The organism is Arthrobacter sp. MYb227 (assembly GCF_002975435.1).
GTDB lineage: Bacteria > Actinomycetota > Actinomycetes > Actinomycetales > Micrococcaceae > Paeniglutamicibacter.
This window is the reverse complement of record NZ_PCPT01000006.1, coordinates 57,441-115,111: the sequence shown is the minus strand read 5'-3', so window position 1 is coordinate 115,111 and position 57,671 is coordinate 57,441. Positions and strand designations below refer to the sequence as shown.

48 protein-coding genes and 1 pseudogene (2 of these 49 cut by a window edge) are annotated in these 57,671 nt (G+C 53.7%); 23 read left to right on the top strand and 26 right to left on the bottom strand.

Going from position 1 to position 57,671, the window contains the following annotated elements; genetic code table 11:
- Both CQ018_RS13335 and CQ018_RS13325 read left to right on the top strand, forming a co-directional pair.
- Positions 1-2,540, top strand: partial view of a glycoside hydrolase family 38 C-terminal domain-containing protein gene (locus CQ018_RS13335; RefSeq protein WP_105550496.1) — the 3' portion only. It extends 493 nt beyond the left edge of the window; the window shows 2,540 of its 3,033 coding nt (coding positions 494-3,033); the start codon falls outside the window, past its left edge; it ends in the stop codon at positions 2,538-2,540.
- 331 nt (positions 2,541-2,871) lie between these two features.
- Positions 2,872-4,221: an MFS transporter gene (locus CQ018_RS13325; RefSeq protein WP_105550494.1), complete on the top strand. Its 1,350-nt coding sequence runs from the start codon at positions 2,872-2,874 to the stop codon at positions 4,219-4,221.
- A 314-nt stretch (positions 4,222-4,535) separates the two neighbouring features.
- Here CQ018_RS13325 and CQ018_RS13320 read toward each other — a convergent pair whose 3' ends face one another.
- Positions 4,536-5,993 carry an FAD-dependent monooxygenase gene (locus tag CQ018_RS13320; protein WP_105550493.1) on the bottom strand — a complete coding sequence of 486 codons (1,458 nt, stop codon included), beginning with the start codon at positions 5,991-5,993 and terminating at the stop codon, positions 4,536-4,538.
- Positions 5,994-6,327: 334 nt separating this feature from the next.
- On the opposite strand from CQ018_RS13320, the gene CQ018_RS13315 reads away from it, so the two are divergent.
- On the top strand, positions 6,328-7,488 hold the full coding sequence (locus CQ018_RS13315) for a calcium:proton antiporter (RefSeq protein ID WP_105550492.1): 1,161 nt from the start codon (positions 6,328-6,330) through the stop codon (positions 7,486-7,488).
- Between the two features lie 148 nt (positions 7,489-7,636).
- Here the strand turns inward: CQ018_RS13315 and purN are convergent, their stop codons facing one another.
- From purN to CQ018_RS13285, 5 genes are all read right to left on the bottom strand, one after another.
- Complete coding sequence (purN, locus tag CQ018_RS13310; protein WP_105550491.1) at positions 7,637-8,203, bottom strand: phosphoribosylglycinamide formyltransferase; 567 nt, start codon at positions 8,201-8,203, stop codon at positions 7,637-7,639.
- A 491-nt stretch (positions 8,204-8,694) separates the two neighbouring features.
- The gene (locus CQ018_RS13300; RefSeq protein WP_105550489.1) at positions 8,695-10,440 is read right to left on the bottom strand and encodes an ABC transporter ATP-binding protein; all 1,746 of its coding nucleotides are present in this window, start codon (positions 10,438-10,440) and stop codon (positions 8,695-8,697) included.
- Entirely contained in the window at positions 10,437-11,312 is an 876-nt protein-coding gene (locus CQ018_RS13295; RefSeq protein WP_181149887.1) for an ABC transporter permease, read from the bottom strand. The genes CQ018_RS13300 and CQ018_RS13295 overlap by 4 nt, the downstream gene beginning before the upstream one ends.
- A gap of 17 nt (positions 11,313-11,329) precedes the next feature.
- Complete coding sequence (locus CQ018_RS13290; RefSeq protein ID WP_105550487.1) at positions 11,330-12,277, bottom strand: ABC transporter permease; 948 nt, start codon at positions 12,275-12,277, stop codon at positions 11,330-11,332.
- A 38-nt stretch (positions 12,278-12,315) separates the two neighbouring features.
- Entirely contained in the window at positions 12,316-13,842 is a 1,527-nt protein-coding gene (locus CQ018_RS13285) for an ABC transporter substrate-binding protein (RefSeq protein WP_105550486.1), read from the bottom strand.
- 594 nt (positions 13,843-14,436) lie between these two features.
- Between CQ018_RS13285 and CQ018_RS13280 the strand changes: the two genes are divergently transcribed.
- Positions 14,437-14,961: a DinB family protein gene (locus CQ018_RS13280; protein WP_105550485.1), complete on the top strand. Its 525-nt coding sequence runs from the start codon at positions 14,437-14,439 to the stop codon at positions 14,959-14,961.
- Between the two features lie 18 nt (positions 14,962-14,979).
- On the opposite strand, the gene CQ018_RS13275 is transcribed toward CQ018_RS13280, so the two are convergent.
- The 4 genes from CQ018_RS13275 to hpaH form a co-directional block, all read right to left on the bottom strand.
- On the bottom strand, positions 14,980-16,308 hold the full coding sequence (locus CQ018_RS13275) for a DUF6350 family protein (RefSeq protein WP_105550484.1): 1,329 nt from the start codon (positions 16,306-16,308) through the stop codon (positions 14,980-14,982).
- Positions 16,309-16,392: 84 nt separating this feature from the next.
- Positions 16,393-17,139, bottom strand: a complete 747-nt coding sequence (locus CQ018_RS13270; RefSeq protein WP_105550483.1) for a sulfite exporter TauE/SafE family protein — start codon at positions 17,137-17,139, stop codon at positions 16,393-16,395.
- 131 nt (positions 17,140-17,270) lie between these two features.
- On the bottom strand, positions 17,271-18,086 hold the full coding sequence (locus tag CQ018_RS13265) for an aldolase/citrate lyase family protein (RefSeq protein ID WP_181149886.1): 816 nt from the start codon (positions 18,084-18,086) through the stop codon (positions 17,271-17,273).
- Positions 18,071-18,856 (bottom strand): 2-oxo-hept-4-ene-1,7-dioate hydratase, encoded by a 786-nt coding sequence (gene hpaH, locus CQ018_RS13260; protein WP_105550482.1) that lies wholly within the window; start codon positions 18,854-18,856, stop codon positions 18,071-18,073. Before hpaH ends, CQ018_RS13265 begins: the two co-directional genes overlap by 16 nt.
- 173 nt (positions 18,857-19,029) lie before the next feature.
- On the opposite strand from hpaH, the gene CQ018_RS13255 reads away from it, so the two are divergent.
- Entirely contained in the window at positions 19,030-19,476 is a 447-nt protein-coding gene (locus tag CQ018_RS13255) for a hypothetical protein (protein WP_146111908.1), read from the top strand.
- A gap of 40 nt (positions 19,477-19,516) precedes the next feature.
- On the opposite strand, the gene CQ018_RS13250 is transcribed toward CQ018_RS13255, so the two are convergent.
- Complete coding sequence (locus tag CQ018_RS13250; RefSeq protein WP_258142609.1) at positions 19,517-20,038, bottom strand: phage holin family protein; 522 nt, start codon at positions 20,036-20,038, stop codon at positions 19,517-19,519.
- A 153-nt stretch (positions 20,039-20,191) separates the two neighbouring features.
- Here CQ018_RS13250 and CQ018_RS13245 point away from each other — a divergent pair, with 153 nt between their 5' ends.
- A complete protein-coding gene (locus CQ018_RS13245) occupies positions 20,192-21,412 on the top strand; it encodes a MalY/PatB family protein (protein ID WP_105550480.1) in 1,221 nt (406 codons plus the stop codon).
- Here CQ018_RS13245 and CQ018_RS13240 read toward each other — a convergent pair.
- The 6 genes from CQ018_RS13240 to CQ018_RS13220 all read right to left on the bottom strand — a co-directional run bounded on the left by CQ018_RS13240 (position 21,409) and on the right by CQ018_RS13220 (position 25,403).
- Positions 21,409-22,095, bottom strand: a complete 687-nt coding sequence (locus CQ018_RS13240; protein ID WP_105550479.1) for a CE1759 family FMN reductase — start codon at positions 22,093-22,095, stop codon at positions 21,409-21,411. The genes CQ018_RS13245 and CQ018_RS13240 overlap by 4 nt on opposite strands.
- A 102-nt stretch (positions 22,096-22,197) precedes the next feature.
- Positions 22,198-22,407, bottom strand: a complete 210-nt coding sequence (locus CQ018_RS19875; protein WP_146111907.1) for a hypothetical protein — start codon at positions 22,405-22,407, stop codon at positions 22,198-22,200.
- 74 nt (positions 22,408-22,481) lie between these two features.
- Entirely contained in the window at positions 22,482-23,147 is a 666-nt protein-coding gene (locus CQ018_RS13235) for a Pr6Pr family membrane protein (protein WP_105550478.1), read from the bottom strand.
- A gap of 206 nt (positions 23,148-23,353) precedes the next feature.
- Positions 23,354-23,644, bottom strand: a complete 291-nt coding sequence (locus CQ018_RS13230) for a hypothetical protein (protein ID WP_146111906.1) — start codon at positions 23,642-23,644, stop codon at positions 23,354-23,356.
- Between the two features lie 227 nt (positions 23,645-23,871).
- The gene (locus CQ018_RS13225) at positions 23,872-24,609 is read right to left on the bottom strand and encodes a cache domain-containing protein (RefSeq protein ID WP_105550476.1); all 738 of its coding nucleotides are present in this window, start codon (positions 24,607-24,609) and stop codon (positions 23,872-23,874) included.
- Positions 24,606-25,403, bottom strand: coding sequence for a FadR/GntR family transcriptional regulator (locus CQ018_RS13220; RefSeq protein WP_105550475.1), 798 nt, complete (start codon positions 25,401-25,403; stop codon positions 24,606-24,608). Before CQ018_RS13220 ends, CQ018_RS13225 begins: the two co-directional genes overlap by 4 nt.
- Before the next feature lie 169 nt (positions 25,404-25,572).
- On the opposite strand from CQ018_RS13220, the gene CQ018_RS13215 reads away from it, so the two are divergent.
- The 5 genes from CQ018_RS13215 (at position 25,573) to CQ018_RS13195 (ending at position 30,408) form a co-directional block, all read left to right on the top strand.
- Entirely contained in the window at positions 25,573-26,637 is a 1,065-nt protein-coding gene (locus tag CQ018_RS13215) for an ABC transporter ATP-binding protein (protein WP_105550474.1), read from the top strand.
- Between the two features lie 104 nt (positions 26,638-26,741).
- Positions 26,742-27,938 (top strand): extracellular solute-binding protein, encoded by a 1,197-nt coding sequence (locus tag CQ018_RS13210; RefSeq protein ID WP_308729176.1) that lies wholly within the window; start codon positions 26,742-26,744, stop codon positions 27,936-27,938.
- Positions 27,939-28,087: 149 nt separating this feature from the next.
- Entirely contained in the window at positions 28,088-29,023 is a 936-nt protein-coding gene (locus CQ018_RS13205; RefSeq protein WP_105550579.1) for an ABC transporter permease, read from the top strand.
- Between the two features lie 13 nt (positions 29,024-29,036).
- Entirely contained in the window at positions 29,037-29,840 is an 804-nt protein-coding gene (locus CQ018_RS13200) for an ABC transporter permease (protein WP_105550472.1), read from the top strand.
- 121 nt (positions 29,841-29,961) lie between these two features.
- On the top strand, positions 29,962-30,408 hold the full coding sequence (locus CQ018_RS13195; RefSeq protein ID WP_258142608.1) for an SRPBCC family protein: 447 nt from the start codon (positions 29,962-29,964) through the stop codon (positions 30,406-30,408).
- A 13-nt stretch (positions 30,409-30,421) separates the two neighbouring features.
- On the opposite strand, the gene CQ018_RS13190 is transcribed toward CQ018_RS13195, so the two are convergent.
- Together CQ018_RS13190 and CQ018_RS13185 are read right to left on the bottom strand one after the other, a co-directional pair.
- Positions 30,422-31,984 (bottom strand): molybdopterin-dependent oxidoreductase, encoded by a 1,563-nt coding sequence (locus CQ018_RS13190; protein WP_105550470.1) that lies wholly within the window; start codon positions 31,982-31,984, stop codon positions 30,422-30,424.
- Positions 31,985-32,367: 383 nt separating this feature from the next.
- Positions 32,368-33,327: an HNH endonuclease family protein gene (locus CQ018_RS13185; protein WP_105550469.1), complete on the bottom strand. Its 960-nt coding sequence runs from the start codon at positions 33,325-33,327 to the stop codon at positions 32,368-32,370.
- 357 nt (positions 33,328-33,684) lie between these two features.
- On the opposite strand from CQ018_RS13185, the gene CQ018_RS13180 reads away from it, so the two are divergent.
- The 3 genes from CQ018_RS13180 to CQ018_RS13170 all read left to right on the top strand — a co-directional run bounded on the left by CQ018_RS13180 (position 33,685) and on the right by CQ018_RS13170 (position 36,712).
- Complete coding sequence (locus tag CQ018_RS13180) at positions 33,685-34,554, top strand: hypothetical protein (RefSeq protein ID WP_146111905.1); 870 nt, start codon at positions 33,685-33,687, stop codon at positions 34,552-34,554.
- Positions 34,555-35,004: 450 nt separating this feature from the next.
- Entirely contained in the window at positions 35,005-35,874 is an 870-nt protein-coding gene (gene kynA / locus CQ018_RS13175) for a tryptophan 2,3-dioxygenase (protein ID WP_105550467.1), read from the top strand.
- A gap of 13 nt (positions 35,875-35,887) precedes the next feature.
- Complete coding sequence (locus tag CQ018_RS13170) at positions 35,888-36,712, top strand: PaaX family transcriptional regulator C-terminal domain-containing protein (protein ID WP_181149884.1); 825 nt, start codon at positions 35,888-35,890, stop codon at positions 36,710-36,712.
- Between the two features lie 510 nt (positions 36,713-37,222).
- Here the strand turns inward: CQ018_RS13170 and CQ018_RS13165 are convergent.
- Positions 37,223-38,505 (bottom strand): annotated as a pseudogene (locus CQ018_RS13165) (ISL3 family transposase).
- Positions 38,506-39,159: 654 nt separating this feature from the next.
- Between CQ018_RS13165 and CQ018_RS13160 the strand changes: the two are divergent.
- On the top strand, positions 39,160-40,569 hold the full coding sequence (locus CQ018_RS13160; protein ID WP_105550466.1) for an NAD(P)-binding domain-containing protein: 1,410 nt from the start codon (positions 39,160-39,162) through the stop codon (positions 40,567-40,569).
- Positions 40,570-41,227: 658 nt separating this feature from the next.
- Here the strand turns inward: CQ018_RS13160 and CQ018_RS20720 are convergent.
- From CQ018_RS20720 to CQ018_RS13145, 3 genes are all read right to left on the bottom strand, one after another.
- On the bottom strand, positions 41,228-42,016 hold the full coding sequence (locus CQ018_RS20720) for a transglycosylase family protein (protein ID WP_105550465.1): 789 nt from the start codon (positions 42,014-42,016) through the stop codon (positions 41,228-41,230).
- Positions 42,017-42,356: 340 nt separating this feature from the next.
- Positions 42,357-43,058 carry a phosphonatase-like hydrolase gene (locus CQ018_RS13150; RefSeq protein WP_258142607.1) on the bottom strand — a complete coding sequence of 234 codons (702 nt, stop codon included), beginning with the start codon at positions 43,056-43,058 and terminating at the stop codon, positions 42,357-42,359.
- Positions 43,059-43,068: 10 nt separating this feature from the next.
- Positions 43,069-43,803, bottom strand: a complete 735-nt coding sequence (locus CQ018_RS13145) for a GntR family transcriptional regulator (RefSeq protein ID WP_258142606.1) — start codon at positions 43,801-43,803, stop codon at positions 43,069-43,071.
- A 190-nt stretch (positions 43,804-43,993) separates the two neighbouring features.
- On the opposite strand from CQ018_RS13145, the gene CQ018_RS13140 reads away from it, so the two are divergent.
- Together CQ018_RS13140 and rarD are read left to right on the top strand one after the other, a co-directional pair.
- Entirely contained in the window at positions 43,994-45,205 is a 1,212-nt protein-coding gene (locus tag CQ018_RS13140; RefSeq protein WP_105550463.1) for a TIGR03364 family FAD-dependent oxidoreductase, read from the top strand.
- A gap of 172 nt (positions 45,206-45,377) precedes the next feature.
- The gene (gene rarD, locus CQ018_RS13135) at positions 45,378-46,238 is read left to right on the top strand and encodes an EamA family transporter RarD (protein WP_181149882.1); all 861 of its coding nucleotides are present in this window, start codon (positions 45,378-45,380) and stop codon (positions 46,236-46,238) included.
- A 14-nt stretch (positions 46,239-46,252) separates the two neighbouring features.
- Here rarD and CQ018_RS13130 read toward each other — a convergent pair whose 3' ends face one another.
- Positions 46,253-47,743, bottom strand: coding sequence for a TIGR01777 family oxidoreductase (locus CQ018_RS13130; protein WP_181149881.1), 1,491 nt, complete (start codon positions 47,741-47,743; stop codon positions 46,253-46,255).
- 131 nt (positions 47,744-47,874) lie between these two features.
- On the opposite strand from CQ018_RS13130, the gene CQ018_RS13125 reads away from it, so the two are divergent.
- Positions 47,875-48,072, top strand: a complete 198-nt coding sequence (locus tag CQ018_RS13125) for a hypothetical protein (RefSeq protein WP_105550460.1) — start codon at positions 47,875-47,877, stop codon at positions 48,070-48,072.
- Here CQ018_RS13125 and CQ018_RS13120 read toward each other — a convergent pair.
- Both CQ018_RS13120 and CQ018_RS13115 read right to left on the bottom strand, forming a co-directional pair.
- Entirely contained in the window at positions 48,069-49,820 is a 1,752-nt protein-coding gene (locus CQ018_RS13120; protein WP_105550459.1) for a hypothetical protein, read from the bottom strand. The two genes, CQ018_RS13125 and CQ018_RS13120, sit on opposite strands and share 4 nt — an antisense overlap.
- A 190-nt stretch (positions 49,821-50,010) precedes the next feature.
- On the bottom strand, positions 50,011-50,745 hold the full coding sequence (locus CQ018_RS13115) for a M50 family metallopeptidase (RefSeq protein ID WP_105550458.1): 735 nt from the start codon (positions 50,743-50,745) through the stop codon (positions 50,011-50,013).
- Between the two features lie 503 nt (positions 50,746-51,248).
- Between CQ018_RS13115 and CQ018_RS13110 the strand changes: the two genes are divergently transcribed.
- The 5 genes from CQ018_RS13110 to CQ018_RS13090 form a co-directional block, all read left to right on the top strand.
- Positions 51,249-51,545: a hypothetical protein gene (locus CQ018_RS13110; protein WP_105550457.1), complete on the top strand. Its 297-nt coding sequence runs from the start codon at positions 51,249-51,251 to the stop codon at positions 51,543-51,545.
- A 93-nt stretch (positions 51,546-51,638) separates the two neighbouring features.
- Entirely contained in the window at positions 51,639-53,210 is a 1,572-nt protein-coding gene (locus CQ018_RS13105; RefSeq protein WP_105550576.1) for an AMP-binding protein, read from the top strand.
- Between the two features lie 72 nt (positions 53,211-53,282).
- Positions 53,283-53,981: an SGNH/GDSL hydrolase family protein gene (locus CQ018_RS13100; protein WP_219844059.1), complete on the top strand. Its 699-nt coding sequence runs from the start codon at positions 53,283-53,285 to the stop codon at positions 53,979-53,981.
- 10 nt (positions 53,982-53,991) lie between these two features.
- Positions 53,992-55,779, top strand: coding sequence for a glutaminase A (gene glsA, locus CQ018_RS13095; RefSeq protein WP_105550455.1), 1,788 nt, complete (start codon positions 53,992-53,994; stop codon positions 55,777-55,779).
- A gap of 88 nt (positions 55,780-55,867) precedes the next feature.
- Positions 55,868-57,671, top strand: the 5' portion of a protein-coding gene (locus CQ018_RS13090; RefSeq protein WP_105550454.1) for a bifunctional RecB family nuclease/DEAD/DEAH box helicase. The gene runs 1,661 nt beyond the window's last position; only the first 1,804 of its 3,465 coding nucleotides appear in the window; it begins with the start codon at positions 55,868-55,870; its stop codon lies beyond the right edge, outside the window.

Here is a 57,671-nt window from a genome sequence, read left to right as displayed (position 1 = left end):
CGTCCTCCTCGCGCAAGCTCTACACGACCGCCCGCATGGACCTTGCCATCTTCGAACCCGAGGTTCACGAGCTAGCCCTTGACCTTGAAGTCCTGCTTGAACTCCAGGCCGAGTTGCCCGCCGGGCCGCGCCGCATGCGCATCCTGCAGGCCCTTGATAATTCCTTGGATGTGCTGGATCTACAGCGGATTACCCAGACCGCATCGGATGCTCGCGCCGCACTAGTTGAGGTACTCTCCAAGCGCGCCGAGGAATCCGCGCACCGGATCTCCGCGGTGGGTCATGCCCACATCGACTCGGCCTGGCTCTGGCCGGTCCGGGAAACCATCCGCAAGGTCTCTCGCACCGCATCCTCAATGGTTGAGCTGCTCGGCTACGACGAAGATTTCCTCTACGGTATGTCCAGCGCCCAGCAATACGCCTGGATGAAAGAAAACCGCCCAGAGGTCTACGCCCGCGTCAAGGAGGCAGTCGCTGCCGGGCGCTTCCTGCCGCTGGGTGGCATGTGGGTCGAATCCGATACGGTCATGCCCTCGGGCGAATCAATGATCCGCCAGTTCTACTACGGCCAGAAGTTCTTCCGCGAAGAATTTGGGATTACCTGTGCCGGTGTCTGGCTGCCAGATTCGTTTGGTTACTCCCCCGCACTACCGCAACTGATGCGCCGGGCCGGCTTCGAATGGTTCTTCACGCAAAAGATTTCCTGGAACCAGCAAAACAAATTCCCACACCACACCTTTAATTGGGAAGGCATCGACGGTTCACGCGTCTTTAGCCACTTCCCCTCCATGGACACCTACAACTCGCAGCTTTCCGGTCAAGAGGTAGCTCTTGCTTCGCGTCAGTTCCGCGAATCCCGCCATGCCTCAGGCTCCATCGCCCCGGTGGGCTGGGGAGATGGTGGCGGCGGCACCACCCGTGAAATGACCGGCAAGGCACGTCGTCTGGCAGACCTCGAAGGCAGCGCCACCGTCAAGTGGGAGCACCCGGATAAGTTCTTTGCCCGTGCCAAGACCGAGCTGCCTACCCCTCCTGTCTGGGTTGGCGAACTCTACCTAGAGCTGCACCGCGCCACGCTGACTTCCCAGCACCAGACCAAGCAGGGCAACCGCCGTACCGAACAGCTCTTGGTGGAGGCCGAACTCTGGGCTGCCACGGCTGCCATCTACGCCGACTTTGAGTACCCATACGAGGAAATCGATGAGCTATGGCAGCAGGTTTTGTTACACCAGTTCCACGACATCCTGCCGGGTACTTCTATCGCTTGGGTGCACCGTGAGGCAGTTCTCCAGTACGCGCGGGTCACCACCGCGGCGCAGGCAATTATCGCCGCAGCCCAGACATTGCTAGTTGGTGCGGGAGAGATCCCGATAGAACTAAATGCGGCTTCGTTCGCCCGCTCGGGTCTGCGCACCGGTTCGGCGGCAGCGGTCACCGAGCTGGCCCCAGTCACCGATACGGTCACCGCCACCGAATCGGCAGACGGCGTCGTGCTGTCCAATGCGTTAGTCACCATCACCATCTCTTCCGAAGGTCTGGTCACCTCGGCGGTGGATCAGAGAACCGGGCGCGAGAGTATTGCCGCAGGCGCCGAGGCCAACCTGTTGCAGCTGCACCAGGACTTCCCAAACATGTGGGATGCCTGGGATGTGGATAAGTACTACCGCAATCAGGTCACCGACCTGCGTGATCTAGACTCCCTGACGCTGTCCACCGATGCCGACGGTGCCGCACGCGTGGTCATCGAGCGCAGCTTCTCTGCCTCCACCGTGCGCCAAGAACTGACCTTGGCCCCGGGTTCCAAGGTTCTGCATATTGAGCAGGTCACCGACTGGCACGAGACCGAGAAGTTCCTCAAGGTTGCGTTCCCGCTCGATATCCGCGCCGAACATGCGATCGCCGAGACCCAGTTCGGTTACCACAAGCGCGTCACCCACGTGAACACCAGCTGGGAGGCGGCAAAGTTCGAGACCTCGATGCACCGCTTCGTGCTGGCCGAGGAACCGGGCTTCGGCGCCGCGTTGATCAACGATTCCATCTACGGTTTCGATGTCACCCGCGACTCCACCGAGGCCGGAGTCACCACCACCATGCGTCTATCGTTACTGCGTGCCCCGCGCTTCCCGGATCCGGAAACTGATCAAGGCATCCAAACGCACCGCTACGGCTTGGTCATTGGAGCGGACATCGCCGCTGCCACCGAGGCTGGTGCGTTGCTAAATTCCGACGCACGCATCATCAAGGGTGCCCACGGGTTTGACCCGCTGGTCACCGTTGAGGGTGAAGGAATTGTGCTCTCCAACGTGAAGTTGGCCGGGGATCAGAGCGGCGACCTTGTGGTGCGCGTCTATGAGTCTCTGGGACGCCGAGCCAGGGGCACCGTGCGTGTGCATCGTGGAGTGGAACACGCTTCAGCGATCTCTTTGCTGGAAGACCCCCTCGAGGGCTCCTCCGGAGTTGCCGAGCTCACCGGCGATACGGTGTCAGTCTCCTTGACCGCCTTTGAGGTTCGGACCCTGCGCTTCAAGCTCAAGGATTAAAGGAAGCCATAGGCTTTCCAAGCACAGCAAACAGGTAGTGCTAGCTGCAATATCGAAGAATCCCCAAAACATGCTTTCGGGGATTCTTCGATATTGCGGCGGACCCGAATATCCACGCTACCCAGCACGGAGCCGCGACATTGAAACAGTCCTTGGCTGCACCGAGTGCCGGAGCAAACTGCCGCGGCCACAAAATTGTCGGTACATATTCAGTAGATTCTCCTCTAACCCGATAACGTAGAGCACGGTTCGGCTGGGGGTTTTCCCCTTGCGATACCACCCCCCGTAACCCGGCATGATCCACATGCAACTGTCTAAAGGCCACCACCTCATGAGCAATTCCTTGAAGTTACCTACCGGTGAGTCAATCGTTCAGAACCTCCCCTGGAAATGGGGTGTTCAGGGCAAAATTTTTATCATCGGCGGACTCGGTTTCATGTTTGATGCGTGGGATGTCACGCTCAATGGAGCGCTCATTCCTTTGGTAGCGGCCGAGTGGGGCCTTGACCGGACCACTGCAGCATTGTTGAGTACCGGAAACCTTATTGGTATGGCATTGGGTGCATTCATGTGGGGAACCATAGCCGACAAGATAGGCCGCAAAAAGGCTTTCACCTGGACACTGCTGATTTTCTCAATCTTTACCGTTGCCGGCGCCTTGGCCCCCAACTTTGCGTGGTTTGTTGCATGCCGTTTCTTGGCAGGCGTTGGACTTGGTGGTTGTATTCCCGTGGACTACGCATTGGTTGGGGAATTCACTCCTGCTAAACAACGTGGGCGCGTGCTTACTGCCATGGACGGATGGTGGCCGGTAGGGGCTGCACTATCGTTCTTTGTTTCTGGTTGGGTCCAAGCCACCACCGGCAACTGGCGGCTAATTCTTGCCGTCATGGTGCTCCCCGCATTGCTGGTGTTCTGGGTGCGCCGCAGTGTTCCCGAGTCCCCTCTGTATCTGCTCCGATCGGGTCAACGCGAAGCTGCAGCTAAAGTCATTGATGATCTTGTTGCAAGTACCGGCGCAAAGCCGCAGCCGTACACCCTGCCCGAACCCGAAGCCGCACCACGCCTATCCCCCGGTTCCTGGTGGGAACAGCTGCTCAAGGTATGGAAATTCAGTCCCAGGATCACCATGGTCTCCTGGTCATTGTTCCTGACGATTCTTTTGGTCTACTACCTGGCGTTGACTTGGATGCCATCGATTCTTGCCGAGGCAGGAATGGCCCAATCCTCGGCATTCTTCATGACCTCGGTGATGGCCCTGATGGGCCTTCTGGGCGTCATCATTGCAGCGCTCCTCGTTGAACGGGTAGGCCGCAAATGGTTGCTCGCCGTGACGGGACCGCTCTCAGCTGCTGTATTGCTCTTGGTTGCCGTGACGTTGAAGGTCCCAACAACTGCCGTTGCTTGGTTACTGGTCTTCGGTGTTGTCGTTCAAATAGCAATCCCGGTGCTCTACACCTACGTTTCGGAGCTATACCCGACAGAACTTCGCGGCTCTGGCTTTGGCTGGGCTTCCTCATTTAGCCGTTTGGGAGCGGGCTTCGGGCCACTAATTTTCGCTGCTTTGTGGCCAGTTGTCGGTGTGGCAAATCTATTCATGGCAGCAGGGGTGCTGGTGCTGGTTTCGGTCATCTTGATGGCACTATTTGCACCCGAAACCAAGGGGCGAGCCTTGCACTAAACCCTATTTGGCTTGGTCAAACTTTGGAAAACGATATTGAGATTGAGCTAGCTTTAGCGCAACGCCCATCATCGGAGAACCGATGGTTACCGACCCACCTTTCGTCATGATCGGCATCAGTATCACTGTGGGTGCCTTCGCAATATTCATTGGTGTCTTGGTGAGTATTTAGAACAGCAATCTGACACCTAATCACAAGCTTCTATGGAAGGCGGAAGTTTTCCGGCTTCCCGTAGTTGCACAGCTATTTTGGCTATTGATCGAACGAAAACGCCATACGTTTTCCAGCTAGGCATTGGCTGACCGAGAGCAAGCTACTTAGTGACCTGACCACACCAGTACGCCAACGCATCCTCTAGACCTTGTTCGTTGCCTTCGCCAGCCCATGCAACATAGCCATCAGGGCGGATCAATACCGCGCCGGGTGAAGTTACACGTCCAAGAAGTGGCAGCTCGATATCTCCCAGGAGCCGCACACTCATATTTTGTATGTGCGTTCTACCCTTGCCAATATCTATGTGATTCAATTCCTGAAAGTTCAGCAGAACCGGCTTGGCAGCGTGCAATAACGTGTAGACCCGTGTCCGACCATCTGCGGTTTCAAGATCTAGATCCGGCATGCGTCGTCCCACCATAGGGTGCCCCGCACCCAGATCGTAGGTAATATCCAGCCCGTGAATCAGCGCAGCAATATGCTTTCGTGGTTCGTCCATCACCATGAGCTCACCAAGGCTCTCGGCGAGCGCTGAGGTTCGCGGGTCATTGCGTTGCAGGACCGTTTGCGCCATGGAGTGCTTCAAAGCGCGCAATTCCACCGGGTGGCGTTCTGCGGTGTAGGTATCCAATAATGATTCGGGCGATCGTCCCTCGATGACTTGGGCTAGTTTCCAACCCAGGTTTACCGCATCTTGTATTCCAAGCCCTATGCCCTGTCCACCTGCCGGGTAATGGATATGTGCTGCATCTCCAACCAGTAAGATCCGGTCCTTTCTATAGGTTGTTGCCTGCCTGGTGGCATCGGTGAATCGTGAAAGCGATGTTGGGTTGTGTACACCAAAGTCGCTTCCGTAGGCGGCCAGCAACGAGCTACGCAAGTCCTCGAGTGTTGGCTCTGTTCGGGAGCCGAGTGCGGGTTCGGTGGTAACGACGCGGTAGCTGTGACCATTTTCCATCAAGGTGAAACCATGGACACCTGATTGATCCTGCAACATGCCCACTGGTGCGTCCCTGGAAATCTCCACCTCGGCAATCAGGTTGCTGCGCATTGCAGCCCATCCCGGAAAATCGATTCCTGCCATGGTGCGAATCAGGCTTCGGCCGCCATCTGCACCAATCAGATAACTACTGTGGAGCTTTTCACCCTCTGCGGTTTCAATGGTGACGCCGGATTCATCCTGAGTGAAGCCAGTAACTTCAACGCCATATCGAATCCAGACCCCTAATTCGGTGATCCATTCTTCAAGGATTGGTTGCAGATGACTTTGCCACAGCCCAAGCCCGTATGGGTGCCGAGTAGGGAAGTCACTAATATCGAGGACCGAGCCGCCAAAGCGCGCGGTTTGTGCCTTGGTCCCGGCGTTCAGGAATCGCTCTGCTATTCCCCGCTGATCGAAAGTCTCGATGGTGCGGCAGTGAATCCCTCCCGCACGAGATTCAATAAGTTCCCCTACTGAGCGTTTCTCTACAATTTGGACATCAATTCCTGCGAGTTTCAGTTCTGCGGCAAGCATCATGCCTGCCGGTCCGGCGCCAACAATAACTGCCTTGCTCATTTTTGCCTTTCACACAGCACACTAAGCGCCCATACCGAGCAACTCTCATCAGCAGTTTAGGACTGCCCTGGGTACTTGCGGCAAGCCCCCAGGGACGCGCTATCGTAGAAAATGCAAGAGGAATCAAAACAATGCTTTGAGGTAGTGGCTCTTTGGCACCGATTACCCAGCTGGAGCAGCAATACAGTAACCTCAGGGGTAGAAATCATCTGCCGAACGTGTGCCGATCTGCATTATCTGAGATCGTGAGTCACACGCGCAGTGCAACGAGCGGGACGGCCCGTTCGTTTCATCAGACTCGGGGACGACCCCGCAGAAAAGTGTTTTTCTCCTCATGGTTTCCAGCACTAAAAATCTCATCTTCTCTCGGGCTGCCATCGCACGCCTACTAATCGGTTGGGGCGCGGTTCTAGGTTTGGCCATTGCGGCCCCACTCCTTGAACCTCCGATTCCGGGTTTCTTGTTGATCACATTCCTCGGGCTGATCATTGCAGTGATCTTGGTATGTTCTTTTGGCGTGGTGCATGAGGCCGAGCATCTTGCACGGCGTCTGGGTGACCCCTATGGATCATTGGTCCTGACGCTCTCGATCGTTTTGATTGAAGTGGTGTTGATTTCGGCGATCTTGTTGGGGCCCGGAGAACATGCAACGATCGCCCGCGACTCCGTCATGGCCGTCTCGATGATCATTCTCAACGCTGTCGTTGGGCTAGCCCTGCTTGTGGGCGGTCTCAAACACGGCTACCTAGCGCATAATCGCACCGGCACTTCTTCCTACATGGCCATGATTATCGTCTTAGCTTCCTTGGCGTTCGCGTTACCGGCTCTCATCGGTGTCAATGGGTCTTACACGGTGGGTCAGGCGGTTCCGATTATCGTGCTGACCTTGAGTGTGTATGCTTTCTTCCTGGCCCAGCAAATGGGTAAGCAGGCCGTGGTTTTCCGTGAGGTAGATCCGCGTTTCTTACTGAATTCAGAAACCGGTCCCAACAGCGAAATAACTACCGAGCGTCAGCCCATTGACGAAATTCTGCGTGAGCATCGGACCGAGGTCTTGCTTCGTCTGGGATTGCTCGTTGTCACGGTGCTGCCCATTGTCTTGCTCTCGCACAATATGGCGGCCCTACTCGATGACGGTCTGAGCCGTTTGGGTGCCCCCGTAGCACTTTCCGGAGTGCTGATCGCCATGATTGTTTTCCTACCGGAATCGATCACAACGGTACGTGCAGCATTGGGCGGGGAAGGGCAGCGGGTCACAAATCTCTGCCATGGTGCAGCAGTTTCCACCGTGGGACTTACCATTCCGGCGGTTCTACTCATTGGGATGCTCACCAACCAACCCATTATTTTGGCCGAATCACGGGCCAATTTGCTCCTACTTGGCGTAACGCTATTACTCTCGGTCGCCACATTCTCGGCAAAAAAGGTAACCGCCATGCACGGCGCAACGCATCTAGTGCTCTTTGCCGTGTACGGCCTCGTCATCTTTTCCTAGCCACTTATTCCTAGGGCCGCTAACAAGTATGGGGACCACCCCACGGGATCCTCTACTGGCTCATTTTCAAGCATAAAAATAAGCAGTGATGGCAGATGAGATACTCGACTGCCATCACTGCTTGGTAGGTTTTTGAGCTATCAGCGCGCTATTTTGCTGCCAAATCTGCAAGCGTGGCAATGAGCAGGCGACGCTCGACTAGCTTAATGCGCTCGTGAAGCGTTTCTTCGGTGTCGTGATCCTCGATCACCACAGCTTCCTGGCGCAGGATTGGACCGGTGTCCACTCCGGCATCGGCGATGTGCACCGTGCAGCCGGTGACCTTGACGCCATAGGCCATGGCGTCGCGGACGCCGTGGGCACCGGGGAAGGAAGGCAACAATGCCGGGTGGGTATTGATGTAAGTTCCATCAAAAGCGTTGATGAATTCTTCTCCAACGATGCGCATGAAGCCCGAGGACACCACATAGTCGGGCTCGTAGGACAGGCATTTTTCGGTCAGTTCGTGGTTCCATTCGGAACGCTCGGCGTAGTCCTTGAAGTTCACCACAAAGGTTTCAATGCCGGCGGCGGCCGAACGCTCAACCCCGTAGGTATCGTGTTTATCTGCACCAACAGCAGCGATTTCCACGTTTGGAAGTGAGCCGTCGGCGACGGCGTCGATGACTGACTGAAGGTTTGACCCGGTACCGGAAACAAGAACTACGATGCGCATGGCTACAAGTTTAGTTGTTCGTTCGGGGGGAACTTACTTCAACTCCTACGCCCCAGACAACGCTTTGGCCTATCACCACGAATCATCCTAAAATTTGCGGCTTTTGCGTAGCTCATAAACACCGGCGCTGGTAAAGAAAATAGTTCCAATGGGTCCTACCAGCATCCCCACCCAGCGAGGATAACGTGATGAAAGTTCACTGGGGTCTGCCATGAAAGCAAAAACGCTCAACAGCAAACAAGTTATACCAAAGAGCAAACTCACTATGGATAACCGGAACCACGGGAAGACCTTGCCCCGCATCCCGTTTCCCAGAGCGCAATTGTAAATATCCGACGGTTACTAGAACCAGACCGAAAAGTGCGTTGCCAAGGGCTAAGAAGAGATCTTTGCCTTCCGAAAGCACAAGCATGACGCCACCGCCGCAGAGGAATAGCGCGCTAACGATCATCAGGCCCCATGGAGGCTGTTTTGTATGTTGCATCCGTTCTTTACACCCGGGCTAGTTCTTCGCGTAGGTTCAGTGAGCTTGCCACCAATTCAGCGGTGTACGGATGAGCGGGGTTCGTGTAGATCTGTTTGGTGTTGCCTGCCTCAACAATTTTCCCATCTTTCATGACAATCACCTTGTCGCACAGGTGACGGACCACTGCTAGATCGTGAGAGACAAAAAGCAAGGTCAATTCATTCTCTTCAACTAAATCTGCCAAGAGATTCAAGACCTGGGCACGTACCGAAACGTCAAGGGCAGAAACCGGCTCATCGGCGACCAAGATCCGTGGTCGATTCACCAAGGCTCGCGCAATAGAAATGCGTTGCCGTTGACCACCGGAGAACTGATGTGGGTAACGAGCTGCCGAGTCTGACTCCAATCCCACAGATTCGAGCATGCGAGAAACCGTTGCAGAGCGCTCGGTCGCATTCAGGTTTACACCCGGGATTAATAACGGCTCGGCAACAATATCGCGTACCCGCATCCGTGGATCCAACGAACCCATCGGATCTTGGAACACGATCTGAAGTTCTTTGCGTAGATCCACAAGGTCACGTTCCTTGGCACCTGCAACCTCAGTTCCAGCAACCAGTACCGACCCCTTGCTAGGTTGATCAAGCCCCGCCAAGATGCGGAGAAGCGTTGACTTACCTGAACCGGATTCGCCAACAATTCCTAGTCGTTCACCGGATCGAACCGTGAAAGAGATACCGTCAAGAGCGGGCACCTCCGGGCGCGGTCCCCACAAGGTGGTACGTGCACGATGATAGATCCGGCTGACCTCGGAGACCTCAATAAGTGCCTTACCAGCAGGGATCTGAGCTGGCGTGGCGGCGGCTCCCATCATGGGTATTTCGTCACCCCCGGCGGAGGCAACAGCATTTTCTGCTGCCTCACCGACGACCGGTGGCCGGTAGGCCCCGGCGGTGGAAACCGTGAAGAGACGGCCGCGCTCATCGGTAGCCTCCAAATCACTCGCGGCAAGAAGCGCACGAGTATATGGGTGCGTGGGGGCCGAAAAAACCTGGTCCAAGTCTCCCTGCTCAACAATCTTTCCTTGATTCAGCACCAAGACTCGTGAGCACATATTGGCAACGACAGCTAGATCGTGGGTGATGAATAGCAGCCCGGTGCCGCGTTCACGCACTTGTTCCGAGACTAACTCGAGCACCTGGCGTTGCACCGTCACATCCAACGCTGTGGTCGGTTCGTCGCAGAGAAGCAGTTGTGGATTGTTAGCCAGTGCCATTGCAATCATCACGCGCTGACGCTGACCGCCAGACAGCTGGTGGGGGTAGGCACGTGCGGCAAGTTCCGGATCCGGGATTTTCACCGATGCCAATAATTCAATTGAACGTTTGGTGGCGGCTAAGCGATGAGAGATTTTTCCGTGCTGTAGCATCACCTCGGCAACCTGCGCTCCAACCCGCATCAACGGATTTAGCGCGGTCAAGGGCTCTTGGAACACCATGGAAATTTCATCCCCGCGCAGCGCGCGCATGAGTTTATCCGGAGCGCGCAGCAGGTTTTGGTCAAACCCACGTAACCGCGCATCCCCGTTTACCTCGAGTTCCTCGGGAAGCAAGCCAAGTAGTGAGGTTGCGGTTAGCGACTTTCCGGAGCCCGACTCACCAATCAGGCCAATGCGTTCCCCTCGCTGCATGGAAAACTCGATGTTCTGTACCAAGGCCTTGGAACCCGCACTAATGCTGAGGTTTCTTACCTCAAGCAAAGTTTCACTCATGCTCTATCCCTGCCAACCTTTGGATCAAATTTGTCGCGTAGTCCATCACCCAGCAGGTTGAACCCCATGACCGCCACGGCAATTGCAACTCCTGGCCAGATCGCCATGAGCGGGAAAGTTCCCCAATATTGTTGGGATTCTTGGAGCATCCGTCCCCACGAGGGAACCGGAGGAGGTGTGCCTAAACCAAGGAACGACAGCGCGGCCTCGGCCAACACGGCCAGAGCAAAGGTGACCGAGCATTGAATAATCAGGATTCCGGCAAGATTGGGCAAGACATGTCGGCGGGCAATGCGCAAGGGTTTTTGTGAGGCAGCCCGGGCTGCCAATACATATTCACTGTTCATCACCTGCAGGGTTCCGGCACGTGCAACGCGCGCAAAACCTGGAACCGAGGCTAACCCAATGGCTGCCATGGCGCTGATGGTTGAGGCACCGTAAATTGCTGCAAACATGATTGCCAGCAGCAGTGCTGGGAAGGCTAGGAGAATATCTGCACCACGCATGGTGATTTCTTCTACGGCACCGCGCTTCATGCCGGCCCAGATGCCAAGCGGTGTTCCAATCAGCACCGCGATCCCCACCGAGACAATACCGACCAGCAGGGTGATGCGTGCACCCACAAGGATGCGTGAGAGCAGATCCCTGCCCAAATTATCGGTACCTAATAAGTGTTCGAGGCTAGGTCCTTGAAGCTTGACCGATGAATTAATCTGCACGGGATCAAACGGCGTCCACACAAACGAAATCAGGGCCGTGAGCAGAACCAAACCCACAAGAATGCTTCCCGCCAAGAGATTAAAGTTCATATCGTGTCGAGCCCGGCGCGTGGGAACGACTGGCTTTTGTTGCTCGGTTGGTCTCTTACTCATCTATCTCGCGGCTTTCTCTACTCTGCTGCACGTATACGCGGGTCAAGGATTGTATAGAGCACATCAACCATCAAATTGATCAGCAACGTAATGGCCACCAACACCATCACCACCGACTGTACTGTCAACAGGTCGCGGTTTCCCACGGCCGTGAGCAACATCGAACCAAGTCCCGGAATCACAAACACCCGTTCAATCACCACGGCACCAATAATCAATGCAGCAAATTGCACACTGGTGACTGTCAATACCGGAATTGCAGCGTTGCGCAGTCCATGTTTAAGCAAGGCTTTCATGGGAGAAAGACCCTTAGCCCTAGCGGTGCGCAGGTAATCCTCATGCATCACATCAAGTACAGCCGAACGCACATACCTCATAAGAATTGCCGATTGAACCCCGGCCAGCGCGGTGACTGGAAGGATCACGCGGCGTAAAAAGTCACCAAATTCATCGCCCGGGGAGGTCCATCCGTTGGCGGGGAGCCACCCCAAACGCAAAGAAACCAGCGTGACAAGCATGATGCCCAATAAGAATCCTGGCACCGCAATACCCAATTGGCTTATCCCAGAAATCAGCGCACCACTGAGTTTCCGGTGTCGTACCGCGGCCAAGGTTCCCAAGGGGATGGCAATAACCAGTGCTAAGAGCATCGCCAACACCACTAAGATCAATGAAACCTGAACCTTATCGAGCACCAGAGGTGAGATATCGGTACGAGTCACATAGGAAACCCCAAAATTTCCGCGTAGTATCCCGGAAAACCATTCCCAATATTGCACGGGAAGGGATCTATCGGTGCCGAATTCCTTGGCCAATTGGGCAATGATTTCGGGGGTTGCATTTTCTCCGGCGGCAATGACCGCCGGATCTCCGGGTAAGACCCGCATCAGAGAAAAAACTGCGAGGGTTGCTACCAAAAAAGTCACGATGAATCGTGCAAGGTTTTTAGCAATGCGAACTAGCACCGAGGTTTCCTACCAATGGTTTTGGCCGGGCCCATTTCTTAAGACCAGGCGATGGATGCCAGGGAAAGAGCCTCGGTGACCGAGTTAGCCCCGATGCCGCTCAATCCTGCTTTAGCCACCGAAATATTGGGGAAAATAAAGAGCGTATCGCTTGCCGCATCGTCAACGATGGTGCGCACCACGTTTTTCATCCCGGCAATGTAGTTCGTTTCATCCGATTCATCGGCAAGAGCGGCTTCGGCCTTGATCTTCGAGTTGTCGTAACCGATGTAATAGTCAGGGTTGTTAAACATGGTCAGCACATCGCGTGCTTCAACGGCTAAGACCACAGACATTTGGTAATCATGACGGTTGAAAACTTCGTCAAGCCAGACTGCTGGGAATTCAGCACTCTTGATTTTCACGTTAATTCCCACGTCTTTGAGCTGTGAGAAAACTACTTCGGCAACGGCAGTCGCGTAGGGGCGAGTTGGCACGGTGAAGGTGATATCGAGGTTTTCGGCACCTGCTTCTTTCAACAACGCCTTGGCCTTGGCCGGATCATGCGGGTAAACATCGTTCAGATCTTCATAGTACGGATCCGTGGGTGGTACCGGTCCACCAACAAGCGTTCCCAAACCGTTCCAGGCTGTGTCGCGCACTTCCTTCCTGTCGATCGCATACATTACTGCTTGGCGCACACGCTTGTCATTGAATGGAGCAACCTTGTTATTCATTGAGAGGATAATTTCACCGTTGCTGGTGCCCTCAATGACTTGATACTCGGGCTTGGATTGAAAACTAGAAAGCAATTCCGGAGCTTGCATATTGTAAACAAGGTCAACGTCGCCACTGCTCAGTGCGTTAGTGGTGGCAATTGCGTCGGCAAAGTAGCGGAGCGTGACATTCTTGATTCCGGGAGCTGATCCCCAGTACTCATCTCGGCCTGCAAGTTTGATTGAATCACCACGGGTCCAGGATTCTAGTGCGTATGGGCCGGTTCCTATGGGCTTGTTTGCTAGGTCTTCAACACCACTTGGGTCAAACATTGCTCCAACTAAAGTAGACATCGAGTAGAGCCATGCCTGAGATGGTCGCTTGAGGTTTACCTTCACGGTGTCGGGAGAAATAACTTCAACATTCTCAACCACATCCATCTTGGTTTTGAGTCCGTTGAGCCAGGCAGAAGATTTGACTCGATCGATTGAGAATTTCACATCACTTGCATCAAAATCTGCTCCATTGGAGAATTTGACGTTCTGCTCGAGTGTGAAGGTATAAGACTTGTTATCCGCACTTGTCACCCAGTTCTTGGCCAACAATGGTTTGATTGCGCCAGTCTGGTCCACGGAGACGAGTCCCTCATAGACATTTGACATCATTGCTTGTGGAATTGCTGCGCCAGCGGTAGTGGTGAAATCCAGGTTTACCGGTTCGCCGGTCAGCGCAACGGTGAGTTTATTTTTTTCACCGGATGCCCCCGGCTTATCTGTGGAGCCTGCAGTACAACCCGTCAGGGCAAGCAGCCCACTGAGCAGGAGCACAGCAACGCCCCTTACACGACGGCTTGTGGTAGAACGTTGCATCGTAGCTCTTCTTTCACTTTCCTAAATCCCAACCTTTGGGATTGACCCAGGCAAAAATCTTCGTCAGGTACGTTTCCGTGGCCCGGACTGGCGTCTTGAACTGACACCACAACAAACCATTATCTTATGGCGTGGGCAGAAGTACCGCCTTATTAACCCGCTAAGCACTATTTCGGGTTTAGTCTGGGACTATGGCCAGTGATCCGTACCAGGTAACCACTGATACGGTGCGCCCACTCTTTCGTTGGGTTTGGTTGACAGTCGCGTGCATGGGTGCGACCTATCTTGCCTCGTTTTTGCTCTTGCCGTGGCGGATTGTTGGCCTTCCAATCGCTATCGCTGGGATAGTTCTTGGGGTGATTACTATGCGCCTTGCGTTTCGCACCCCGGGGTCCGGGTTCCTAAAGCTCGCCGCACCCCTGTCAGTATTTTCATGCGGACTTTTCGCGATTATATTCTCAGGTCAGGCACTCTTCTTGGGTCCCATGCTGGAATACCAAGATTGTCGGAACGGCGCGCTGACTTTGCGTAGCGAATCAGCGTGTAAGACAACGCTGCAAAATCAAATTATGCCAACGTTTTTAGGAGAACATCATGAGCCGACAACCAATTCCAGATACCAAGGATTGGACGAAAGTTCTTGATTCGGTGTGTGAGGAATGTGGGCAGGATGTCCGTGCATTGAACCCCACACAGATTGCAAGACTCATCCGTGATTCGGTCGGACGTTTCGAATCCGCGCTACAACGCGAAGATACTGCGGTTCGTCCAGCACCGCAGGTATGGAGCCCTTTGGAATATTGTGCGCATGTGAGCGACATGTATTCGGTGATGAATCACCGGCTCACCCTGATCACCACTCAGGATTCTCCAACGTTTGCCAATTGGGATCAGGATGAGGCTGCCATTGAGAATAAGTACGCGGCGATGACACCAAATGTCGTTGCAGAAAATTTGCGCGATTCTGCCGATGATTTTGTCCGCGCATTGGAAGCACTAGAAGATTCGCAGATTCCACGCCGTGGTTACCGCTCCAACGGTGCCATCTTCACTTCGGCGACTCTTGCCCAATATGCTTGGCATGATGCGGTGCATCATCTCTACGATTTGGGTATCTAGAACCCTAGATTCGGGCCTTTAGCCTTCGAGTACGGGGTCGTGTTCCAACAGTGGAGAAGCTAGGTATCCGACTGCGGTACCGACTGCCACCTGAGCCGCAAGCAATAAGGCGGTCAGCAAAATATTGGGTCCGACTTCGGTAAATCGGCCAATACCTAACGAGCCACCGGCAATCCAGCTTCCTGCCAAGGAAAGAATTCCAGCCGTGGCGCCAATGGCGATACCCAGCACCACCGTTGAAAGCCCCAGAGAGACCCAACGGATGCGGATCTTGAGGGAGATCCAGTCATCAAAGTGATTTTCTCCAACCCGTAAGAAGTACCAACCCGCCATAAATCCGGCAAGCACCGGAAGTAGCATGAACGCCCACGCATAGTTCAGATCGCCTGCGGGTAGTGCCGCAAAAATCGGGATTGCAGGTAGTGGGCCCACAGTGGTTTCTAGTGTGGAAATGGTACTTCCTATACCCAACGTGAATCCGCCACCGCTCATCCAGGACAATGTCCACAGCACAAGGTTTGGCATGAGCCCCAGTTGCCCCATGGTCAAAACGGCCGAACCGATGGGTCCTGGGCGAAGCTGTTGGTAAACGTTGGAAATATCGACCCAATGAATACCCAAGTTGATTGAGAGCACCAGTGAGGCAAGACCAAAGATCATCACGTAGGCAAGTGTTCCTCCGCAAAGCACTGCCCAAAGGTAGGAACCGGCCCAACGTGAGTGCTGAGACGTTTTTGCGATCCATGCTGCTGCATCAAAACCAATCAGCCGCCCCCATGAACCTGCTTCTCTGCGGGCACCGATAATAACGCCTGCACCAGCAGAAATCATGGGAATCAAGGCTGCAGCAAGCAACGAAATTTTGACTTCGTCGTTGTTTACCAAGAACGCTGTGAATAACCCACACAGCAGATAAACGCCTAACGCACCTAAAATACCTTGCCACAGTTGGTCGGTATAGGAGGCTCGGGCAATTCGGCGTCCGGCACGCCAGCACAAGAAGAATGGAATGAGGGTTAGTCCCAAGGGCACAATATTGAGCACACCGGTGAGATTTGTTGGGTCAGTACCGGTTCCAACCTGCAATAGCTGTAGCGGCACACCATGGATCAATAACCATAGTTGACCGCCCATCCTCAGCACCGATTCAATGGTTCGCTCGGCAAACCCCCCGCTAAACCAGACGGCAAACCAAGGAATGACCACGAGAAAAGCCGAGAAGAGAGCCGCCTGAAGAAATTCAAAGGCACCCTGAAGCACCAAGGGCATTGGCCAGCCGTGTGTCAGACGTTGACGAGCCGCGTTCAAAGCCGCTGCGGCCTGCGGCTGTTTTTTCTTCTCACTCATTGATTCAATCGTGCCACCTATCCAACCGCTCCCCCTTGATTGACGCGTTTAGATCCGCTTCCTACAATCTTGATGTCTTCTTCTTTACAGCGCGCGCAAGCCACTGACTAGGGCTGTGATGGCACCAAAGAATGCAAAACATAAGACAAAGATGCGTGCATGTTTGTCGCTGACCACGCGTTGAACTTGTTCCCCAATCAACACACCTACCCAGATGAACACCGCAACACCAATCCATGCCCAGTTTGGCATATGTGGAAGCTGGTCGGCGGTGGTTAAGAACTTCATACCGACAGTCACCAAGCCCGTCACTACAAAGAATGGTTGTAGGGTCGCGGCAAAGGGGCGTTGGGGCCAGCGGGCCATGACCGCATAGGCACTAACCGCAGGTCCTCCCACACCGGCCAAGGAATTAGTCAGACCGGAGAGAAACCCTGCTGTCCCCTTAGGTATTTGTCCGCTCACCCTGACATTTGCCCGAAGCAAGACGAGCGAAAGTAATAGCGCAAAAAGTACTACACCGCCTACAACAATCGACAGCGGGGCTTGGGGCAGACTACCCGCTAGGAGTGCACCGACTACTGAGCCGACAACGCTAAAGGAGACTAGCCATCTAAACATTGACCAATCAATGCTTTTCCATACGCGCGGCACAATGATTGCCGAGGAAACGACTCCACAAATGTTGACGAGGAAGACGCCTTGGTGCGCCCCTAAGGCAAGAACGAGGAAAGGGGATACGAGCATTGCAAAGCCTAGCCCGGCCACTCGCTGTGCTATTGCACCAAGCAGAACCATGCCAAGCACCAAGAAAATAAGGGAGAGTTCCATTCAAACGAGCTTAGCTGTATTACATCATTGGGCTCATTCGAACTGCTCCCCCCGTAGCTCGAATTGGTTTGGAGACCCCCCAATGATGCGCAGCATTTCGCTGCACATCAATTCAAAACACAAAATTCTTATTAGTAGCTTGCGGGGGTCCCGGAAACAGCATCATGCCCCGCAGCAAATTTTGCCGCAAGTGCTTCGGAGCCACGAGCTAGAAGTGCAACGTCGGCTCCTACACCAACAAAATCAGCACCCAACTCGATGTAATGTTTAATGCTTTGCTCGGCAAATGCGTTAACTCCAACAAACTTGCCCGCGGATTTACCCGCAGCAATGCTCTTTTCTACCGCTGCAACGACTTCGGGGTGATCTTGCTGTCCAATGACTCCCATGGAGGCGGCAAGATCCGATGGACCAATAAAGATCCCATCAACACCTTCGGTGTGAACAATCTCTTCAACGTTTTCCACTGCCTGCGCGGATTCAATTTGCACCATGAGTGTCAGAGTTTCTCCGGCACGGTTCAAATAATCTGGAATACGGTTCCAGCGCGCCGAGCGGGCAAGCGCCGAGCCAACACCACGCACGCCCAGCGGCGGGTAATGACAGGCTGCTACCGCTGCACGGGCCTCCGCTGCGCTATTGACCATGGGAACAATCAACGATTGCACACCCACGTCTAGGTACTGCTTGATGATCACTGTGTCATTGACGGGTGGACGCACTACAGGAATCACCGGGTACCCGCGCACTGCCTGCAGTTGGGCCAGGATTGATTCGAGTCCATTGGGCGAATGCTCCGCGTCAATGAAGATCCAGTCAAAGCCGGCTCCGGCACAAATCTCGGCTACCAGCGGGGACCCAGAGCACACCCAGATCCCTGCAAGCGAACGGTCGGCGGCTATCAGCGCGTCCTTGAATGAGGGGTCGGGATTTATGCGAAATGACATGTCACGGTTCCCATGCGTCCGTAGTCGGCGAAGACGGTGTCTCCCTTATCAACCCACATGGGTCGGGTGAAGGAACCAGCGAGGATGATCTCCCCGGCGTTCAGCTTATCTCCGTGCGCGGCAATCTTGTTTGCGAGCCAGTACACGCCCGCCGCGGGGTGGTTCAGTACGCCCGCCGCAACTCCGGTTTCTTCAACGATCTGGTTCTTGAAGAGGATCCCGGAGACCCAACGCAGGTCAATATCCGAGGGTTTCATCGGGTTGCCACCAATGACCATGGCTCCCATTGCCGCATTATCGGAAATGGTATCCACAATGGTGCGGCCTTCCATTTCAATGCGGGAGTCTAGAATTTCTAGGGCAGGGATGACGTATTCTGTGGCGTTGAGCACGTCAAAGATGTTTGCGTTTGGACCTTCAACGTCTTTGTTGAGTTTGAAGGCAAGCTCCATCTCGACGCGCGGGTGGGTGTATTTATCCCATTCAAAGGTGCAGCCAGAGTCAAGGACCATGTCATCGAAGATGATGCCGTAATCGGGTTCGGTGATACCGGTGGCCATTTGCATGGCGCGGGAGGTCAAGCCAATCTTGCGACCGGCAAGTTTGCGACCGTTGGCCTCGGAACGCTGACGCCAAAGGTTTTGGACCTTGTATGAATCATCAACCGTCATCTCGGGGAAGCGTGCCGTGAGCCGTTTGACTGGGATACGATCCTGGCCAGCCTTCACTAGTTCATCTGCAATGAGTGTGATTGTCTCGTCATTGAGCATGCGTGGCCTATTTCCTTACCTAGAGTGTGGTCGTGATTCGCTACATGGCACCGAGTCATACCGGGGCACACTTGAACATGGTAGCCAATTCATGGCTCATCTCACACTTGGCAGCGCAACATGTCTATCGTGGGTTAAGCCCTGATTCACCTTGTGGCCCTAGCGTTGGTGTCATGTTCTGGAAACGCCGTGATCCGGTGAACACTGCATCAGATTCGCTGACCGCCATGCACGAGATCCATGTCCTCTTGACCGAACACCGTGCGCATACGGCCGCCGAACTCTTTGTTGCAGCGTTCTCTTCCGGTGCCCCGGAAGTGGTGCGCATCGAAGAACTTGCGGTCTTACTCTTGCGTCATGTGGGTGCCGAGCCGCGCACTACGCACAAGGGTTTTTCGCTATGCCTCGAACCAAATGGAACCGCGGCCCGCGCGGCACTAGATATGTTGTGGCTTTGGGAACGCGCTGGAATCGCCAAAGTTTATCCGGGGCAAGACAACTTTGTTTTCCCGCTATTACGCGGGAATCGGGCGCTTTCTAGTGATCGGATGATCAGTACCCTCACCGATTTACTCAGCACCCACGATTTGCCGGTTCCCGAAATTCTCACCACCCACTGAAAATGCAATAGCAGGGTTCAAGTGGAGTAATCAGAAAATACTACGAGGTTTCAGTATCGCCTGGAGGTGTTTGCTGCTCACTCTTCAGGGTTCCAAATACTGCAGATTGCGGTTTGATCATGCGAGGCAAAACAACAAGCAAATATCCTGCGGCAAGCACTATGGCCCCACCAACGATCAAGGCGCTAAGCCATCCGGCGAGCACCAGCACCACAAACCACACGCACCCCGACACCAAGATTCCAACACCCAGAATGACAAGTTTGGATATCGCGTGACCCATTTTTACTGTTGTCAGTTTGACTCGATGACCAAAAAAGTGCCGATGCACTGCCACTGGAGTAATAATCAAAATGATCAGCAACCCGGAAAATACAAGAAGGCAGAGGTAAAAGAGCCTTTCTCTGTCATCCAAAATGGTAAAGCGCGCTTGGAAAGGTAGAACTACAAGGAACGCGGCAAGAATTTGTACCCCGGTTTGCATGACTCGAATTTCTTGAAGAATGTCGTTCCAGTTCCGGTCAAGGCGTTCTTCCACTGATTCATTTCGTCCCTGCATCATTGTGCCCACCGGTACCTTTCGCGCAGTTACCCGCAACCCAGTTTTGCTGAGATTCGGCTCTGACTATCAACTTAGCGAATTGGCAGCATTTATGGGACAGGTGAGAGAAATAGTTGTGTATCGTTTGGGTCCGATCGCGTCTAAGCTGGCTAAATGGTTGCTCACCCGTTTGACTTGCTTACAGTAGATCAACTGCGTCAGAGCGGATCGCTCAAGTGGAGCGCCTACCCGGATAGTTTGGGTGCTTGGGTCGCCGAGATGGATTTTGGTACGGCCCCCGGTGTTATCGAAGCAGCCCAAGAAACACTGGCTCATGGCCTAACCGGTTATGCACCCAACTATCTAGTAGCCGACATGCAGGAAGCCACCGCTCATTGGTTGCAGCAACGGTTTTCATGGAGCCTCGAGCGTGAGCAGATCCGACCCCTGAACAGCGTCATTTCGGCCTTTGAGGCAGCACTATTTCATTTTTCTCCGACGCACCGACCTAATGCGCCAATTGTCCTGCTGACTCCCGCGTACATGCCGTTTGTTGTTGCTGGCTCGCGCTTTGGACGCGCCTCCATTGAAGTTGCCTTACGCCAAGGCCCCACAGGATGGGACCTTGATTGGGTTGCACTTGAACGAGCATTACAGGGTGGGGCACTTTTGGTGTTGGTGAACCCGCACAACCCCTTGGGCAAGGTTTACACGCGCGAGGAACTTACCAAGATCTCTGAACTAGTAGAACAGACCGGCTCACGCGTCTTTTCCGATGAAATTCATGCTCCCTTGGTTTTTACCGGAGCTACCCATATCTCCTACGCCACAGTCAATGATGCGGCTGCACAGCACTCAATTACCGCGTTTGCCGCAACCAAAGCGTTTAACATCCCGGGGCTGAAATGTGCACAGCTAGTACTCACTAATGAGGAAGACCGGGAGGTGTGGTCTGCTGTGGGCGGTGTTCCCGAACATGCAGCGGCAAACGTTGGCCTTGCTGCGACAACAGCGGCTTACAGTACCGGAGCAGGATGGCTGGATGGGATCATTGATTATCTTGACGGTTCACGCTTGTTGCTCGGAGAGCTCATTTCAGAGCACCTCCCCCAGGCCGAATATCAGCCACCCCAAGGAACCTACCTTGGATGGGTTGATATTTCTCGGCTCAATCTGCTGCCCAGTCCCGCCGAATTTTTCCTTACCGAAGCCCAGGTGTCATTGGTGGATGGAAGCGCCTGCGGCAAAGGAAGCGATGGGTTCGTCCGACTGAATTTCGCAACACCACGACCGGTTTTGGCTGGGATCATTCATCGGATGGGTGCGGCCGTTGATGGATGCGACAAATTCGACGCTAGTGACCCGGAATTCGCGACACAGAACCCCGTGTATTAGCTGGACTGAATGTTAGCCAGCAATTGTTCAAAAGGCAGCGAGCTCAGTGCATCGCGTGGATTTGCAGTATCACTGACGTTTGGGGCGATGGAACGGGTGTCCCCAAGGTTTCGTGACACCGGGGCATTCTCTCCGTGCTCTGCGCCACCCATAGAGAGGGCAAGTTCGCGTCCGGCACGACGTTCGCGTTCGGCCAAGGCTCCATGTCCCTGATCCGCTCCCCAATCTTCGGGCGAGGCAAAGATGCTTGTTGGCATGATTGATGCGCGCAGGTAACTGAAAATCGGGCGCATTGCATAATCAATAACTAGGTTGTGTCGTGGGCTGCCACCGGTGGCAGCAAGGACCACTGGTTTGTTTTCAAGGGATATCGGGTCCAACACGTCGATGAAGGACTTGAAGAGCCCAGAAACGGAGGCAGTAAAGACCGGGGAGACCATAATCAGCCCGTGTGCAGCGGTAACCGCATCGATGGCTTTTTGCAGTGCGGGTGGGGCATATCCGGTCAATAAGTTGTTGGTGATATCTGTTGCGTAGTCACGTAATTCCAGCACGGTAATATCCGCTTGAATACCGGCGCTGGCCATTTCCTGGGCCGTTGCTTCGGCTAGTTGGCGGCCTAGTAGTCCCGATGTTGAGGGGGTTCCCAGCCCACCGGAGACTACAACTATTGATTGGTTCATGATGGTTTTTCTATCTCTCGCAGGGGGGCGGTTACATGCCTTTGCATATAAAACACGTAAGGCCCCGAAATCATTCCCGACCACGATAGCTACTGCAAAACTCTACCTCTCACGCACTTCGCTTTCTTCGAGAGGTACGTTCACTGCCGTTGCGCAAACATCGCCAAAACAGCGTCCACGAATCGTAGAAAATGCTGCGTAAAGCGCAACTGCTCCGGACCCAAGACTTGCAACTGCTGAATCCTGCCAGAGCGACAAGGCGAATGCGGCCAAAACTACCGCAAGGATCGTCCATATTATGCGGTCTCGCATGTTTCCTCCCACGGAAAATATTTTAGCCAGCTATACCCTTAAGGGTATCTCAAGAGTTCGGTTTGGACCCCGACTCACGCGCGTCGTCGCACACGGCTGAGCCACAGGACAGCTGCTCCTACCGAGCCAATCAACACTCCGATCAGCAGAACATAGAACCCCACGGAAAAGTAACCATTGGCACTGGTATGCGGATTCAAGAATGGGTAGGGGTACCACGCTGTACCGGTTCGTGGATCGGAAATCAGGGCTCCGCGCACCAATGTGTATCCGGCCCAGAGAATGGGGAAAGCAACAATACCCCACAAGGCTCTCGAGTGCAGTGCCCTACGTCCCGGGGCAATAATCCAATCCAGCAACATCACCGCCGGCGCCACCACGTGCAGAATTTCGTTGGACCACCCAATAGTTGTTCCTTGCGGCAATTCAATACCCCGCAACAGAAGATTGTAAACAACGCCGGTGGTTACCATAAAGGTGGTTGCCGCGGCCCGAAAAACCGTCCAGGCCATGGAATCTATTTTTCGAGAGCCAAGAGTAAAGATCCCAATAAAGAGGGCTATAGCTGCCAAGACGTTTGATTCGATAGTGAAAAAGGAAAAGAAGTTTTGTACAACAAAACCAACTTCACCCTTGCCATCTTTTTCCACTTGCATGCTCAGCTGCAGCTGCGCCGCTACCGCCGCAGCGATCGCAAGGCTTCCGCCAATACGCAACAGGTAGGCCAAGATCCTTCTCATACGGGAATTCCTTTTCTCGGGACTCCCCACAGCATAAAGCTTGATCAGCACTAGTGTTCCTCGGGACACCACTAGTTCGTGAAATTGCTATACCGTGTCAGGATTCTTGCTATCAAAGGCGTTGGGCCATATCATCCGAAGATCTGGCCCAACTAACCTTTTCACCTAGGCCTTCGCGTCCCCTATGCCGCGAGCTGGAGAAATTCTCACGGCTTTTCATGCTTGTGCTCAACATCGCCGAGCCCAAAGGCAGCGGGTCCGCGCAGGATGCGGAAGACTCCAAGCGCTGCCACCATGACACCGATGATGACCCCAATCCACAATGGATTAATCGTCCCATCTAGCGAGACACCACTGACGAAAATAAAGAGCAGAAAGAGTAATGCAGTAAGAGCCCCACCTAGAACTAGCCCACTAAAATGGTGCTTAGCCCGCACATGTCCAGAAGAAATCGGGACCTGACGGGGTGGAGGAGTTTGCGGATTTTGTGTCATCACGAATCATTCCTTTGCGGCCTAACTGACCAGATTCGATACCTAGATTCCACGCAGGTTCGTGGCGCGGAATGACCTCTGCAACAAAGCGACTCATCCCTCACCTCCAATACTTCCCATGCAATGATCGCCGATCCGCCAGATTATCGAAATCTACCGGCCTACACTCGACGCTACTTCCATGCGGATCGAAGCACTAGGGTCTTTAGACAGGGGTTCGTGGCGAGATACTACGACAGGGGAATTACTACCGCCAATGGCAGATCTCGACAAGGACGCAGTTCGACTCTGGAAAACCCAACATCCTCTCCGGCTACCGGCAGGATTGTTTCTATTGACTCTTTCCATCCGGGAACCAGCAGCCTACCGGCAGCCAGTTGCGGTTCAACCGAGAGAATTACTCGTCCCCCACCGTTGATCAGCGTTGCTCGAGCATCAATATTTTCCAGCTCTCCCATGAGTAGCTTTTCCACGGATTCAACAAACATGTCGACCCCCGCAATTCCAACAAATTTGCCCTCCGCCAAGACCGGTACCGATAAGGTCAAAGTGTATTCATCTGTACATAAAAAGTCGACGTAGGGACCGGTGATATGTCCTCTTCCGGTTTCCATCGGCACGGTGAACCACTCGCGGCGCGAGTAAGTTTCTCCCGCTGATTCCATGGTGAGCATCAGCAGTCGCTCCTGGGCAACGCCTTGCCACCAGGCCATATGCCATTCGGCATCACTTAGCGCATTGTGTGCTGCAACAAAACCCGCACCCACGAGAGGCAGGTCCTTGCGATCAAGCATTGCTTCGGCCAAAGGCTGAATGACCGTGTCGATCTCGGCTCGAGTTGGTGAGCCAAAATCTTCAAAAGCCTTGCCCATGGCCTTAGACCAAGTCTCCATCTGACCAAGTAAGGAGGAAAAGAACTCCCCAACCTGGCAGCCGGCATCCAAGCTACTCGAATCGGGCCTTGTCATGATGTTCTCCTCACGCGTAGGTCGGGTACTGCCTTGGTACGTGGCATTCGGTCAGTTTCGGGATTGCTCTGGTCTTGGATTAACCAGGTAACCCCCGACCTAACGTAGTCCCCCACCAGACTACGAGCCCTAGCGGGGTCCATCGATGCTACAGCGTCAATAATTTCGCCACACAGGGCAATCATTTTGGCATCAAAATCTTGATCAGCGTGGGCCAAAGACAATAACGAGCCGAAATCCGTATGAAGTCTGACGTGCTCACGCGTCAATCTAGCCGATTGGCTAAGTGAGGCTAACTCCAAAAGGAAATTCCCCACCACCGTGCCACGGGTATTGAGCCGGTGCGGACCACTTTCCAGCAAGCCGCGCAGAATTTCAATATCTTGCTCGTCTGCAGCGTTTGCCGCAAGTTCCGCTGCCGTTGCAGCAATTGCCGCGTAGTGAATTGCCAAGTCACGCAGCTCAACCCGACTCATGGAAGCCAAGCGATCGCGTAGCAGGCTGGCCCGGTCGCCCTGCGGCAGGGTGATGAAAGTTCCACCCTCACGCCCACGTCGTGTCACCACTAAACCTCGGGTGCGCAATGAGGTCAACGCTTCGCGTGCGGTCATTGTTGCAACTCCAAGTGCCGCGGCAAGTTCGGTCTCACTAGGTAGCCGATCACCATCGAGCAGAATCCCGGCGCTGATTCCAGAGACTATGCGTTCCTCCACGAGCTTTGCTCGACCTTCGTCGCCCAAGGAGGCAAACACTGATGAGAGTTGACGCTGGTGCGGTGAAGAATCTCTAGGCATGCTCACATCCTTTCAAACATTGGGGTTCGCGCCTCTCGCGGCTCGCTCTCAAGAATCTTCTCACAGAATTTTTTCACAAAGTGATAGCTATTACATCTAACATCTGGTTTCATAGGTTAACAGCAAGCAAGTTACCCCCATCACACACCACCGAGAAAGGACGGACACCGTGCCAACCACCGCAACCAAAGCCAAAGCCAGTGCCGCTCCAACGCATCACCACAGCACACCGGCGATCTCTCTCCAGCAGGTCGGCAAGTCCTTCGGTGACTTCGAAGCCGTCAAGGGACTGGACCTAGAAATCCGCAAGGGAGAATTTTTCTCGCTGCTCGGCCCTTCGGGCTCGGGCAAGACAACAGTCCTACGCATGATCGCTGGCTTCGAGCTCCCCACCGCAGGCCGCATCGAACTCGGTGGCCAAGACGTCACCTACGCTGCCCCCTTTGAACGCGACGTCAACACCGTGTTCCAGGATTATGCTCTGTTCCCACACCTGACAGTGGCTCAAAACGTCGAGTACGGCCTCAAACTACGTAAGCTCCCCAAGGCCGAACGCACGGCACGCGTCGCCGAAGCCCTTGAAATGATCCAATTGCCCAAGGTCGCTCGCCGCCTGCCTTCTCAGCTTTCCGGCGGCCAACGCCAGCGCATCGCTCTGGCCCGTGCGCTTGTTCTACGTCCCCAGGTGCTGCTGCTTGACGAACCCCTCGGAGCTCTAGACAAGCAGCTGCGCGAACAAATGCAAATCGAACTCAAGGCTATCCAGCGCGAAGTGGGAATCACCTTCGTCTTTGTCACACACGATCAAGAAGAAGCCCTCACGCTCTCGGACCGGGTAGCAGTCTTCAACGAGGGAAAGATCGATCAAGTAGGTTCGCCGTCGGATCTTTATGAACGCCCTTCAACCCGCTTTGTTGCGTCCTTCCTAGGAAACACCAACCTCATCGACGGTGAACTGGCCCGCCAGCTCACCGGTTCCCCTGCCCTACTCTCATTGCGTCCCGAACACATCGTTGTTCGACCACTAGATTCCATCCAGGAATCCGGAACCTCAGCCGCCACAGCGGTCATCGAGGAAATCGTCTACACCGGACCAACCACCCGGTTTATGACACGTACCGATCATGGAACCCAATTGATCGTGCAGGAACAAAACGGTGCAACATCTTCCGGGGCAACCCGTGGCTCAACTGTCCGTCTCGAATGGCCATCGCGCTACAACTACACCGTTTAGCTCCCCCCCGAAGCTATTCGCTTTTCCCTCCTTCCCCCCACGGCCGGGATTCGCCTCCCAATGAATCCCGGCCACGGCACGACTCGCATAGAAAGGCCATGATCATGAAGATCACCAAGGCACTTCCCCTAGCAGCACTTGCATCTTTGTCCCTCGTCCTTGCAGCTTGTGGTGGTGGCGCCGGTGCCAGCACCGGCGGCGGCATCCAGGTCCCGGATCTCCCCACGGCCACCGAGGTCGGAGAATCCGAAGGCCAAGTCAACATCATTGCCTGGGCCGGCTTCGTCGAAGACGGCTCCACAAACCCCAACGCAGACTGGGTCAGCGCCTTCGAAAAGGAAACCAGCTGCACCGTGAACCGCAAGGTCGGCGCCACGAGCGATGAAATGGTTCAACTCATGCGCGGCGGCGAATACGATCTAGTATCCGCCTCCGGCGATGCCTCGCTGCGTCTGATTGCCGGCGGCGACGTCGCCCCGGTAAATACCGAGCTGATCCCCAACTTTGGAAACATCGTTGACGGGCTCAAGGGACAGATCTACGACAACCTCAACGGCAAAACCTATGGGGTACCGATCGGCCGCGGCGCCAACGTGTTGATGTACAACACCGATCTGGTTAAGGAAGCACCAACGTCTTGGGCCGATACCTGGGCCGCAGATTCTCCCTACAAGGGCTCGATCATGGCCTACGATTCGCCAATTTTCATTGCCGATGCAGCGGTCCAGCTGATGGCCACCCAGCCAGATCTGGGCATCACCAACCCATACGCACTCGATAAGGATCAGCTCGCCGCGGCAGTTGAATTACTCAAAACCCAAAACACCGTGGTTGGCGAATACTGGAACGATGCGCTGAAGGCAGTCTCCTCAATTTCCTCGGGCACCTCCGCCCTAGGTACCGGTTGGCAGGTTGTTGTAAACCTAGCCCAGGCCGACGGTGGCAAGGTCGAATCGGTCCTTCCCAAGGAAGGTGCAACGGGCTGGTCCGATACCTGGATGATTTCGGCGAAGTCTAAGAACCCTAACTGCGCGTACAAGTGGATGGATTGGGCTTCAAGTGCCGATGTGAATGCCAAGATCGCACAAAACTTCGGTATGGCACCTGCCAACAAGCTGGCCTGTGAAGGTAGCAAGGAAAACGAAACTCACTGCGAGACCTTCCACGCCACCGACGAGGACTACTACAAGCAGGTCTGGATGTGGACCACCCCCGTTGAGCAGTGCATCGATGGTCGCACCGAAGCCACCTGCACCAACTACCAGGAATGGACCAAGGCCTGGACCGAGGTCAAGGGATAAAGTCCCCCAGCTTTACCCCATCTCGGTCCATTCAATGACCCGGTGCGAGGAAGATGACCCCCAAGCATCACCTCGCACCGGGTTTCCCCCCTTTTGCATTCTTCGCACCCACTTCCAAGGAGGATCGACGAGATTCGTCGGCACCCGCCATGACCGCACTGAAAACCCCGCCGGACACGGCGGTAACCCGCACTATACCCACCACCCAGGGACCACGTAATTCCTCGCTGGCAGATAAGATCTCCCGCTACCTCTACATCCGTCCCAAGGTCCGAGTCACCGGTCTACTCTTGCTCCCGCTGCTCTGGCTCGGAGTCCTCTATCTTGGTTCCCTGGCATTGCTCTTTATCACTGCCTTCTGGACCACCGATTCATTCACCTCCAAGGTCATCCCCGCCTTCACCTTGGAAAACTTCACCGAAATCCTTACCCAACCCGCCTACCAAGCAACAGCCCTGCGGACCATTGGCATTGCACTTGCGGTGACGGTCCTCTCCGCAGCACTCGCGTTACCCCTGGGCCTATATATGGCAAAGGTCGCCTCCCCCAAGATGCGCGCTCTCCTTGCCATCGGCATCACGCTGCCACTGTGGGCTGGCTACCTGGTCAAGGTTTTCTCTTGGCGCATCATTTTCTCCACCGGCGGCCCACTGGATTGGCTCCTTGCACCTTTCGGTGCCAGCGGCCCGGGCTACGGAACCACCGCTCTGGTGATTACCCTTACCTACCAGTGGTTCCCTTATATGGCTGTTCCCGTCTATTCGGCATTCCGGCAGATCCCCGTCAACCTCTTTGACGCTTCATCGGATCTGGGAGCCAAGTCCTGGGCCACTGTACGAACGATCGCCATCCCGCTGCTGAAGCCGGCCTTTATCGCAGGCTCCATCTTCACCTTCTCGCTATCCTTGGGCGACTACATCGCGGCTCAGTTCGTCGGCGGTAAAACCCAGGTCATCGGCACCGTCATTGCTTCCAACATCAACCTCAACCCACCTCTGGCTGCGGCATTCGGCATTGTCCCGATCATCGTCGTTGTCATCTACCTCTTCCTGGCCCGTAAAACCGGCGCCCTGAAGGCCCTGTAAGGAGGGGAAAGACATGAGACTTTCAGCCCCAGCCAAAATCACCTTGCGTGTCTTTGCCGGCATCGTCATGGCAGCCATTTATCTGCCACTGGCCTTGGTCATCACCAACTCGTTCAACGCCACAACCTCGGGTTCTTTCCCCATTAAGGAATTCACCACCAAATGGTGGGTTGCTGCCTGGCACAATGAGGGAGTCCGCGAGGCACTCTGGACCTCCATCAAGGTAGCCTCCGTGGCAACCATCATTGCGTTGGTATTGGGATCCATGGTTGCCTTTGCGCTTTCACGCTACGAATTTTTCGGTAAAAATACCGTGAACCTTTTGGTGGTTCTTCCGATCGCTTTGCCCGGCATCGTCACCGGTGTCGCACTGAACAACACCTTCAAGACGGTCCTCGAACCCCTAGGGATTGGCTTGGGGCTCTTCTCGGTCATTGTTGGTCACGCGACGTTCTCAATCGTGATGGTGTTCAACAACGTCCAGGCACGCATGGGACGCATGAACCGTGGACTTGAAGAAGCGGCCATGGATATGGGAGCAAATATGTTCAAAACCTTCTTCCAAGTCACCTTCCCGGGGTTCCGTTCTGCCTTCATCGCCGGTGGTTTGCTGGCATTCGCCCTGAGCTTCGATGAAATCGTTGTCACAACGTTCACTGCGGCACCGGGCACCGAGACCCTGCCGATCTGGATCTTCAACAATATGTCTCGTCCAAACCAGGCGCCGGTAGTCAATGTAATCGCCGCCGTACTGATCGTGGCCTCAATGATTCCGGTATACCTCAGCCAACGACTGACTGGAGATGATAAGAAATAGATTCTTCCCTGCCTTCCCCAGTTATTTCCCCATAAAGTTTCCCCCACGAGACACAAGTTTCGTGGGGGAAACTTTGTTCGCTAGACCGCCTGCCGAGCACTGCTGGGTCTACCCTATTGCCATGGAAAAAGTTTATGAGTTTTATATCAAGACCACTCCGGAAAAGCTTTGGGCTGCGCTAACCGATCCGGATCAGACCGCCATCTACTTCTTTGGCAATAGCTACCTCACGGATTGGAGCGTTGGTTCGCGTTTCACCACGCAGAACCCCAATGCCGAAGGTCCCTTGGGCGAAGGCACCGTGCTTGAGTCCCAGGAGCTGACGCGATTGGTGCTATCAATGACCGCATTGTGGGATGAGTCGGTGCAGGCTGAGGGTGAAAGCAGGATTGCTTATCAGATCACCCAATTTCAGGACACTTGTTTGCTCACGGTGACCCATGACCGCATGCGTGTTGATACCGATGCACAGCTCTACGGAGGTTGGCCCATGATCCTTTCCGGGATGAAGACGTGGTTGGAAACAGGTCAGCGTCTCACGACTCCCGGCTCACTGCGCTACACCTAGGAAAGCCTGACTATTAGCGCACCGTGAAGTGGATCTGGTGCCATCCGCTGGCACCGTTGGGTGCCGGGGATGCGATGTCTCCGCTTTGTATTTCTCCGTGCGTATCGATGGCACGCACTTTCACCGAGTGTTGACCTGCCGGGGCCGATTCCCAGAGGTACCGCCATTGCCGCCACGTGTCCACGGAGACTTCGTCTCCAAGTTCCGTCTTGACCCAAGGCCCATCATCAAGGCTCAGTTCTACAGCTGCGATACCCCGGGTTTGTGCCCACGCGGTGCCTCCGAGGGCAAGATTATTTGCCGCAACTGTTGCGTTGTTCCGTGGAACATCAACCCGTGATGCAAGTTTGATGGGTCCGTGTTCCGACCAGCCCCTTGTGCTCCAATAGGCAACTTTGTCCGCGAACCGGGTGACTTCCAAATCCACTACCCATTTGGTAGCCGAAACGTACCCGTAAAGCCCGGGGACCACCATGCGGACGGGGAAACCATGTTCAAATGGTAGCGGTTGGCCATTCATCCCTACTGCAAGTAATGCCATGCGGTGATCGGTGAGTACTTCTAGTGGAGTTGATGCGGTGAATCCGTCGCTTGATGTTGAAAGCACCATATCGGCGCCGGGTAACGGGACTGCTTGTTCTAAGAGCAACCGCAGTGGGTAACCGAGCCACTTTGCGTTGCCCACTAGGTCTCCCCCAACCGGGTTTGAAACACAAGTAAGCGTCAAGTAGCTTTCCACAAGCTCTTGTTCAAGCAGCTGCGCGAAGCTCAAGGTAACTTCGTGTTCAACCATTCCATGCACCTTCAGCGACCATCGGGCCGGATCAATCTGTGGGACGGTAAGTGCGGTGTCGATCCGATAGAAGTCCGTGTTTGGTGTCAAAAATTGTGGCATTCCAGCAATCTCGATCTGAGCATTCCGTGGAATAGGTGAGGCCTTCAACTTTGGTGCTGGCAAACGAAGAGACTCACGTGCCGCGATGGATAGATCGCGGGCTGCCGACAAATACCTTGATAATCCGGTGGCAAGTAGTGAGCCCACGATGGTCAATGAGGAGAAGAGAACAAATTGCCGTCTGGTAGTTGTGGTTCGTGCGGTATCGAAAGTAGATTCATGCGTGGCGAATACGCTTCTAGCCACCGTGCTCAGCCATTTTAAGACTAATAGCCCGGTGATGATTCCAATAACAAGTGGGGTTAGATCCCCAGCGCTGGCGCCCGTGCGCGACAGAATTGCAGCAGCTACACCAATTCCAAGCACTGCAACGCTACCCGCTGCTGCGGTAAAGCTTCGTTGTGCAAGCATCCCAATCAAGAATGCTGCGATAACTACCACCAGCGCCATTGACAGCTTCAGTACCAATTTGTCGTTGGTCCCAAAAATACTGATGACAAAGTCTTTGAGCCAGACCGGAGTCAAATCAATGAACGCGCTGCCCATGGAGTTCAGCGGTGCAGCAGGGACGGCAAAGAAAACCGAAAGCAGCTGGGCGACTGAAAATAGTGAGGCAGCTGCGACAAGCCCCGCAAATCCTGCGGCTACCCAGTATTGCTGGGGTGATTCACTTTTCCTCATCACGTTTCATCACCTGCATCGGTTGACCTGTTCCTTGGCATGGCGGATCTCCAGTGATGTTTGCGTCCCGCCGGTATGAGAAGAAGTGGAGAAGAATTTCTTCTTCCCCACTTCATTACTTTCCATGCACATCAGAGCATTCAATGCTTCTTATTGATGTGGGTTACCTGATCGGTGTCAACATCCGGAGCGTTCTTCGAACGTTTTTCGGCTCGCCGCTCCTTGATAGTTTTGCCGTGTGGCTTCTTGTGTTCATGTTTATGTGGTGACTTATCCGGCATCGTGCACCTGCTCTCGATCTGGCCGGGATTGCTTGTGACCCTTCGTGGTCTCCCTTTTCGAACGATACGCCTGTGCTGAGCCCTATGCTAGGGGCTTCAGGATTATCTCCAGCGCAACCTTGCATCGGTGCTCGAAGACTTACAGGTGTAGCTCTTCCCGTTCTTTTTTCCAATCCCTTTGGTTCCAGCATCAGCCTTGGCACAGTACGCGCCGGGAGAAACGTCCTTCGCCTTAGGCAGAGGTGCCTTACTAGTATTTTTCTGGGCTGGAGTCGGTTTAGTCGCGGGGCCAACCACCGGATTTTTACCAGTTAGTTTGATGGGCGTTGTTTTGGCAGCCTTTTGGGTGGGGCAACTGTTCAGAACATCTTTCATAGCGTCTTTTTCCGCGGGAGTGACGGCAAGGGCATACTTTTTCTTGACGCTAACCTGCGTTGCCACATATTGGCAGCGGAAAGACTTGTTGGTTGGCAACCATTCGGCTGCGTTAGCATCACCCTTGGAACGATTCGCAGAGGCCTGTGAGGCCATTAAGTTCAGCGGATCATTGGCTACCGCAAGGCGCTGTTCCTGCGATAATTGTTGGCCGCCGGAGATCCAGACGTTTTTCAGTGCAACCACATGATCGACATCGACTGAGCCGCTGTTCACCTTCCAATTGATGGTGGTACCCGTGTAAACATCGCTAAGCGTACCGGACGTGAGTTGGCAATTTTTGTTATCTTTGTACCGAATTTTCGACATATCGCGAGTCAAAGTATCTTGGCGTTCATCGCATTTATTGCCATCAAAATCCTTCCATCCGTTGCCGAATTTACCGTTCCTGTCATAGCCGGTAGCTGGCGCTTTACCTTTAACCTGCAGTGAATTCAGAACACTCAGGGCGCTAGGTCCATCTAACTTTGCGCCGGGTTTTACCTGGCCTTTAGTGCTGGTTGCCGAGGAAGGTGCGTTTTGTTGCACGATTCCGGGCAATTGAGTAGAAATTTGTTCGGTGGGGGATGTGATTAGTGTTCCTGCGGAAATCAGCAGCGATAATAAAAAGTAGGTCAGGAATTTCAAGGCGCTCTTTCAAATAACTCAACAAGGCACAATGGCCGAAGATCCATCAGAACATGCGTCGACGACAATTTGATAACCCATCGTTACCAGAACAGCAGCACTTTGTGGCTCTAGTACTGGGCATCGAAGCGTGCCGCTTCAACGCGCCCATAGCTAGCGGGCAAGTATCCCCGGTGGTACCTCGCTATGGTGTTCATAAGCGCATGGGTGACAAGGAGTGATTACGTGTTCGAAGATCTTGCACGAAGTGCCATTGCGGTCTTCTTATTTGCCTTGACCGGTTTTTGTATCACGTGGCTTCTTTCTCCACTGACAACCACATGGGAATTGGCAAGGCTTAAATTGAGCCCTCGAAGTATGGACGAGCGCCTTTCCGGTCAGTCTTTAGTTGGTCCCGTCATCATTCTTGGTGGAATTGGTTTCATTATTTCTGGCATCGTTGGCTGGTCAGTTGGCATGCTGATGCAAGACTTCGATCCCATCCATTTTGCCGAGAGCTCTACCCATATCAATGTCACGCTCATTGCTCTAGCGGTTTTTTCTGTCACCGCGTATCTAACCAATGCTTATGCAAGATTTGGAGCCGGGAAACCAACGAATCTTGGCGAACGTCTCTACGAATTGCAACACCGAGAACGCGGTTTTTACGCACCGGAACATATGGACAAGGCGCGTTGGTTAGCATTGCGAGAAAACACCACCAAGCCGTGGGAACATTTGAATGACACTGATCAAGCATTAGTTGAACATCTTTTGGGTTGCCCCGTACCGAGCGATCCGTGGCAAAATGTGCGTCAGGATTTGGTTTTAGCGTGGAGAAATACGCACCCAGCCGATGCCGTGCTTCGAGAAGAACGGATACTGGCTAAAAAAACTTGGATGTCGCATCCATCGCATTGGATTCGGTTGAGTATCTTGGCGTTCTTGGCCACCGGGATGGTTGTATTGGCCATCGATTCTAGGGATATTCCAGTGCTCTCTACCGCGATCGGGTCAATTGGCGTAGCTTTGCTGATCATTCCGCCACTAATTTTTCGAGCTACCCGTTCCGCGAATCGTGGTCGTACCGCTGTACTTGCCCGCAATCTCCTCTGGACTCGGCTCACCGTCAATCTCATTGATATCGAATTGGAAGCTTTGACGAAACCGATATCTGCCAAGGACGCTGTACCCGTTTCTTGGTTTCAGCCGTTTAAACGCATCCAGCTCTGGCTAACCGGAGCATAATGAGGGGTTGATAGGCCACAATCCCTAAATCGCCTCACGATTTGTTCGGGCGGGTTTCCAACTTAACAGTTCTAATTCAGCAGCCTTGACCCAAATTGAGATATCGGGGAGGACTTTGCTTGCGTCTTGGATGGCTCTCCGCACATCGGATAACGGCAAAACTATATTGTGTTTCGGAGCTTGGGGATATTCCACTCAGCTCGTCGAGGACAAAAGTTAGGGCACACCCATCTCATTCAGGTTAGCGAAGTGCTACACGTTTATTCCTGTACTTGTCCTTCTTCCTGCTTCATCGTTTTCTAGATAATCCATGCCTTACGTACTCTGGTGTTCCATCCCGAACCAGCCAAACGCGTCTCACTTGAATTTTTCCCGACAGGGCTACAGCGATCCAACAATCAGACAGTTTCACTCTCTTGACGTTCGTCGCAATACTGATATTCTCATTTCATGGCCTGCCCACACGCATCGACGCCCGAAGGCGCACGCGAAATTGAAGATACCGTCCGCACCGACTTCCACAACGCCATGTCGTATGGAAGCTACCTGGATTTGGAAAGGGTCCTTTCCGCGCAGCACCCGGTCAGCGTTCCGGAACACCATGACGAGCTGCTCTTCATCATTCAGCACCAGACAAGTGAGCTCTGGCTGAAACTAATGCTCCATGAGCTAGTGGAATCTCGTCGGCTGATGGATAAAGATGAATTGGGCAAGGCCCTGAAATGTCTGGCCCGTGTCAAACACATCCAAAAGACCCTTACCGAGCAATGGTCGGTGCTGGCAACCCTTACTCCACGAGAATATGCACAGTTCCGTGGCTTCCTAGGATCTTCATCTGGCTTCCAATCCTTCCAATACCGTGCCGTTGAATTCATCCTTGGCAATAAGCACGAAGGAATGCTCAAGGTCTTTGAATCAGACCCAGCAGCCCACGAACTGCTGAGCAATACCTTGCAAGAACCAACTGTCTACGATGCGTTCTTGCATGCACTATCACGTGCTGGCTACGCGATTCCAGAAGAAATTCTCGACCGCGATGTCACGAAACCATGGGTATTTCAGGAAGCACTGGTTCCGGTCTTCAAGGACATTTATGAATCCGATGACACAGTATGGAGCCTGTATCAGGCCTGCGAAGACCTCGTTGACCTAGAAGATAACTTCCAGGCATGGCGTTTCCGCCATATGCGCGTGGTACAACGAACCATTGGCTTCAAACGTGGCACCGGCGGCTCTTCGGGCGTTGATTTCCTCAAACGAGCATTGGATTTAACATTCTTCCCAGAACTTTTTGCAGTACGTACCGAAATCGGCAAGTAGAGCTCCTTCTTCTATGACCTCTACCCTTGAAGACCTCGATGCTCGCCCAGGAAGCACCACTTCCATGGTGCGTACCATCGTCGGGCTCTACATTCGAGAACTTGGTGACTGGATATCTACCGCCCACCTTGTGTCATTAATGGACACACTGGGTTTCAGCGCACAAGTAACGCGCACAGCACTCAGCCGTCTAAAAAAGAAGGGGATCCTTGAGCCACAACTATTGCAAGGGTCTTCGGGTTTTGGTTTGACTCCTCCTGGCAAGCATATGCTCGCCAGGGGGGATCGACGCATTTTCAATCCACGATCCATGAGCGATACAGATCAGTGGTGTTTGCTTTCTTATTCAATTCCCGAATCTCAGCGGGAACGACGCCATCAACTTCGTCGTCATCTTTCGGGAATTGGCGGCGGTTTAGTTTCCCCTGGGCTTTGGATTTTTCCCGCTTACCTTCGGGACGAAGTCTGGGAAATACTGCAAGCGCTAGAATTGCATGATCACGCAACGGTATTCATTGCTTCAGCACCCGAAACTACTGGATCCCCACTTGATGTGGCGAGTACTTGGTGGAGCTTAGATACGCTTGCCGATCTTCACAACTCCTTTATCCGCCTCAATAACGTGGTTGAGCAACCGGCCGCACCAACACTTGCTCAGAGCTTTGTACTCTATATAGGAGCCGTCGACTCATGGCGACAGATTCCGTATCTCGACCCTGGATTACCGTCATACTTTTTGCCTACCAGCTGGCCAGGGCATCATAGTGCGGAACTCTTTTTACGTATTCAGGCGAGTCATGCCGAGGCCGCTTTAGCGTTTGTCCGATCGGCATCTTGAAATCAGACCGGCGCTCAACAAATCAGGTCGGTGAACCCCACCCGCAGTGGAATGGTTCACCGACCTTTGTTCCCCAACCGATTGACCCTTCGCATGGTTTCATCGTTAGGTTCTGCCGGATTGATGGAGTCTTAGCGCCATCTATCCGAAAATCATGGTGAAATTCATCGCCAGCGCTGACCAACAACACAACGATTCGATATTTGGTTCCCCGCCAACGCGGGGGCCATCACGAGTCGTGCATATGTGTTTTGCTTAGTACCAGTCAGAGCCCCAACTATTCGGACACGAAGCCGAGCATTGTTGATTCTCGCAGGCCACAAGCCCTAATACATATCCTCTCATCTTCGAGAGCAAAGGTCATCACTTTTTAGTGATAGTTGATCACACCTCAAGTGTCTGTGATCTACCGGTGGCGTGTGGCCCCATCCTTCTGACTTCTCTGGAGCATACTCGTATCGGAAGCTGCCACAAAAGGGCTCTTCGACTTTGGGCGTGGTGACCGGATGTTCAGCACGGTCTGAGGTCGCGTGCCGAAAATAATAATATCCGTAGTCTGTAGTTCTCGTGGTTGATGTATCCGCGTCCCATTCGTTTGAAGTTCTTGGCTGTCAGGTTTGCGGCCTCGCTGCGGGCGTTGGTCAGTCGGGTGAGGCAGTAGGTTTCGAGTTCTTTCTTCCATGCAGTGAAAGTCCGTAGCAAGGATTTGGCTTCGTCCATGCCGGAGGCTTTCACCGAGGTTTGCAGCTTGTCCCAGCCGGTGGCGAAGGCTTCCGGTGTGTTGGTTTTCAGCAGGTCCCGCACGTGTTCTTTGATGGCATAGACGATCGCGAGTTCGGTATCTGATTCAAGGATTTCTTTGAGGCGTCCTGTTTGCTTTACGAAAGAGGTTCTCGAGGTTGCAGGTCAAAAGTTTGCGGTATTTGTAGGCAGGGTCGGTGTTCCGTCCGCGACGTCCGTGCAGGTCGTGGGCGCGGCGTTGCCGCACCGCGGTGATCATCTGGTGAGCGCGTTGGACGATATGAAAACAATCCACCGAAATCTTCGCCTCCGGCAAAGACTCATGGATAGCCTTACGGAACTCGGCGGACAAATCGAAACGAAACATATTCAATGTTTCGCTTCCATTTTTCTGGGCGTTGAGCCATCCAGGTCGTGACGGCGGTGCCGCGGCGTCCGTCAATGACATCAAGGATCCTGCCGGTTTCTAGGTCCGTGAAGACGATCGACCAGGGCTCGAGGCGGATGTTCTTCCCGGTGGGTCCCAGCACGTAGCGGATCCTGCGGAAGCGGTGCTCGTCGATCCCGAGACGGCGCACCAAGCATTGGTCAACATCGAGCAGGATATGTTCGGTGGCGAAGGCCTTGCGCAGCACGGTGGGCCAGGCGACCTGGTTGGCTTGGGCAATGCCGGTGATGGTGCGGATCTCGTTGACGCAGTCTTCAACGATTTTTCCCACGAGCCGGGTGGTCAGGCGTGAGCGTCAGGGGATCTGCGCGGTGACCTGGACGAAGGTTTTCTTCGCGCACGCTTCTTCGAGGCACACCAATCTGCGTTTCTTTACCCACAGGACCAGGTCTTTGCCGCCGGTGTCCAGGTCTTTGACTCGGTGCACCGGGCGGGCCTGGATACGCCGGGAAAGCACCCCGCACCCCGGGCAGGCAGCTTCGCGGCTGATCGGTTCCACCAACACCGAACGAGTCGCTCCGTGACGCTCACTGCTGAGCACCGTATGGTCATCAAGATTCAGCAGAATCGACGCAGCATCAACCGCGCCGGTATCGTTATACATGGCTCGTAGTCCTTGGAAATATGTTGTCTAGAGAACATCCATATTTCCGTAGGGCTGCGGGCCCTACTTAATTCATGACACCACGCTCAAAGTCCGAGAGCCCACAAAAGCGCTTTCGGCTTTTCTTGATCTTGAAAAGAATTTAGGTTAGTGCAATTTACATTATGGGCAGCTAAATTTCTCAAGATGTCAATGGCATTGACTATCAGAGGTTACCTTGACGAAGACAAATCCTGTTTACAGCACCCTGATACCCCAGCATTTACAAGAAAAAGTTATGTTTTATAACAATTTGGGACATCTCTTATTGATGATCCCGAAGCTGTGAATTACCTGAAAAAATTTGACTTGAGGCCCCGTTCCTGTTGCTATAGGAGAGAGCCGGTCGCCAATATCGGACCGAAGATCGGCTCGCTCGAAACCGCTACGGCCGCTGTTTTCGGCCTTTCTATCATTGCGGCGCCTCTCCCCAAAGGGATTGAGGCCTAGGAGTTTTTTGCCAAGCGGCGCGAAGTACGCCGTACCGGTTGTTGGAGGAAGCACAGTGCGCTTCCCATTCCGGGTTGCGTCTCCGACTGCGCTTTCCACATGGCGCGGTTTCGAATTACTTGATAGCCACGAGTAACTAATCGGTCCGAGAAATGAGGAGAAAGCATGAGCATGCGAGTCGGAATCATTGGTGCGGGCCCGAGCGGTATGGCACAGTTGCGAGCATTTGAGGCAGCACGCGCATTGGGTGCAGAGATGCCCGAAATTACTTGTTTTGAAAAGCAGTCAGACTGGGGAGGCCAGTGGAACTACACGTGGCACACCGGCATGGATGGCGCAGGCGAATCCGCGCACTCTTCGATGTACCGTCACCTTTGGTCAAATGGTCCGAAAGAATGCCTCGAGTTCTCTGACTACACCTTCGATGAGCACTTCGGCCGCCCTATTTCTTCATTCCCTCCGCGCGAAGTTCTTTTTGACTACATCAGTGGTCGCGTTGAGAAATCTGACGTGCGCAAATACATCAAGTTCAACACAGCGGTGCGCTGGGTAAACTACGATGCCGCTGCCGAGGAATTCACCGTAGCAAGCCAGGACGTCAAGACCGGCGAGAGCGAAACTCACGTTTTTGACAAACTTGTCATTTCCACGGGTCACTTCTCCATCCCGAACACGCCAGAGTTCGAGGGAATCAACACCTTCCCCGGCGAAGTCATGCACGCTCACGATTTCCGTGGTGCAGAACGTTTTGCCGGCAAGAACCTGCTGATGATTGGCTCCTCATACTCGGCCGAAGACATTGGCATGCAGGCTCACAAAATGGGCGCCGCCTCGGTGACCATGAGTTACCGAACTTCCCCGATGGGCTTCGACTGGCCGTCAACCATCGTTGAGCGTCCGCTGGTAACTCGCTTTGAGGGATCCACCGCACACTTCGCCGATGGAACTACAGGTGAATTCGACGCGGTAGTGATGTGCACCGGCTACCTTCACAAGTACCCGTTCTTATCATCTGAAATGGCGATCAGCTCCCCCAATGTGCTCTACCCGGGCAACCTATACAAGGGCGTCGTCTGGCAGCAGAACACCAACCTCTTCTATTTGGGCGCTCAGGACCAGTACTACACCTTCAACATGTTCGACGCTCAGGCTTGGTTTGCCCGCGACGTCATGGTTGGCAAGATCGAACTGCCGAACGAAGCCGAACGTGCAACAGATATCACCGCGTGGCTAGAACGCCAGGATGCGCTGACAGATCATGATGCAGAGGCGGACTTCCAGACCGATTATGTGCGCGAACTGATCAACGCAACCGACTACCCGGAGTTCGATCTCGATGCAGTAAGCACCCTGTTCAAGGACTGGATGCGTCACAAGAGCGAAGATATTCTTGGCTACCGCGATCAGACCCACAAGTCTGTTATCACCGGAACTATGGCTAAACCACACCACACGCGTTGGATCAACGCCATGGACGACTCCTTGGAACGCTACCTTAATGGTCCATCGGAGAACGTGAATACAAATGCCATGGCAACCATCGACTTTGAAGGCAACTTGGCAGGTCAGCGCTAAGCGCTCCACGTAGCACCAGCTTTTGGGCCGGGCACCTCCTATAAGGGGTGCCCGGCCCAAATACTTTAATGTCTAGTGTCCCGAGATAAAGTCGGCAACAGCGCCCTTCCCGTATCCGGATTTTCAACTTACGACCAGCCCAACCATCAAGCCCCACCGAACGACCCCCAAAGCTACCAACGGGAAGACCCTTAAGAGCCGCTTGCTCCGAGGGCTCCGCGGGCCGGCCAGGGCCTCTAGGTGTATATAAGGTGCACCAGCTTCCGATTTAATTCGGAAGCTGGTGGAAAAGTGCCTCCCGCATCATCAGAATCACGCAGCTCAGCTGACCCACAAGGCAGCCATGCAACATGGCCGAATCTTGGGAATCTCTAAGGAATTTATCGCCAGGTCTTTGCGCGCCAGATATAAGGCTCAGCATGCACAACTAATAATGCGATGCCGCGGAATCCTAGCGATGAGACCTTGCGTGTCCCAGCCAACGGTGTAGGGTTCCATGGTTCCGCGCGGTGGGTCCAGTCCACCTCGCCCAAAGAGGCGCTGAAACCAGTAGCAATGTCAAAACCCGGTTAAGGCAAGAGAAAGCTGTTTGGTGCTTCGCTCACGGCGACGCACCAAACAGCCTTGAAACTCCTTAGACCGCGAAAGGTCAGTAAAACTACTTAGCCGGCAGGTCCAACGACTGGCCAACAAAGATCAGATCAGCATTTGGAACGACGTCCTGGTTCAGCGAAAAAAGATCCTGCCAGTTGCTGATCCCCTGTGACTGGGCAATCTTGAACAGGGTATCGCCAGCCTGAACCGTGTAGTTCTTGCCCGAATCCTTGACGTTGACGTTCACGTAGGCGGTTGGAGCCTTGGCGACCGGTGCAACAACACGCTTGCCACTTGAAACGTAGCTCTTGGTCGGAACAGACTTAGTCTTGTACGTTGCGGAGCTGCTGGACTTCAGCGTGCTTGTTGAGCTCGCATAAGTCTTCTTCGGGGTCTTCACCTTGACGGTGGCAGTCTTTGCAGGAGCCGACTTGTAAGTCTTTGCAGCGACCTTCTTGGTTGGAACCGCGGTGTAGGACTTTGCTACCGAACCCTTACCACCTGACAAACCAAGCTTTGCCGAGCATGCTGGCCAAGCGCCCCAGCCCTGTCCTGCCTTGACCTTTTCTGCAACACGAATCTGCTCTGACTTCGAGGCATTGTGGGCGCTTCCCTTACCGCCGTATGCCTTCCACGTGGAGGATGAGAACTGCAGGCCGCCCTTGTAGCCGTTTCCTGTGTTGATGGACCAGTTTCCGCCTGATTCACATTTAGCCAAGGCATCCCACGTGCCCGTGCCTGCGGCGTTTGCTGGAGCAACGGACATAACCATCGCGCCTCCCGCCACGGCTAGTGCAGCAATAGCTGCTGCGCCACGACGGATGTTCTTTTTCTTGGTATTTTGCTGGATCATGTTTCTCCAGTGCCATCCCCGCGTAGGTCGTCCAGGACCATTGTGGCGGCGTTGTCCGGCGTCGCATTCGACGTGTGAGTGGCTACTGCCGAGCTGGACAACGGAGGATTTCCGGCAGTAGGTGTACCAAGTTTCTAAACGAGCCGTTATAGAAACGTTACTTAATGACGGTACTTCACCACCCGGGGGTGAAGTCAAGCCCGCAGGTCAGAGAACCTGCAAACTGCCTAGTCAGAGTCTTGAAAAAACTTTTCAAACACCAACGACGCTGTTTTGTGGCTCTTCCAAGCCACAAAACAGCGTCGTCCAGACAAACTAACGGTAACTTTTCAGCGTTTACTTAGGCGTTGGCAAGCAACGACTCAATGATGCCGGGTAGGTCCTTCACACCTTCCAAAACCCACTCATGCGGATAAGCTTCTAACTGTTCACGCCCCAATGCTCCGGTCAGTACACCCAATGGCAAAACACCTGCATTATGTCCCGCTTGCAAATCAACGACGGTATCGCCACCCGCCACCACGTTGCGAACATTATGCACTGCCGTCAGCTCCATGACTCGCTGAATCATGTACGGCGCTGGACGCCCAGCAGCAACCTCATCGCTGGTGACAACCGCGTCAAGAAGTTCTCCCTCACCCACGCCCCAGCCCAGTGTTTTAATAATCGGATTTGCTACGTCTCGTGAAAATCCAGTAGTCAAAGCGACTTTTATTCCACGATTTTTAAGCTTCCGCAAGGCTTCTTCAACGCCAGGCAGGGCGACCGGCGGATTTTCGTTGTAAGCAGCGGCCAAAAGTGCACGGAAATGGTCAAATTGAGCCGCGACCACCTGTTGGGTTGGCTGCACTCCACCAAGTTCCATCAACGCCGCAATGGCCTCTGTTTTATCCGCGCCCATCCAGGTCTGCAGATCCTCGGCCGAAACAGTCGCTCCGGTTGCTGTGACCGCGCCCTCGAGAGCACGATAGACATCTCCGTGCTCGTCAACAGTGGTTCCCGCCATATCCAAAACTACAAGTTCAATCAATTTTATTCTCATTTCTTTTCCGTTAGGCATTGCGTGGGACGCGCGCCAGCGCGGCCCTAGCTTCCCGCGTATTTTCAATCACAAAATTTGCCGCCTGGGGCAAATATCTGTCATCAGAACATTCCAAAATTTGACCCTCGCCCCCGTATGTCACACGTCTTTCGCGCAATAAAGGAGCACCGATTTCTATACCAAGCAAGGAAGCATCGATTTCATCGGCCGAAACCGCATCGATCAGGTGTTTTCCCCGACTTATTTCGATACCTTGAGCCGTGAAGTAGCCGAAAATCGATCCAGTATCTGTATCAAATTCAAAAAGCAATTGGCCAACCTCAAACGCAAAAGTCCCACGCTCCAGCATGACTGGGACTTCATCGAGTAAGCGCAGCCGAACAAGCTGCACTACTGGTTCACCAACTGCTAGGCCCATGCATGCGGCGGTCTCGGACTTTGCCCTGCGACGAGCAATCTCATACGTTTGCTGTCCCGGAGCTTTTCCGATCGATTGCGCCCATTCAGTAAATGACATGAAAGTTGCAAACGGTTGAGATGGAACGGATCGGGCAACAGTTGGAGGTTTGCCACGACCACCCACGATTAGCCCTTCATGACGCAACGATGCAAGTGCATGCCGCACCGTCCCACGGGATACCCCATGGGCAGCACCCAACTCGGCCTCGCTGGGGAGGCAATCACCTTGTGACCACGTAGCAGAAGCGATGTTCTGTCTAAAAAGTTCGGCCAATTGGTGATGCATGGGTTCATTCGATATCTGCAGCACAAACTTGAGCATACAAGTTGAAAATGGGGTAAAACGGGAAATTTAGTGAACACCAAATGAACAAGTCACGGCCGTTTGGTGGTCAAAATGAACCATTGGTGAACTTGTCTACACAAGTGTGTTTTTGGCTTGAAATACCGTTAGACCTTAGAGAAGTATCGTTGCCGTGAACAACACCAAAATAGATTCAAAGCCCACCGAAGAAGTCCTAGCAAGCACCGATGTCCTCGTCGTTGGGGCAGGAATTATCGGTCTAGCCCATGCTGCAATTGCTCACCAAGCCGGGTTCAGCGTCACAGTTATTGAACGTGACCACCGGGCTATTGGTGCCTCAATACGTAACTTCGGTCATGCGTGCATCACGGCCCAACATGGAGAGCTCTACGATTTGGCTCAAGCAGGTCGTCGCCACTGGCTAGACTTCGCTTCTAAAGCAGGATTTTGGGCGTTAGAAGCTGGTGCGCTGGTGGTTGCGGCCACGGAACTTGAACTACAGCTCCTGCGCGAATTTTCGGCATCACGCCCAGTTGGCCAGGTCCGCGTTCTAGATGCCGAGGAAGTACGCGCCAAACTTGGCCGAGAAAACACCGACGGCATCCGTGGCGGCGCATTCCTCGCAGATGACCTGCGGGTTGATCCGCGCACCACCGTAGGCACACTCGCCAGCTGGTTGGATAGGCAAGAAAATGCAGAAGTACATTTCAATACCGCGGCCGTAGATTTCACTTTCGGTACCACCCGACGGGCACGTGTGAAGACCAGCCGCGGCATTTACGAAACCGATCATGTTTTCATCTGCGTGGGTCACGACGTTGACTATCTCTTTCCCGAGGTTGCCCTTGAGCATAAGATCACTCGCTGCTCGCTGCAAATGGCCGCCGCTGCCGCACCGGAAAGCACAACAATTATCCCTGCGGTTCTCACAGCTACTTCGATGCTTCGATACGATGCTTTCACCCGGATGCCAAGTGCTCCGCGACTACGCATCCACATGGAATCCCAGCGTCCAGACCTCTTAGATATCGGAGCTAATGTCATGTTCACGCAGCGTCCGGATGGAACCATGTTGCTCGGTGACTCGCACAGCTACGAACTGACACAGCCACCATTCCTTAGCGAATCGACTACCGACACCTTGCTTGATGCCGCGGCCAAGGTGCTAGATGTCGAACGGTTCACCCTCACGGAACGCTGGCAGGGAATCTACGCTTCATCAGACGTTGCACCATTACTCGTAAAGGAGATTTCCGAATCAGTGACCTTAGTTTCTGTCACCAGCGGGATTGGAATGACAGTATCCTTTGGCCTGGCCGAGGCAAACCTCAATGCAATGCTTCCTGCCGGCGCTTCACGGCGCTCGACTTCCCAAGTTAGCTAACGTGCTAGCTCATTTACCTTGATCAGAGCCTTTCGCCACCGTGTAGCTTTTGTCTTTCGGCCTGCATTCTTGCAAAGTTACAGTGCATATTAAGCACCAAAACCCTTTAGTCAACGGCGTTGACGTAGACTGATAATTGTCATTTATAGGATTTAGAGACGGAGCGTCGCTAGTGAATCGTGGCGTTCTTGCCTCTATTGTTGCCTCTGCACTTTTTGCAACAATTTTTCTCATCTCTGGTTCCGTAAATGGAACCGGACCCAACGAGGTCTATGGGTGGCGAATAGTTCTGACGCTTTTGGTCTTACTACCCGTTTACGGCTTCATTCCATCAAAGCGCGTCGAAATGCTTTCGCTGCTAAGCCGTATCAAAGCGCGGCCAGGACTATTGTTTTACGGGATTATTGCCAGCGGACTTGTTGGCGTACAACTTTGGCTTTTCATGTATGCCCCCATGAATGGCTATGCACTAGCAACATCTCTAGGCTATTTTCTGCTTCCGCTGGTCATGGTGGTTGCAGGAGGCGTCTTCTTTGCCGAACGACTCTCCCACGCACAAAAAATCGCTGTTGTACTTGCTGCCCTCGGGGTTGTCCACCAACTCATTTTTGCCGGCGGTATGGCTTGGCCAACCCTATTGATTTGTCTTGGCTACCCGCTCTACTTCATTGCAAGACGCAAGGCACGGTTCGAGTCGAACGCGGCATTCACCCTCGAAATAGCTATTTTGACTCCACTTGCCGTTTACTTCATCTTCACCGGAGCTAATGAACCCGGTGCCCAGATGTTGCCTGTCTATGCGATCGGTCTTCTGGGAGCGGGGGCGATGTTCCTGTATTTGGGTGCAGCGGCATCGCTTTCGCTCTCGGTATTTGGGCTCTTGAGCTATGTTGAACCGGTGTTGCTCCTCGTCGCCGCGGTCATGATGGGCGAACACCTCCAACTGAACGATGCATTCACCTACGGTCCAATTCTCTTGGCACTCGGTGTGCTGGCATTCGATGGCTTCCGTTCGTCCAAATCGTTGGGATAGCTTCCCGGTGTTGGCTAAAACTTGCCCAAATTGTGCCGAAGAGCCGACTCCAGATTTGAATGCCTAGACTCATATCCGCTTGCAATGAGTTTGGCGTTCGAGACCTTTTGGGAAGCAAACGCCAATTCTTCGGCACCTTCAGTACCTAGAATGAGCTGTGGTCCAAAAGCAGGGACCGAAATCTTGGCGGGCCTGCGCAGCACTTTGCCTAAGGTCTGGGCATACTCCCACGCTTGCACAGGGTTTGGCGCCACTGCATTGATGGGTCCTGCAAGTTCCGGGGTCAATAGGGCATGCGCATAAATTCCTGCCATGTCATCGATCCCCACCCAAGACTGCCATCCTCCATGACCCAGCGGACCACCAAGTCCAAGCGAAAATAGTGGCAGCAGTTGAGCCAAGGCCCCCGTCTCAGGAGTTTGTACCAACCCGGTTCGCACGGTGACTACTCGCACACCGGCTTCACGAGCCGGATCACAAGCGGCTTCCCAGTCCCTGCAAACTGTTGCCAAAAAATCATTTCCGACCGGAGCCAGCTCATCAAGAGCGGTGCTGGGATTCCCGTGGTGTGGTTTCGCACCGTAAATCCCAATTGCTGAAGCACTGATGAAACTTCGTTTTTTCCCATCAGTGGCGAGCGAAGCCAGAGTATCGGCAAGCAATCTCGTAGACCTGATCCGGGATTCTTGGATCTTCCTCTTGTTTTCCTCGCTGAAACGTCCGCCAATGGTATGCCCAGCCAAATTGATTACTGCATCGGCTTTGGCAAGTGATGTGGCATCAAGTTCCCCGCTCTCGGGGTTCCAGTACATTCGATCGGGCTCACGTGCGAAGTTTCGATCCCTGACCAGCCGAATAATCTGGTGTCCGCCCCCGGCAAGTAGCGCACACAATTGGCTTCCAATAATTCCCGAAGCGCCAGCCACAGCAATAGTTAGCGGTTTGGCGGGATACTTGGCGTGGAATCCCAGATCTGCTCGCAAGGTATTTTCACGATATTTGAAGACTTGGAGCAGCTCACGTGCAAAAGCATCTTCTGCTAATTTATTAGCTTTCTGCCAAGGCAACATCCCGAGTCCAGGAAGTTCGAACTCCACAACGTCACGCATCAGGGTTCCAGGCTGTCCATCGCAGATGATGTCACTGAAAAAATGTTGGTGCTCCCACCGCCGGATGGGGCCGGACTCCATAATATCGGTGAATGATCGTCCCCGATCTAAGGAAATATGTTTGGCTTTCCAGGGGATTCGAGCACGGGTCGTAGAAGGAAGGCCAAGAGCATTCGCACCCGCAGCAATTGCGGTGTCCAGGCCAAGGCCCAAGGTTCCTGACATCGATACTTCAAGTACTGCTCGTGAACCGACGTTTAGTGCATTGGTGGGTTCCTGCACAATGCTGCCTAAGAATGGTGCGGAGAGCCGTGGCAAGGCACCGGGACGTTCAAACCATTGAAAGACCGTTTCGCGATCAAAAGAAAGCCTGGTGGTGTATTCGAAAGTTGCCATGGTGTACATCCTTTGGTCCGTGGTTGCCCCTCTTCCAGCTTAGGCGAAAGTATGGGGAAACTACCCGAAGCCAAAGTGTCGGTGCCACGTACTGGACTAGGCGTAACAACCTGGATTGAAAGGAGTGTTCGATGGCTATCGGAATGCCTTCTGACCCCACATTGATGGAACTGCGCATAGCGGGATGGAGCATTGAAGAAATCGCACATACTTACGGGGTCAGCGAGTTAAGTGTTCGTGGGGCGTTTGTCCAACATTTTCTGCGAAACACCACGTTGTTACCGACACCAAGTCGGGTCGGAGACGCGGCAGATATTGAATTGGACTAAAGATCAAAAGTATCGTGCGCTACAAGCTCATGTAATTCTAAATTTCCGTCCATATGCTTCCAGTAGTGGACGCGGCGTGCAGCCGCAACGCCGCTTTCGACACTCATCCTCCAACATGTTGCGCCATCGTCCTCACGGACCAACTGAGGGTTATCCCCTCCAGCGCCTATCCGTTTGGGATGAATGTCGCGTGCTTTCATGCGTTCAGCTTGACCAGTCAGAAGTTGGATCAAAGCCTTTAGAGCTTTGGCACGAAGTACCGGCCCATGAGCATAGAACGAATCAACAAATTTTGGTCCAAAGATCACAGCTCCTTCATTCCATGGGTAGGCGGCCTTTTCATTGGAGGGAATCCGTTCGACCCATTCCATGTAGAGCTCATGCCTCAGAGAAAGCTCCGGGGTACTGAATTTTTCACGTATTTCAGACGCGCTGGTGGAGTTTTGCAGCCGTGCTTTCTTGCGGGCTACTTTATGCGATTCGTTCAGGGCCTCGGATTTGTTTTTCAATAAAATACGCAGCTTATGTGCTTCGTCGCGATACCTAGTTGCCTGCTCAAGAGCTGTAGCAAGTTCGTCTATATTGTTATTCGTTTCTTGACGACGCAAGGTATCCAATTGTGATTTCAGCGAATCAATATTCAAGAGCGCCTGACGTAGTGCTTCGCGTTGCTTATCTGGCGTGGGTATTCGCGTTAACCCGTAGGCCGTTGCTGTTCGTTCGGGATCGGTGAGATCCGGTACTAAATCACGGTCCAAAGCCAACCAGGGTGTTCCCCCACGGATTAAGGCCGGAGCAGGACTTATTGGTTCGTCATCATCAACATCGACAAGCAGCAATTTACGTAGGCCGTTTTCATTGACAAGTCGCGCGACGACTACTTGCCCCGGAGCCAACAATGAATCAACATCATCGAGTTCGTTAGAAGAAACGTCTTCCCGTGCGACCGTGATTCTTTCACCAGGTATCGGAGTGAGAACGGCCGTGTCTGCTCCCGTTTCCAACACCAGACACAAGATGAGTTGGTTCCATGAATACTGTTGCAGCAAACGAGGATGGGTTAGTGAATCGTGGAGCGAGAAACGCTGGGTTTGCGGATCATATACACCGGTAAGCCGACTGTTAGAACCGAATATCCACGATAGTGGTGCATCAGCATAGATGTCCTCACTTTTCAGTTCCACGCTCCCCCCAGTGTCCAGCGCGATCTTTGCGGTGAAACCACCATTAGTAAATTCGGTTACGATCCCCGATAACAAAGCCGTATGAGCGCCAGAGGCGTTCGGCACCATTCCCGGTGGGGCGATGGTGCGCACCGGGTCGGCGGCACGTCTGCCAGGGCCAGGGATAGGGGCAGTAGGAACCACAAGTGTTCGCGGATTGGGAAGAAACAGAACTTCGTCGATTACTTCATCAGTGAGATGTCCGATGTGCTCCCCAGGGCGAACAATATGCGGTTTACTCGGCGCAAACCCATCATTGGTCATGCCAATTGGATAGACACGGGCCGCGGTCCCAAAAACATCCCAGCCTTTGGGAAGATGATCACGTAGTTCATAGGTAACACGGCCTGAGTGAACTTCTATAACTTCGGCCCAGTCTTGGACTTCATCGGCTATTTCATCAGCGTTGAAACTTGGACAGTCTTTACGCAAGCTCTGAGTAATGACCACTGTGTGTAGCCGTCGGGGGTTGAGCAGATGACGAGCAAGATCCTGTCCCGAGAACTTCCATTTTTGTGCTCCCATGACAGGTCCCCCTCTACCCCGACGTTTGTTTATGTTCTTATTGCTCTAACCTACCCGAGCAAGTGTGCAACAGTGCGTTGTTCGCCAAGAGGAAATAACCTCCACAGATTCAATCATTCGCCGAAGTTCTACCCGTGTGTTCGCATTCCGGTCTGCTTTCCAATGGTCGTATAGGTGGTACATATATTGATTAGGTTCGTAGCATGAGCCTGAGCAAAAAACTCGAGGCAACGACGCAGCTACCAACCACCACAATAAATCCGCAGAGCCAGAACCACGCGGGTAGCCAGCCTCGAGTCGACAAGAGGTACGCGTCGGAAGCTTCAATGAGTTCGCGTCGATTAATATGGACGCCCAGGACTTTGAAAAGATCACGAACTCCACCGATGAGAAGCATCAGACCCAGCGACAAAACTACCCAAGCAATAGCTCCGCTTGGCGTGAAAACAACGAGCAATTGGGCGATTGCTGCCGATGCAACGGCAACCAAAATACCAGTCCAATTCCTGAGGAAAATGAGTGAGACCAAAAGGATTAGTGCACCAACCGATAATGCAGCCGAAGCGAAACCAAAGTACGACGACCCGATCAGCAAGGTTCCGGCAAGCGCCGGGACAGGATAGCCCCAAAACCCACTCCAGAGGGCCGAGAATCCAGGCTTTCCACTACTTACGAGTTCACCCGAATGATCGAGCCCGATTTTTAGTCCATGAACGACTCTTCCGGTCATCAGCGCCGCAAAGGCATGGCCAAGTTCGTGTACAAATGTTACGTACAGCCCAAAGAATTTCCAGGTAATCCGTGGAACTGTTAACAACATACAAAGGGTAATCACTGCAAGAATAGGCAACATCGTGAAGCTCAGCGGTTCACTGCGCACGAACCCCTGAAGGACAGCCTGCCACCAGATTTCTAATACTTGCATTTACCAACCCTAATGATGCGCACTGAGTGCCAAGTATGAGAATGCTCAGCACTACCAATTCTCCCCCTCGAACAGCTTTGGTAAGGGCTCTTTTTTCTAACCCGCAGGCTCAACGAAGTAAAGAATTAATATTCGAAAATATTACCTTGAGAACTTACTTCATCGAAAATTCTAATGAATACTCTCGACTTCCATCACTCCAAGACGCCAAAGCTTCTCATCCGCGACCTGTTACCGATTTCGGGGGGCACCGTCAAATACCTCACCGTGTAGATCACCAGTGAGGGTCTATCAGAAACCGAGGCAATGATTCGCAATGCCTTCCTCGGCGAGCGCAGGTAGCTTCGGCTCAGTCTTTTCCCAGATCAGGGAACCAAGATAAGACACGATGTATGAGGGCGTTGAGCAACTCAGCGTCGAATCACCCAAAGATCCCATATCTAGGTACCGCAGGCCTACGCTGGTTACCGAGGAACAACGAACTTTAGGAGTAAAGAAAAGACATGTCGCTATTACCTTCTGCTCTGGCTGGAGCCGGACTCCTCGGTGGTTTCGCCACTGCGCGCGCAACTAAAAACCGACCACTCGGCGGAGCAGTTCTTGCCGTTGCGGGAACAGGTGCTTTTCTGGCTTGGAAGGCTAATGCTGGAACTCCAAAGGCTGCTGCCCTGACGGCGCTCTATCTTGCAGCTTTTGGCGCTTCGCATCCATTGGCCAAAAAGATTGGTGCTTGGCCGGCAGTTAACACTGTTAGCGCTGGTGTGGTGCTGGCGTCGCTGGCCGTGGGCCGCAAACGCTAACTTAACACTGAGCGTTGTTCGGATGGTCACCTGATAACTTGACTCCAAGCAAAGTAATTTTCTTGAGCTCGTCCAAGGGTGGTCATCCGCGCAATGCAAGCGTTTAATATTCAGGTTTCTTCAACGCTGGCGTCCCAGGTACAACCTGCACAGCTTTTGTGCGATAGGCACCCTGCGGATCAGATTGCCTTCACAGTTATTGATGCAAACCTTGACTCAGTTGATTTGAGTTATGGGCTGATCAAAGATCGTTCGGAACGTGCAGCATCACTTTTTGCCGCCCGTGGAATCAAACCCGGAGACCGGGTAGCGACCTTGATGTCCAAGAGCGCCGAACTTGTCTATACGCTCTTGGGCCTTTGGCGTTTAGGTGCTGTGCACGTACCACTTTTCACGGCTTTCGCTACCCCTGCCATTGAGGTTCGGGTTGCCGGTGGTGGAGCCAAACTCATCATTGCCGATGACGCCCAACTACCTAAGTTAGAACTACTTGACTACCCGGTGCTGAGCACCGGGGAACTTGGCCCTTTGCTTGATCAGCAACCCGCAGGGTTCACGGCGTGCGTACGTTTGCTCGATGATCCGCTCGTTGAGATTTTTACTTCCGGTACTACAGGTACACCTAAGGGTGTTCCGGTTCCGGTACGTGCTCTTGAAGCATTCAATGTTTATTTCCAGTACGGGCTAGATGTCCAAGAAGACGATGTCTTCTGGAACGTTGCGGATCCGGGTTGGGCTTACGGTCTGTACTACGGGATTCTGGCACCACTTTATGCGGGCAGGCGTAACCTGTTGCTGACTACAGGTTTCAGTGCGGAACTCTGCTGGCAAGTACTAGCAAAGTTTGGAGTCACTAACTTTGCTTCGGCACCCACCATCGTTCGATCGATGCGTGCCTCACATCCTAATGGCGTACCGGGGCTAAATATCAAACGGGCTTCTTCCGCCGGTGAACCATTAGACGCTCCTACTATTGCTTGGTCAGAGTCGGTGTTGGGTGTTCCGGTACGTGACCACTATGGTCAGACCGAGATGGGCATGTGTATCGTCAATGGTTGGGCTCCAGAGGTCATCGATACGATCAAGCCCGGTTCCATGGGACGACCCATGCCTGGATATTCGGCCTGCGTTCTATTTGAAGACAAGGATGAGTGTGCTCCAGCGGGAACTCGTGGGCGAGTGGCTATTAATATTCCTGGATCACCCATGATGTGGTTCAACGGTTATTCCGGAGACCCAATGCTCACCGCGGCACGCTACTCGGCCGATGGCCGTTGGTATTACACCGGGGATGCCGGAACCATGGACGAGGACGGTTATATTTTCTTCTCCTCCCGCGACGATGATGTGATCATCATGGCCGGATACCGGATTGGTCCGTTCGAGGTCGAGTCGGTGCTAGCTGCGCATCCAGATGTGTTGGAATCGGCAGTTATTGGCGTCCCCGATGAACTTCGTGGCGAAGTGCTGGTGGCCTATGTGGTGCTCCGTAGTGGACTTTTGGGCAGTTACGAACTCACGGTAGAGCTTCAACAACTGGTCAAAACCCAATATGCAGCGCACGCCTACCCACGCCGGATCACCTATGTGAGTGAACTTCCTAAGACTCCCTCGGGCAAGTTGCAGCGTTTTGTGCTCAGAGATGCCGAATCGTTGCCAAAATAGGCATTTTTCACTAACTCCCACACCCTAGGCTTGAAGCATCAAGCGGGAAGAAACCTAGTGAAAAATCAACGTTTGGCCTTTCCAATAGCACTCATCGGAATCTTGGGGGTCCTATTGTCACTTGTCGGCGCTCCGCAGGGCCCGAAACCCACTCCCCTGGCGCTCGGTACCTTGGCCCAAGCCAACTCCACAACTTTTCTGGTTGCCGGAGACTCAATAACAGCAGCAGGGAGCCACACGGTGGCTGCCGGGCAGGTTGGAGAGGCTTCGTGGATCCATTTTGTGCACCCCGAGGGACAGCCTTCCGACCTTACCTGGGTTGGTGGTTGGGCCATGGGTGGAGCACAAACCGGGGATATGACCAGGGCTCTACATCATGCCTCTGCAGATGCCCTAGTGATTGTGGCTGGCACCAACGATCTTGCCCACCGCATCGGGTTTGCTCAAATTGCAGCAAACCTCCAGAGCCTCACAAAAATCGTTTCAACAGAAGTGGTATTGCTTTCGAGCGTTCCGCCACGTGATGATGAAGCCAGCCAAACAGCAATCTACAACGAGTTTCTACGTCAGCTCGCCATGGAACAAGGATGGCTCTTTGTTGATGCTGCGGCGGGGCTGCGTACACCCGCTGGCACCTTCAAAGCGGGACTCAGCGATGATGGGGTGCATCCAACCATTGCCGGCGCTCAAATCCTAGGTCATGCCATTGGTGAGGCCCTCAACAATATTCCTTTGCAAGCAAACGGCCCACTCGAGGCTCCAAACGCCTAGGCTGGGAATCATGCGATCCCCCATAGCTGATTACCTGAGCCATCTCTATGAGGACCTACTCAAGGTCACTTCCGGCACGCCCTACCAAGGCATCCCGGCCATGGCTGATGCCGATACCTCAAAATTTGCTATAGCCATGGCCACGGTAGATGGGCACATTTACACGGTAGGTGATGCAGAGCTTGAGTTTTCAATCCAGTCGATCTCCAAACCGTTCTCCTATGGATTGGCCTTGGACGATCAGGGATTGGCAGCGGTCGATGCAAAAATCGATGTTGAACCCAGCGGCGATGCCTTTAATGAAATCTCCCTGGCACGCAAAACCGGACGCCCCGCCAACGCCATGATCAATGCAGGTGCCATCGCCACCATCTCGATGATCAAAGATGGTGAAACCTCACGGTTCGAGCGAATCCTTGAAATGTTTTCTCAGTGTGCCGGCCGCGAGCTCAGCCTCAGCGAAACAATTTATGCCTCGGAGGCCCTGACCGGGCATCGAAATCGGGCACTGGCCTACCTGTTGCGATCTTTCAATATTATTGAAACAGATCCGACCCCGGCGCTCGAAGACTACTTCAAAGCCTGCTCTGTCATGGTCAATACCTCAGATCTTGCGATGATGGCCGCCTCACTTGCAAATGGAGGTGTGCACCCGAGCAGCGGTGCCAAGGTAATGAGTGCCGAAGCCGTTCAACGAGTTCTATCGGTCATGACCACCTGTGGAATGTATGACGACGCTGGCGCATGGATCAGTGCCGTGGGACTTCCAGCAAAATCTGGGGTCGGTGGCGGACTGATCGCTGTACTTCCCGGACAGCTCGGACTCGCTATCTACTCCCCCGCCCTTGATGCACATGGTTCCTCGGTACGTGGGCTCGCGACCAGCGAGCGCATCAGTAAGGACATGGGTCTGCATTTTGTGCGGGCGGCACGCATTGGCCGCTCGGTCATCCGCGACCATTACGACATCACCGATGTTCCCTCGGCTACCCGGCACACCGAAGATGCCGTCAAGCTCCTGGCCGAGTACGGAAAACGCGCTCACATCTTAGAACTGGCCGGGGATCTGCTCTTTGCCGGAACCGAATCCATGGTGCGTGAGGTGAGTGATCTGTCAGCGGATGTTGAACTTGTCATCCTGGATCTACGCCGGGTCGATGAACTAGATAAGATCGCCATTCGGATGATCCAAGATCTGAATAATGCCATGGCTGCCGAGAGTCGCACCCTAGTCTTAGTTCAAGATCAGTTATTTGCTCCCCTTGAAGAGGTCAAATTCTTCTCAAATCGCAACGACGCCGTGGAATGGGCCGAAACCACCCTTCTCCTGCGGCACGGAACCCCCGATTTGATGCCGCAAGAGGTAGCAATCTCTGATTTTGCCGCGCTGGCACCACTTGCAGAATCCGATATTCGTGTACTCGATGCGGCTATGACCGAATCTAAGGTTGCCGATGATCAGATTATTCGTCGGGTGGGCCAAGACTTTGGTGGGGTGTACTTCATTCTCAACGGCAAGGTAGTGACCTCCACACACGAAGGTGATAAACCCACCCGCCATGCAACGCTTTCCGCAGGAATGACTTTTGGTGAAATTGCTCTCGGTGGTGAAGGAGATCAAACAACCCGAGTCACCGCCCTGGGCGAGGTACATCTGAAGGTACTCACCGCAGAAGCGATTGCACAATTGGAAACCAAGAACCCATCCCTCGCCCTGCGGTTCTGGAAAGCCATAGCTCGCGATGCTTACACCCGTGTCGAAGAGAACCTCAAGGATTCAAACTACCCACTACGCTGAGTGCATGATCGGAAAGCAAGAAACCAAAATGTCACAGGGTTAGTGCTAGTTTCGAAGGCAAGCCAAGCCTTGAAGGAGCGCCCGCATCGTGTTTTTCCTCGATCAAGACCTGATCTACTCAGCCAGTGACCTCGTAACAGCAGCAAGCTGCGAATTCACGTCGTTGAGTAAGCTCGATGAACGCCTCGGCCGAAGTAAGACCGCCACGGCCGAGACCGATGAAATGCTTGAACGCACAGCAGAACTCGGAGATATTCACGAACACAAGGTCCTAGATTCGTTACTTGCCAAATTTGGGGAGCATGACCCTGCCACCGGGCGCGGGGTGAAGATCCTGCAGGCGGGAGTGCGTGGCAACAAGGACTCATTGCACCAAGCCCAGCAAGAAACCCTTGATGCGTTACATGCCGGTGCCGATGTTGTCTTCCAAGCTACGTTCTTTGATGGGGAATTCGTTGGCTTTGCCGACTTTTTGATCCGCGAGGAAGATGGCTCCTATGCGGTATGGGACACCAAGCTTGCTCGCCATGCACGAGTCACTGCACTCTTACAGCTTGCAGCATATGGGGATCAGTTGATAGCCGCGGGCATCAGAGTCTCCCCCCTCACCACCTTGGTGCTGGGCGACAATGAGCATTCAGAACACCACATGCATGAACTTCTTCCAGTGTTTAGGGATCGCCGCGAACGCTTCAAAACACTGATCAAGGCACACCAGAGACAGGACCTGCCGGTAGCGTGGGGACAGGCCGGAGTCACGGCTTGTGGTCGCTGCGATTATTGCTCGGCCCAGGTTGAGGCAACCCATGATCTACTACTTGTGGCGGGAATGAGCACCACCAAACGCAAGAAGCTCATGGAATCGGGGATCACCACCATCCACGAGCTTGCAGAACAAATTACCCAACCTCAAGACCCTAATTTCAGGCTTGCCGAACAGGCACGCATGCAGCTGGGTCTCGGCGAACGAGATGGAGTCGTACGCGGGGTCGGCTACAAGGTTTCTAAGACCCAAACAATTTCCCGACTCCCGGAGCCCAACCCCGGAGACATCTTTTTCGATTTTGAGGGCGACCCGCTCTGGCAGGACCCCTTTGATGATTCGTGGGGACTTGAATACCTATTTGGTTCCATTGAGATTGATACCGGTGAGCCAGTGTTTAAACCGTTCTGGGCGCATTCCCGTGCGCAGGAGCGTACAGCTTTTACCGATTTTGTGAACTATGTCGAGGCTCGCCGGGCAATATACCCGGGAATGAAGGTCTACCACTATGCTCCCTATGAAAAGAGTGCCTTGCGTAATCTCTCGTTGCGCCACGTGGTCAATGAGGACGTTATCGATCAATGGCTACGCGACGGATTGCTCGTTGATCTCTATGACACGGTGCGCCACTCACTAATGATTTCCGAACGTTCCTACTCCATTAAGAAGCTTGAACCGCTCTACATGGGTGAGCACTTACGCGGCGGGGACGTGAAGGATGCCGGAGCCTCGGTGGTTGCCTACGCCAAGTATTGCGATCAATTGGAAATCGATACAGTGGAGGCCGGACGCACCCTCGAATCAATTAGCGACTACAACGAATACGATTGTCTCTCCACATTGCGCCTACGCGATTGGCTCATGAGCCTAGTTCCGCATGTACCACGTACCGAGTGGGTTGAAGAAACACCTCTTCCCGATATTGATGAGATTGAACCCAGCGCAGAGGAAATAGCACTGCGCACCTATCTTGAGGCCCTGCCACAAAACCGCGCGCTGACCAATGATGAACGAGCAATCGCCATGGTTGCCGCGGCAACCGGTTATCACCGTCGGGAAGCCAAACAATTCTGGTGGGAACACTTTGACAGGCTCGACCAGCCTTTTGAATCCTGGGCGGATACCCGCA

Excerpts from the sequence above, each read along its gene's own strand:
- CQ018_RS20720 (WP_105550465.1), bottom strand. The coding sequence starts at position 42,016 with ATGATCCAGCAAAATACCAAGAAAAAGAACATCCGTCGTGGCGCAGCA.
- CQ018_RS19875 (WP_146111907.1), bottom strand. The coding sequence starts at position 22,407 with ATGCGAGACCGCATAATATGGACGATCCTTGCGGTAGTTTTGGCCGCA.
- CQ018_RS13285 (WP_105550486.1), bottom strand. The coding sequence starts at position 13,842 with ATGCAACGTTCTACCACAAGCCGTCGTGTAAGGGGCGTTGCTGTGCTC.
- CQ018_RS13105 (WP_105550576.1), top strand. The coding sequence starts at position 51,639 with ATGCAAGCGTTTAATATTCAGGTTTCTTCAACGCTGGCGTCCCAGGTA.
- CQ018_RS13265 (WP_181149886.1), bottom strand. The coding sequence starts at position 18,086 with ATGTCATTTCGCATAAATCCCGACCCCTCATTCAAGGACGCGCTGATA.
- CQ018_RS13150 (WP_258142607.1), bottom strand. The coding sequence starts at position 43,058 with ATGAGAATAAAATTGATTGAACTTGTAGTTTTGGATATGGCGGGAACC.
- CQ018_RS13280 (WP_105550485.1), top strand. The coding sequence starts at position 14,437 with ATGAGCCGACAACCAATTCCAGATACCAAGGATTGGACGAAAGTTCTT.
- CQ018_RS13235 (WP_105550478.1), bottom strand. The coding sequence starts at position 23,147 with ATGAGAAGGATCTTGGCCTACCTGTTGCGTATTGGCGGAAGCCTTGCG.
- CQ018_RS13270 (WP_105550483.1), bottom strand. The coding sequence starts at position 17,139 with ATGGAACTCTCCCTTATTTTCTTGGTGCTTGGCATGGTTCTGCTTGGT.
- CQ018_RS13195 (WP_258142608.1), top strand. The coding sequence starts at position 29,962 with ATGGAAAAAGTTTATGAGTTTTATATCAAGACCACTCCGGAAAAGCTT.
- CQ018_RS13275 (WP_105550484.1), bottom strand. The coding sequence starts at position 16,308 with ATGAGTGAGAAGAAAAAACAGCCGCAGGCCGCAGCGGCTTTGAACGCG.
- CQ018_RS13160 (WP_105550466.1), top strand. The coding sequence starts at position 39,160 with ATGAGCATGCGAGTCGGAATCATTGGTGCGGGCCCGAGCGGTATGGCA.
- glsA (WP_105550455.1), top strand. The coding sequence starts at position 53,992 with ATGCGATCCCCCATAGCTGATTACCTGAGCCATCTCTATGAGGACCTA.
- CQ018_RS13110 (WP_105550457.1), top strand. The coding sequence starts at position 51,249 with ATGTCGCTATTACCTTCTGCTCTGGCTGGAGCCGGACTCCTCGGTGGT.
- CQ018_RS13295 (WP_181149887.1), bottom strand. The coding sequence starts at position 11,312 with ATGAGTAAGAGACCAACCGAGCAACAAAAGCCAGTCGTTCCCACGCGC.
- CQ018_RS13170 (WP_181149884.1), top strand. The coding sequence starts at position 35,888 with ATGACCTCTACCCTTGAAGACCTCGATGCTCGCCCAGGAAGCACCACT.
- hpaH (WP_105550482.1), bottom strand. The coding sequence starts at position 18,856 with ATGCTCAATGACGAGACAATCACACTCATTGCAGATGAACTAGTGAAG.
- CQ018_RS13255 (WP_146111908.1), top strand. The coding sequence starts at position 19,030 with ATGTTCTGGAAACGCCGTGATCCGGTGAACACTGCATCAGATTCGCTG.
- purN (WP_105550491.1), bottom strand. The coding sequence starts at position 8,203 with ATGCGCATCGTAGTTCTTGTTTCCGGTACCGGGTCAAACCTTCAGTCA.
- CQ018_RS13200 (WP_105550472.1), top strand. The coding sequence starts at position 29,037 with ATGAGACTTTCAGCCCCAGCCAAAATCACCTTGCGTGTCTTTGCCGGC.
- kynA (WP_105550467.1), top strand. The coding sequence starts at position 35,005 with ATGGCCTGCCCACACGCATCGACGCCCGAAGGCGCACGCGAAATTGAA.
- CQ018_RS13210 (WP_308729176.1), top strand. The coding sequence starts at position 26,742 with ATGAAGATCACCAAGGCACTTCCCCTAGCAGCACTTGCATCTTTGTCC.
- CQ018_RS13130 (WP_181149881.1), bottom strand. The coding sequence starts at position 47,743 with ATGGCAACTTTCGAATACACCACCAGGCTTTCTTTTGATCGCGAAACG.
- CQ018_RS13115 (WP_105550458.1), bottom strand. The coding sequence starts at position 50,745 with ATGCAAGTATTAGAAATCTGGTGGCAGGCTGTCCTTCAGGGGTTCGTG.
- CQ018_RS13245 (WP_105550480.1), top strand. The coding sequence starts at position 20,192 with ATGGTTGCTCACCCGTTTGACTTGCTTACAGTAGATCAACTGCGTCAG.
- CQ018_RS13190 (WP_105550470.1), bottom strand. The coding sequence starts at position 31,984 with ATGAGGAAAAGTGAATCACCCCAGCAATACTGGGTAGCCGCAGGATTT.
- CQ018_RS13120 (WP_105550459.1), bottom strand. The coding sequence starts at position 49,820 with ATGGGAGCACAAAAATGGAAGTTCTCGGGACAGGATCTTGCTCGTCAT.
- CQ018_RS13315 (WP_105550492.1), top strand. The coding sequence starts at position 6,328 with ATGGTTTCCAGCACTAAAAATCTCATCTTCTCTCGGGCTGCCATCGCA.
- CQ018_RS13125 (WP_105550460.1), top strand. The coding sequence starts at position 47,875 with ATGGCTATCGGAATGCCTTCTGACCCCACATTGATGGAACTGCGCATA.
- CQ018_RS13145 (WP_258142606.1), bottom strand. The coding sequence starts at position 43,803 with ATGCATCACCAATTGGCCGAACTTTTTAGACAGAACATCGCTTCTGCT.
- CQ018_RS13250 (WP_258142609.1), bottom strand. The coding sequence starts at position 20,038 with ATGATGCAGGGACGAAATGAATCAGTGGAAGAACGCCTTGACCGGAAC.
- CQ018_RS13205 (WP_105550579.1), top strand. The coding sequence starts at position 28,088 with ATGACCGCACTGAAAACCCCGCCGGACACGGCGGTAACCCGCACTATA.
- CQ018_RS13240 (WP_105550479.1), bottom strand. The coding sequence starts at position 22,095 with ATGAACCAATCAATAGTTGTAGTCTCCGGTGGGCTGGGAACCCCCTCA.
- CQ018_RS13320 (WP_105550493.1), bottom strand. The coding sequence starts at position 5,993 with ATGAGCAAGGCAGTTATTGTTGGCGCCGGACCGGCAGGCATGATGCTT.
- CQ018_RS13180 (WP_146111905.1), top strand. The coding sequence starts at position 33,685 with ATGGACGAGCGCCTTTCCGGTCAGTCTTTAGTTGGTCCCGTCATCATT.
- CQ018_RS13300 (WP_105550489.1), bottom strand. The coding sequence starts at position 10,440 with ATGAGTGAAACTTTGCTTGAGGTAAGAAACCTCAGCATTAGTGCGGGT.
- CQ018_RS13225 (WP_105550476.1), bottom strand. The coding sequence starts at position 24,609 with ATGACAAGGCCCGATTCGAGTAGCTTGGATGCCGGCTGCCAGGTTGGG.
- CQ018_RS13220 (WP_105550475.1), bottom strand. The coding sequence starts at position 25,403 with ATGCCTAGAGATTCTTCACCGCACCAGCGTCAACTCTCATCAGTGTTT.
- CQ018_RS13325 (WP_105550494.1), top strand. The coding sequence starts at position 2,872 with ATGAGCAATTCCTTGAAGTTACCTACCGGTGAGTCAATCGTTCAGAAC.